41 protein-coding genes and 1 pseudogene (1 of these 42 running past the window's edge) are annotated in these 50,787 nt (G+C 39.6%); 26 read left to right on the plus strand and 16 right to left on the minus strand.

Going from position 1 to position 50,787, the window contains the following annotated elements:
- Together gloB and mltD are read left to right on the plus strand one after the other, a co-directional pair.
- A protein-coding gene (gene gloB / locus GWI58_RS15140; RefSeq protein ID WP_060555270.1) for a hydroxyacylglutathione hydrolase crosses the window boundary here: on the plus strand, positions 1–402 show its 3' portion. It extends 354 nt beyond the left edge of the window; the window shows 402 of its 756 coding nt (coding positions 355–756); its start codon lies beyond the left edge, outside the window; it ends in the stop codon at positions 400–402.
- Positions 403–475: 73 nt separating this feature from the next.
- Positions 476–1,810, plus strand: a complete 1,335-nt coding sequence (mltD, locus tag GWI58_RS15145) for a murein transglycosylase D (RefSeq protein WP_004244978.1) — start codon at positions 476–478, stop codon at positions 1,808–1,810.
- A gap of 88 nt (positions 1,811–1,898) precedes the next feature.
- Here the strand turns inward: mltD and GWI58_RS15150 are convergent, their stop codons facing one another.
- The 8 genes from GWI58_RS15150 to dgt form a co-directional block, all read right to left on the minus strand.
- Positions 1,899–3,536: an alpha-keto acid decarboxylase family protein gene (locus GWI58_RS15150; protein ID WP_161769316.1), complete on the minus strand. Its 1,638-nt coding sequence runs from the start codon at positions 3,534–3,536 to the stop codon at positions 1,899–1,901.
- Positions 3,537–3,719: 183 nt separating this feature from the next.
- Entirely contained in the window at positions 3,720–5,102 is a 1,383-nt protein-coding gene (locus GWI58_RS15155) for an SLC13 family permease (protein WP_004247295.1), read from the minus strand.
- A 320-nt stretch (positions 5,103–5,422) separates the two neighbouring features.
- On the minus strand, positions 5,423–6,724 hold the full coding sequence (eno, locus tag GWI58_RS15160) for a phosphopyruvate hydratase (RefSeq protein ID WP_004244982.1): 1,302 nt from the start codon (positions 6,722–6,724) through the stop codon (positions 5,423–5,425).
- A gap of 64 nt (positions 6,725–6,788) precedes the next feature.
- Positions 6,789–8,426 carry a glutamine hydrolyzing CTP synthase gene (gene pyrG, locus GWI58_RS15165; RefSeq protein ID WP_004244983.1) on the minus strand — a complete coding sequence of 546 codons (1,638 nt, stop codon included), beginning with the start codon at positions 8,424–8,426 and terminating at the stop codon, positions 6,789–6,791.
- 511 nt (positions 8,427–8,937) lie between these two features.
- Positions 8,938–9,735 carry a nucleoside triphosphate pyrophosphohydrolase gene (gene mazG, locus GWI58_RS15175; protein WP_004247293.1) on the minus strand — a complete coding sequence of 266 codons (798 nt, stop codon included), beginning with the start codon at positions 9,733–9,735 and terminating at the stop codon, positions 8,938–8,940.
- A gap of 110 nt (positions 9,736–9,845) precedes the next feature.
- A complete protein-coding gene (gene relA / locus GWI58_RS15180; protein ID WP_020945250.1) occupies positions 9,846–12,086 on the minus strand; it encodes a GTP diphosphokinase in 2,241 nt (746 codons plus the stop codon).
- 55 nt (positions 12,087–12,141) lie between these two features.
- The gene (rlmD, locus tag GWI58_RS15185) at positions 12,142–13,467 is read right to left on the minus strand and encodes a 23S rRNA (uracil(1939)-C(5))-methyltransferase RlmD (RefSeq protein ID WP_004244987.1); all 1,326 of its coding nucleotides are present in this window, start codon (positions 13,465–13,467) and stop codon (positions 12,142–12,144) included.
- A gap of 387 nt (positions 13,468–13,854) precedes the next feature.
- Positions 13,855–15,363 (minus strand): dGTPase, encoded by a 1,509-nt coding sequence (gene dgt / locus GWI58_RS15190; RefSeq protein ID WP_020945249.1) that lies wholly within the window; start codon positions 15,361–15,363, stop codon positions 13,855–13,857.
- Between the two features lie 119 nt (positions 15,364–15,482).
- On the opposite strand from dgt, the gene mtnN reads away from it, so the two are divergent.
- Together mtnN and btuF are read left to right on the plus strand one after the other, a co-directional pair.
- On the plus strand, positions 15,483–16,190 hold the full coding sequence (gene mtnN, locus GWI58_RS15195) for a 5'-methylthioadenosine/S-adenosylhomocysteine nucleosidase (RefSeq protein WP_004244989.1): 708 nt from the start codon (positions 15,483–15,485) through the stop codon (positions 16,188–16,190).
- A 100-nt stretch (positions 16,191–16,290) separates the two neighbouring features.
- Positions 16,291–17,121 carry a vitamin B12 ABC transporter substrate-binding protein BtuF gene (gene btuF, locus GWI58_RS15200; protein ID WP_161769317.1) on the plus strand — a complete coding sequence of 277 codons (831 nt, stop codon included), beginning with the start codon at positions 16,291–16,293 and terminating at the stop codon, positions 17,119–17,121.
- Between the two features lie 165 nt (positions 17,122–17,286).
- Here the strand turns inward: btuF and erpA are convergent, their stop codons facing one another.
- A complete protein-coding gene (erpA, locus tag GWI58_RS15205; RefSeq protein WP_004244992.1) occupies positions 17,287–17,631 on the minus strand; it encodes an iron-sulfur cluster insertion protein ErpA in 345 nt (114 codons plus the stop codon).
- Positions 17,632–17,908: 277 nt separating this feature from the next.
- On the opposite strand from erpA, the gene hemL reads away from it, so the two are divergent.
- Positions 17,909–19,195, plus strand: a complete 1,287-nt coding sequence (hemL, locus tag GWI58_RS15210; RefSeq protein ID WP_012367503.1) for a glutamate-1-semialdehyde 2,1-aminomutase — start codon at positions 17,909–17,911, stop codon at positions 19,193–19,195.
- 102 nt (positions 19,196–19,297) lie between these two features.
- On the opposite strand, the pseudogene mrcB reads toward hemL, so the two are convergent.
- Together mrcB and hrpB are read right to left on the minus strand one after the other, a co-directional pair.
- Positions 19,298–21,607: pseudogene (gene mrcB / locus GWI58_RS15215) on the minus strand (bifunctional glycosyl transferase/transpeptidase); the annotation flags it as partial.
- 131 nt (positions 21,608–21,738) lie between these two features.
- Positions 21,739–24,168, minus strand: coding sequence for an ATP-dependent helicase HrpB (gene hrpB, locus GWI58_RS15220; RefSeq protein WP_110229793.1), 2,430 nt, complete (start codon positions 24,166–24,168; stop codon positions 21,739–21,741).
- Positions 24,169–24,253: 85 nt separating this feature from the next.
- On the opposite strand from hrpB, the gene sfsA reads away from it, so the two are divergent.
- From sfsA to fbpC, 14 genes are all read left to right on the plus strand, one after another.
- Entirely contained in the window at positions 24,254–24,964 is a 711-nt protein-coding gene (sfsA, locus tag GWI58_RS15225) for a DNA/RNA nuclease SfsA (RefSeq protein ID WP_004244997.1), read from the plus strand.
- A gap of 196 nt (positions 24,965–25,160) precedes the next feature.
- The gene (gene dksA / locus GWI58_RS15230) at positions 25,161–25,616 is read left to right on the plus strand and encodes an RNA polymerase-binding protein DksA (protein ID WP_004244998.1); all 456 of its coding nucleotides are present in this window, start codon (positions 25,161–25,163) and stop codon (positions 25,614–25,616) included.
- 85 nt (positions 25,617–25,701) lie between these two features.
- Positions 25,702–26,007, plus strand: a complete 306-nt coding sequence (locus tag GWI58_RS15235; protein ID WP_004252502.1) for a hypothetical protein — start codon at positions 25,702–25,704, stop codon at positions 26,005–26,007.
- Between the two features lie 114 nt (positions 26,008–26,121).
- Positions 26,122–27,678, plus strand: a complete 1,557-nt coding sequence (pcnB, locus tag GWI58_RS15240; protein WP_369946343.1) for a polynucleotide adenylyltransferase PcnB — start codon at positions 26,122–26,124, stop codon at positions 27,676–27,678.
- Positions 27,671–28,168, plus strand: coding sequence for a 2-amino-4-hydroxy-6-hydroxymethyldihydropteridine diphosphokinase (folK, locus tag GWI58_RS15245; RefSeq protein ID WP_004245001.1), 498 nt, complete (start codon positions 27,671–27,673; stop codon positions 28,166–28,168). The genes pcnB and folK overlap by 8 nt, the downstream gene beginning before the upstream one ends.
- Positions 28,169–28,525: 357 nt before the next feature.
- Entirely contained in the window at positions 28,526–29,317 is a 792-nt protein-coding gene (gene panB / locus GWI58_RS15250) for a 3-methyl-2-oxobutanoate hydroxymethyltransferase (protein WP_004252505.1), read from the plus strand.
- Positions 29,318–29,360: 43 nt separating this feature from the next.
- Complete coding sequence (panC, locus tag GWI58_RS15255; protein WP_004245004.1) at positions 29,361–30,212, plus strand: pantoate--beta-alanine ligase; 852 nt, start codon at positions 29,361–29,363, stop codon at positions 30,210–30,212.
- A 28-nt stretch (positions 30,213–30,240) separates the two neighbouring features.
- Positions 30,241–30,621 (plus strand): aspartate 1-decarboxylase, encoded by a 381-nt coding sequence (gene panD / locus GWI58_RS15260; protein ID WP_004247282.1) that lies wholly within the window; start codon positions 30,241–30,243, stop codon positions 30,619–30,621.
- 201 nt (positions 30,622–30,822) lie between these two features.
- On the plus strand, positions 30,823–31,455 hold the full coding sequence (locus GWI58_RS15265; RefSeq protein WP_004245006.1) for a response regulator transcription factor: 633 nt from the start codon (positions 30,823–30,825) through the stop codon (positions 31,453–31,455).
- Position 31,456: 1 nt separating this feature from the next.
- Positions 31,457–33,004 (plus strand): MASE1 domain-containing sensor histidine kinase, encoded by a 1,548-nt coding sequence (locus tag GWI58_RS15270; protein WP_161769318.1) that lies wholly within the window; start codon positions 31,457–31,459, stop codon positions 33,002–33,004.
- An 82-nt stretch (positions 33,005–33,086) separates the two neighbouring features.
- Positions 33,087–34,424, plus strand: coding sequence for an MFS transporter family glucose-6-phosphate receptor UhpC (uhpC, locus tag GWI58_RS15275; protein ID WP_020945240.1), 1,338 nt, complete (start codon positions 33,087–33,089; stop codon positions 34,422–34,424).
- A 2-nt stretch (positions 34,425–34,426) separates the two neighbouring features.
- Positions 34,427–35,458, plus strand: coding sequence for an ABC transporter substrate-binding protein (locus tag GWI58_RS15280; protein WP_004247279.1), 1,032 nt, complete (start codon positions 34,427–34,429; stop codon positions 35,456–35,458).
- Positions 35,459–35,533: 75 nt separating this feature from the next.
- Positions 35,534–37,612 carry an ABC transporter permease gene (locus tag GWI58_RS15285; RefSeq protein WP_110229789.1) on the plus strand — a complete coding sequence of 693 codons (2,079 nt, stop codon included), beginning with the start codon at positions 35,534–35,536 and terminating at the stop codon, positions 37,610–37,612.
- 15 nt (positions 37,613–37,627) lie between these two features.
- Positions 37,628–38,668: a ferric ABC transporter ATP-binding protein gene (gene fbpC, locus GWI58_RS15290; protein WP_004245012.1), complete on the plus strand. Its 1,041-nt coding sequence runs from the start codon at positions 37,628–37,630 to the stop codon at positions 38,666–38,668.
- A gap of 179 nt (positions 38,669–38,847) precedes the next feature.
- Here the strand turns inward: fbpC and GWI58_RS15295 are convergent, their stop codons facing one another.
- Both GWI58_RS15295 and dsdX read right to left on the minus strand, forming a co-directional pair.
- Positions 38,848–40,176: a D-serine ammonia-lyase gene (locus tag GWI58_RS15295; RefSeq protein WP_004252512.1), complete on the minus strand. Its 1,329-nt coding sequence runs from the start codon at positions 40,174–40,176 to the stop codon at positions 38,848–38,850.
- Between the two features lie 12 nt (positions 40,177–40,188).
- The gene (gene dsdX, locus GWI58_RS15300) at positions 40,189–41,526 is read right to left on the minus strand and encodes a D-serine transporter DsdX (protein WP_161769319.1); all 1,338 of its coding nucleotides are present in this window, start codon (positions 41,524–41,526) and stop codon (positions 40,189–40,191) included.
- Positions 41,527–41,747: 221 nt separating this feature from the next.
- Here dsdX and dsdC point away from each other — a divergent pair, with 221 nt between their 5' ends.
- Positions 41,748–42,692 carry a DNA-binding transcriptional regulator DsdC gene (dsdC, locus tag GWI58_RS15305; protein WP_004245015.1) on the plus strand — a complete coding sequence of 315 codons (945 nt, stop codon included), beginning with the start codon at positions 41,748–41,750 and terminating at the stop codon, positions 42,690–42,692.
- A 71-nt stretch (positions 42,693–42,763) separates the two neighbouring features.
- Here dsdC and gss read toward each other — a convergent pair whose 3' ends face one another.
- Positions 42,764–44,641, minus strand: coding sequence for a bifunctional glutathionylspermidine amidase/synthase (gss, locus tag GWI58_RS15310; protein WP_012367498.1), 1,878 nt, complete (start codon positions 44,639–44,641; stop codon positions 42,764–42,766).
- 590 nt (positions 44,642–45,231) lie between these two features.
- Between gss and GWI58_RS15315 the strand changes: the two genes are divergently transcribed.
- The 6 genes from GWI58_RS15315 (at position 45,232) to efeB (ending at position 49,811) form a co-directional block, all read left to right on the plus strand.
- Positions 45,232–45,528 (plus strand): helix-turn-helix domain-containing protein, encoded by a 297-nt coding sequence (locus tag GWI58_RS15315; RefSeq protein ID WP_004245017.1) that lies wholly within the window; start codon positions 45,232–45,234, stop codon positions 45,526–45,528.
- Positions 45,529–45,833: 305 nt separating this feature from the next.
- Complete coding sequence (locus tag GWI58_RS15320) at positions 45,834–46,391, plus strand: iron transporter (protein ID WP_104459475.1); 558 nt, start codon at positions 45,834–45,836, stop codon at positions 46,389–46,391.
- 65 nt (positions 46,392–46,456) lie between these two features.
- Positions 46,457–46,804, plus strand: coding sequence for a cupredoxin domain-containing protein (locus tag GWI58_RS15325; RefSeq protein ID WP_004245024.1), 348 nt, complete (start codon positions 46,457–46,459; stop codon positions 46,802–46,804).
- A 2-nt stretch (positions 46,805–46,806) separates the two neighbouring features.
- A complete protein-coding gene (locus GWI58_RS15330; RefSeq protein WP_036908341.1) occupies positions 46,807–47,643 on the plus strand; it encodes an FTR1 family iron permease in 837 nt (278 codons plus the stop codon).
- Positions 47,633–48,556, plus strand: coding sequence for an EfeM/EfeO family lipoprotein (locus GWI58_RS15335; RefSeq protein WP_004245026.1), 924 nt, complete (start codon positions 47,633–47,635; stop codon positions 48,554–48,556). Before GWI58_RS15330 ends, GWI58_RS15335 begins: the two co-directional genes overlap by 11 nt.
- Positions 48,543–49,811 (plus strand): iron uptake transporter deferrochelatase/peroxidase subunit, encoded by a 1,269-nt coding sequence (gene efeB / locus GWI58_RS15340; protein ID WP_036932362.1) that lies wholly within the window; start codon positions 48,543–48,545, stop codon positions 49,809–49,811. The genes GWI58_RS15335 and efeB overlap by 14 nt, the downstream gene beginning before the upstream one ends.
- Positions 49,812–49,875: 64 nt before the next feature.
- Here efeB and GWI58_RS15345 read toward each other — a convergent pair whose 3' ends face one another.
- Together GWI58_RS15345 and GWI58_RS15350 are read right to left on the minus strand one after the other, a co-directional pair.
- Entirely contained in the window at positions 49,876–50,349 is a 474-nt protein-coding gene (locus GWI58_RS15345; RefSeq protein ID WP_017628287.1) for an IclR family transcriptional regulator, read from the minus strand.
- Positions 50,350–50,393: 44 nt separating this feature from the next.
- Positions 50,394–50,787 (minus strand): RNA-guided endonuclease InsQ/TnpB family protein (locus GWI58_RS15350; protein WP_161769320.1); only part of this gene is annotated, 394 nt, incomplete at its 5' end.

Raw genomic sequence — 50,787 nt, forward strand, 5'->3', positions numbered from 1 at the left:
AGCGAACCTTATTTATTTTGCGGTGACACGCTATTTTCCGGCGGTTGCGGACGTTTATTTGAAGGTAGTGCACAACAAATGTTTAGCTCATTACAAAAGTTAATGGCATTACCTGATAACACCTTAATTTGTTGTGCCCATGAGTATACATTAGCTAATTTGACCTTTGCGCACCATATTATGCCAAAAAATCCTGATATTACCGATTATTTAAACCAAGTTACTGAAATGCGCCATCATTTGCAACCAACAGTGCCAATAACACTGAAAAATGAAAAGAATATTAATCTTTTTCTAAAATCTGACGATATTGATTTACAAAGAATTTTAGGTATAACTTCTAATACTTATGCTCCAATAAAGACATTTACAAAATTAAGAGAATTAAAAGACAACTTTTAGTTCCTATCGGTTGTTTTATTTGGGAACACTAGTATTATTTAGGGCAAAAAACACACAGGACTAATTTTCGAACATGAAGACAAAAGTGATTTTGTTCTCTATATTGCTATTGGCGGGTTGCCAGCAATCTAAGAGCATAAAACCCGATTTGTCTGCGATAACACCCACATCTTTAGGGACTTCAACTTCTTACCAACCACAATATGATATAAAAACCAATTTGTGGGGTTATGTAGTAAGTGAATTAAAAATGGATATCCCTGACAATGAAAGGATTTCGCAGCAAGAAACTTATTTTTTAAATAATCCAAAACATATACAAACCGTTGCATTACGTGCAGAGCCTTATATGTATTGGATTATTGAGGAAATAGAAAAACGTAATCTACCGATGGAGCTTGCACTGGTTCCGGTGGTGGAAAGCGCGTTTAATCCTCATGTCACCTCTTCAGCTAAAGCGGCGGGCTTATGGCAATTTGTCCCTGTCACAGCTAATTATTATGGTCTAGCACAAAATCAATGGTATGACGGTCGCCGTGATGTTGTCGCTTCTACTAATGCAGCCTTAGATTTGCTTGAGCGCCTTTACATTATGTTTGATAGTGACTGGCCTTTAGCATTAGCCGCTTACAATGCGGGCGAAGGTCGTGTTATGCAAGCGATAAAAGCTAATGAGAGCAAAAACCTACCTACCGATTACTGGTCACTTTCATTACCCAAAGAGACCATGAATTATGTGCCTAAAATTCTCGCCTTAAGTAAAGTTATCCGTGACAATGAAGCCGATATCACTTTCCCGAAAAGTAACTATCGCGATAAATCATTAGCCGCAATTGATATTGGCGAACAGATAACATTAAGCAAAGTCGCTGAACTTAGCCAATTACCTATTACAACCGTAAAAGACTATAACCCTGGCTATAAGCGCGGGATCACCGCACCAAATGGCCCTCATGTTATTTTACTTCCTCGTAATAAACTTGCGCAGTTCCAAAATGCGTTTGCTGACGAAGCGATTTTAAAGACCATCCGTTTAGCAGTAGCTAAAGCCAATCAGTCGATTAAGCAAGAAGGCATTTATAAAGTCCGCTCCGGTGATTCATTTTATGCCATTGCTCGACGTTATAATATGAGCGTAAAAGAGCTACAACGACTCAATGGATTAAGTGCAAAGAGTACCTTATTAGTTGGGCAAACATTAAAAATTCATAATGCAGGTAGTGTGAACAATCGTCCAACAAGCAAACCAACCGGCGCTTCACCAAGTTACTATAAAGTTCGTCAAGGTGACTCTTATTACAGTATTGCTCGTCGTCACAATATTAATCTTAAGCAATTAATGAGCTGGAATGCTGATATCAAGATGTTAAAACCGGGAACGCAATTAACGCTTTACTTAAAAAAATAGTTTTTAGCGCCTTGATAAACAGTTAACGCCATCTAACTATCGAGCGGATAGTTAGATGGCTGTTTACTTTATAACATTTTAATACCCATCATTTATACTGATTAAGCAACGCAATAAATTCACTGATTGGCTCCGAATAGTCATGTTTATCCATATCAAGTTCAACAAGGCACAGTTTATCTTGATGCACCTTTAATAAAGGTAATACGGTTTCTAACGCTTCTAGACTATCCACTTTCACACTATAAGCATCACAATTAAATAGCTCAGGTAACTGTGAGTAATTCCAGTTTTGGATATCATTAAAGGTATCTTTAGGCCCGTAAAAGATCTTTTCAAATGCGTAACCTTGATTATTAACAATAAAAATAACGGGATTGAGTTTTAAGCGTAATAAAGTAGAAAGCTCTTGTGCAGTCATCTGAAATGCACCATCACCAATAACAACAAAGGCACGTCCTTGGTTTTCTAATGCAAGAGTAACACCTAATGCGGCGGGTAAAGTATAACCAATGGATGCCCAAATATTACTGACCACTAATTGACTGTTACCAGAAAATATATGATTAACAGCACATAAAAAAGCATTGCCTGCTTCAGCAAGAATAACCGAATTATCATCAAGGACTTTATCTAACAGAAGAGGAATAGAATCTATTTTTATCAGTCCTTGCCAATCAGGCGGTACTATTTTTTGCGGTAGTAACGCTATGTTGTGGGGATAAATATAGTCAAGGGCTAATAAGGCATTAGGCATATCGAGTAAAGAAATGCCATAAATCTTCTCTTCCTCAATTAAGCTATAAGTATCATAAAATTGATAGCAATTTTGTGTGGGAACCTCGAAGGTAAATCCCGCTGTATTAACTTCATCCCAACTCACCCCAAGACTAATAATTAAATCAGAATTTATAATATAATCTAAACCTTGTGGATTAGATAATTCACCAAATAATATTCCACCATACTGTTGACACCCTTCATCAACAACCCCTTTACTTCCCCATACAGTAAAAAACGGCAGATTAGTTTTTTCTAATAAATTCTCAACTTGTTTTCTTAATTGGTAACGTGATACTTGTTCGCCAATAATAATACATGGTGATTTTGATTGCTTAATTTTATTTTCAAGAAGAGTAATAACTTTATTTAAATCGTCGGGATTACTTTGAGGTAATGTTAATTGTAATGGTAACTTTGGTTTATTAACTTTCATCACACCGACATCCTCTGGTATTAATAAATAAACCGGATATCGATAACGCCACAATGTTTCTAATACTCTATCAATTTCTTCCGTCGCATTGTGATATGTTAATACAGCCGTTGTTTTTGAAATATGACGATACATTTTTTCAAAGGCATCAAACCTACCCGTCGCTAAACAATGATGTAATGTTTTTCCTTTCTCTTGCTTTGACTGAGAAGGCGCGCCAACAATATGAATAATGGGAACCTGCTCTGCAAATGCGCCAGCAACACCATTTATCGCACTTAACTCCCCCACTCCATAGGTTGTACACAGAGCAGAAAAACCTTTGATCCGTGCATATCCTTCACAAGCATATGATGCATTTAATTCATTACATGCGCCTACCCATTGAATATCTTTATCATTATCAACAACACCAATAAAAGGTAAATTATAATCGCCGGGAACACCAAAAATAGTTTTAATTTCTAACTCTTTTAATCTTACTAATAAATAATCTAAAACTGTAATCATAACCTGTACCTACTATTTTTATTAGAATAAAGAATGAAATTAAAGTATAGGTACAATTTGTTTTTTTTCTAATTTAATAAAATTAAAAAAATTAGAACAATTAAAATAAAAAACTAATTTAATTAAAATAAAAAAGGTACCTATTTTTATAGATACCTTTTATTTATTAATTAGTAATTGTAATTATAACCAGAAGAACCACGCAAAGAGAGAGATAACTAAAATACACACAAGGTTAAGTACTCCACCTACACGTACCATCTCTGTCTGTTTAATATATCCGGAGCCAAATACAATAGCATTGGGTGGCGTTGCCACTGGTAACATAAAGGCACATGATGCACCGATACCAATAATCATCGTTAACGCCATAACAGGCATACCTAAAGCTTGTGCCACCGTTGCAAAGATAGGAACAAGTAACGCAGCGCTGGCGGTATTACTGGTGAATTCAGTTAAAACAATAATAAAGGTTGTTACAGCAAGAATAATGACAAACCAATGGCTGTTACCAAAAGTATCTTTCATAAAATCAGCCATAACCAAACTTGCACCAGAAGATTGTAAAATTGCGCTCAGTGTTAAACCGCCACCAAACAGCATTAATACGCCCCACTCTGTATTTTCCTGAATTTGGCTCCAACTTGCTACACCCGTCACCCCGATGACAATAGCGGCACTGACTGCAATGACGGTATCTAAATCTTTCACACCACCGAAAGCACTACTGATAAAGGAGCTAAAGATCCAGCAAAATACCGTTACTAAGAAGATAATCATGGTAATAACACGTTTGTTATTCCACTCTAACACTTCTAATTTCAGATCAAACTTATGTTTTAGGTTAGGACGTAGCATCAGATACATCACAATAAACATGATAGGCAATAGCACTAACATGATTGGAACACCGTACTTCATCCAAGTAATAAAATCTAAATTTAGTTGCGCAGCAGCAATTGCATTTGGCGGGCTACCCACCAACGTACCTAAACCACCGATACTGGCACTATAAGCAACACCTAATAGTACGAAGACGAAAGTATTACGTTCTGAACGAATATCTAAGTTAGATAAAATCCCTAACACTAACGGTAACATCATTGCCGCAGTTGCCGTGTTACTGATCCACATTGAGAGTAATGCCGTTACCCCAAAAAGTAACAAGACAGCAATGGAGAGCTTACCTTTAGCAATCATCAATAAGCGGTTAGCGATTAAGCGATCTAATCCTTGAATATGAAGCGCTGTTGCTAATGCAAATCCTCCGAAGAATAAGAAAATAATCGGATTAGCAAAAGATTTTAGCGATTCATTGGTGTTCATTAACCCGAGCACTACCGCAAGGATTGGAATAAACAACGCTGTAATAGTTACGTGAATAGCTTCTGTCAGCCATAACACACCCACAAACACCATTAACGCTAAACCTGCATTAGCTTTTGGATCGTAGGGTAAAAATTCTAGCAATAACAGCAGTAGTACAACGTCGATTGCTAAAATAATTAACCCTCGTTTGTTTATCGGGCTTGATTTCGCCGATGGGGCTAAATTGGACGCATCCATGATAATACTCCACATTAGCTGACGTGAACATTAAGTTCACTAAGCCATAATTGTTAACGAAATAGGTTATATGTGAAATATAAAAACATTTCACTCCATTGAAAATGTGCAAAAGTTATAATTGGGATCTGATCCACGAGAATTAACCGATTTATTAATAAAAGAGTAAAAATTGAACACTATTTTCTCTTACGCATCACACTTTTTATTCCATTGTTCTAGTGTAAATATCCTACTTTCCCTATTTAGCGCCAAAAAAAATGGGTGAACAATACATTCACCCATTTAAAATTAATAAATCTTTCTAATCGAAATTACGATTATGCTTGGCCTTTAACTTCTTTCAGACCATTGAAAGGTGCTTTGCTACCTAATGCTTCTTCGATACGGATCAGCTGGTTATATTTAGCAACACGGTCAGAACGGCTCATAGAACCTGTTTTGATTTGACCTGCTGCTGTACCTACTGCTAAATCAGCGATAGTTGCATCTTCTGTTTCACCAGAGCGGTGAGAGATGATAGCAGTATAACCTGCGTCTTTCGCCATTTTGATAGCAGCTAACGTTTCTGTCAGTGAACCGATTTGGTTAAATTTGATCAGGATAGAGTTAGCAATACCTTTATCGATACCTTCTTTTAGGATCTTAGTATTAGTTACAAACAGGTCGTCACCAACCAGTTGGATTTTGTCACCAAGTACTTTAGTTTGGTATGCGAAACCATCCCAGTCAGATTCGTTTAAGCCATCTTCGATAGAAACGATTGGATACTGTTTAGTCAGCTCTTCTAAGTAATGAGTGAATTCTTGTGAAGTGAAAGTTTTACCTTCGCCTTTCAGTTCGTAGTTACCAGTCTCATTGTTATAGAATTCAGATGCAGCACAGTCCATAGCCAGAGTTACATCTTTACCTAAAACATAACCCGCAGCTTCTACTGCTTCTTTGATAGCCGCTAATGCAGCCGCATTAGATTCTAAGTTTGGCGCATAACCACCTTCATCACCTACCGCGGTGTTCATGCCTTTTGCTTTCAGCACTTTTGCTAAGTGATGGAAGATTTCAGAACCCATACGAACCGCTTCTTTCAGAGTAGGCGCGCCAACAGGTTGGATCATAAACTCTTGGATATCAACGTTGTTATCAGCATGCTCACCACCATTGATGATATTCATCATTGGTAAAGGCATTGAGTATTGACCGTGAGTACCGTTCAGATCAGAAATATGCTCATACAAAGGCATACCTTTCGCTGCAGCAGCTGCTTTTGCGTTTGCTAAAGAAACAGCTAGGATTGCGTTTGCACCAAAGTTTGATTTGTTTTCAGTACCATCTAAATCGATCATGATTTTATCGATATTAGCTTGGTCTTTAGCATCTTGACCCAAAAGAGCTTTAGCGATTGGTCCATTAACAGCTTCAACCGCTTTCAGAACACCTTTACCTAAGAAACGTGACTTATCGCCATCACGTAATTCTAAAGCTTCACGAGAACCTGTTGATGCGCCTGATGGAGCCGCCGCCATACCAACAAAACCACCTTCTAAGTGAACTTCAGCTTCAACTGTTGGGTTGCCACGAGAATCGATAATTTCACGACCAAGTACTTTAACGATTTTGGACATACGGTTTTCCTCTGTACAAGTTAAATTTCCGAGAAGAGAGATACGCGCTCTCTTCTCACATATCCTATTTTAGCAAGCCTTTTTGGTAGTCAAAGGCTGCTTTCACAAAGCCAGCAAATAACGGATGGCCGTCACGTGGCGTTGAGGTAAACTCAGGGTGGAATTGACAAGCAACAAACCAAGGATGATTTGGATTTTCAATAATTTCCACCAGCTTGTTATCAACTGAACGACCTGCAATACGTAAACCCGCATCTTCGATACGTTTTAACAATAGATTATTCACTTCATAACGATGACGATGACGCTCTGTAATCGTATTTTTACCATACAGAGTACGCACTAAACTATCGCCACTTAAATGACAAGGTTGTGCACCAAGGCGCATTGTTCCACCTAAGTCACTATTTTCTGTACGCACTTCAAGATTGCCATTCTCATCACGCCATTCAGTAATAAGCGCAATAACTGGGTATTTACAATCAGGTGCAAACTCTGTGGAGTTAGCATCTTCCATATTGGCAACATTACGTGCAAATTCAATCATAGCCACCTGCATACCTAAACAGATGCCTAAATAAGGGATTTTATTTTCACGTGCATATCGAGCAGCCATAATTTTGCCCTCAACACCACGTTCACCAAAACCACCTGGAACTAAGATTGCGTCTAACCCTTTTAGGATTTCTACACCACGAGTTTCCACATCTTGAGAATCAATTAATTTGATATTTACCGCAACACGGCTTTTGAAACCACCATGTTTTAATGCTTCAATCACTGATTTATAGGCATCTGGTAATTCAACATATTTACCAACCATACCAATGGTAACTTCGCCTTCAGGATTGGCTTCTTCGTAGATAACCTGTTCCCACTCAGACAGATTTGCCACTGGGCAATCCAAGCTGAATCGTTTACAGATATAATCATCTAATCCTTGCGATTTCAAGAGTGCAGGGATTTTATAAATGGAATCGACATCTTTTAATGAGATAACCGCTTTCTCGGGAACATTACAAAACAGTGCAATTTTGGCGCGTTCATTAGCTGGAATAACGCGATCTGAGCGACAAATTAATGCATCTGGTTGAATACCAATCGAGAGTAACTCTTTTACAGAGTGTTGCGTTGGTTTGGTTTTTACTTCACCCGAAGCCGCTAAATAAGGCACTAATGTTAAGTGCAGATAGAAAGTATGCTCACGCCCTACTTCTGCCGCCATTTGACGGATAGCTTCTAAGAAAGGAAGTGATTCGATATCACCGACAGTACCACCAACTTCAACTAACACGACATCATGACCTTCACCGCCACGGATGATGCGTTCTTTGATTTCATTAGTGATATGAGGAATAACTTGGATAGTAGCACCAAGATAGTCACCACGACGCTCTTTGCGTAGCACTTCTGAGTATACACGGCCGGTCGTAAAGTTATTACGACGCGTCATTTTCGTGCGAATAAAGCGCTCGTAATGGCCTAAGTCAAGATCAGTTTCAGCTCCATCGTCAGTGACGAAGACTTCTCCGTGTTGAATTGGGCTCATTGTACCTGGATCGACGTTAATATACGGATCTAACTTCATCATGGTGACATTGAGTCCACGGGCTTCTAGTATAGCCGCTAAAGAGGCTGCGGCAATGCCTTTACCCAGAGAGGATACGACCCCGCCGGTCACAAAAATATAATTCGTTTTCATGCTGAACCTGAAAGTTTAGGTGTATTTGGATGATGGATATAACTGGACGGGAACACAGTATACCCGAACCTTATTTTCGCTACAAACATTCTTAGTTGTATAAAGTTCTTTTTCATCACATTACTTATCCGTTTAAACACGAAAAAACAGTAAAAATTCAATCAACTAAACCCGTGAAAATATTTCTCAAGCATTTTAGCTTAATCCTTTCAGCTAAGATATCACTTTTAGAGAATAGATGCTTTATTTTTTTCACGATATAAAGTGTAGCAGGTTTCGTGACATATCTTTTGCTTATGATCATGCTTTTAATTTTTTTGAGGTTAATCACACTTTTTAGCAAATCAAATGCAACAACGATATTTAAAGCCACCTAAAATAAAAAAAGCGAAATTACCTTTTATAATTTCGCCTTTTATAATTTTTTATAAAAAGTGAGCAAAAACAATGAGATTCTATCTATTGTTTTTCGCACTTAATGTCACAAAAACAAATAATGATGAGTCATTCTTCACTCAATTTCTTTTTCCTTCGCTTTTTGCCAACTGATCTCCATCTCTTCTAATGAAGCATTTTCTATGTTTATACCCTGCTCTGTGAGCATTTTTTCAACAAACCTAAACCGTTGCTCAAATTTACGACAAGCTCGATTAAGTGCCTGCTCTGGCTTCTGTTTTAAATGGCGCGATAAATTAACCACAGAAAAAAGCAAATCCCCCAATTCATCCTCAATACGTTGATCATCTCTAGGGGCTTTTTTCACCTCTGCCATCACTTCATCTATTTCTTCATACACTTTATCTAATACAGGGGAAAGCTCGTGCCAATCAAAGCCAACGGAGGCACAGCGCTTTTGCATTTTCTCTGCTTTCATCAGTGCCGGTAAAGTAGCAGGAATATCATCAAGTAATGAATATTGTGCTTTCGCTTCACGCTCTTGAGCCTTGATTTTTTCCCAACGATGCTTTTCAGTCGCTAAATTATTTTCATTTTCTGTAGCAAAAATATGTGGATGACGACGTTCTAATTTATTGCTGATGGCTTCGCAGACATCATTAAAATCAAATAATTGCTGTTCTTGCGCCATTCTGGCATAAAAAACGACCTGATAGAGTAAGTCCCCTAACTCCTCTTTAAGTGCGGTAAAATCTTTGCGAGCAATGGCATCCAGTACTTCATAGGTTTCTTCTAATGTATAGGGGGCTATGGTGTCAAAGGTTTGTACCCTATCCCACTCACAGCCTGTTTGAGGATCACGTAATTGCGCCATAATGGCTAATAAACGTAAAATTTCACGGTTTTCTGACATTATCTGGCCTTGTATATAAAAGTGATCGTTATGTCGAGTTAACAAAATTTCGTAAAAAAATGCCAAGACACATTGTGCTTGGCATTTTATCCGTTAAGGTGACCAATGTCTTAATGAGAAAAGCGTTTGGCTTCTATGACATCAGGTAATTGATTGAGTTTCGCTAAAATACGCCCTAATACTTGGAGATTATAAATCTCAATATTCATATCAATAGTCGCTATTTGTTGCTTCACATCACTGCGGCTACTAACTCCCAGCACATTCACTTTTTCATTAGCTAAAATAGTGGTGATATCGCGTAATAAACCACTGCGATCATTAGCCACAACCCGCACCACTAATGAATAACCACTTGAGTAATTCTCACCCCACACCGCATCGACAATACGCTCTGGTGCGTGAGAAAGTAACTCAGCTAATTGATCACAATCTGCACGGTGAATTGAAATACCACGCCCTTTGGTAATAAATCCAACGATATTATCGCCTGGAATAGGTTGGCAACAACGTGCGATATGATGCATTAAGTTCCCGACACCCTCGACCACAATACTGCCACCACCTGACGTGGTTGTTTTTGGTGTAGCCGTTTTATTTTCTAATGAGCGTAACGCCTCTTTGTCTTCATCTTCCGCTGTGGCTTTATTCAGCTTACTTTGTAAGAAATTGACTAATTGATTGATACGGATATCACCAACGCCTATGCCTGCCAGCACTTCATCAAGACTATGGACGTTATAACGAGCAATCAGCAGTTTTTCTGCTTCTTTCATATTGATATCAAGCGGCGCTAATTCATTATCTAAGATTTGGCGGCCTGCAATAATATTTTTATCGCGATCTTGTTTACGGAACCAATTGTGGATTTTTGCTCTACCACGACTGGTTGTCACATAACCAAGGTTAGGGTTTAGCCAGTCTCGGCTTGGATTAGGGTGTTTTTGAGTAATAATTTCAATTTGATCGCCCATTTGTAGCTGATAGCTAAATGGAACGATGCGCCCGCCGATTTTAGCACCAATACAGCGATGACCAACATCACTATGAATATGATAAGCAAAATCTAATGGTGTCGAGCCTGCGGGTAAATCAATCACATCCCCTTTTGGCGTAAAGACATAGACGCGATCATCAAATACTTGACTACGTACTTCATCTAGCATTTCACCAGAATCAGCCATCTCTTCTTGCCATGCAATTAATTTACGTAACCACGCAATACGATTTTCATAACTTCCCGTCCCGCCTTTGGTTGTTGCACCAGTAGCACCTTCTTTATATTTCCAATGCGCTGCAACACCTAATTCAGCATCTTCATGCATCTGACGAGTACGTATTTGGATCTCAACGGTTTTACCTTCAGGGCCAAGTACTACCGTATGAATAGATTGGTAACCATTTGGTTTTGGATTGGCAACATAATCATCAAATTCATCGGGTAAATGACGAAAATGAGTATGTACAATACCTAAAGCGGCATAACAATCTTGTAGGCGTTCGACAACAATACGTACCGCACGAACATCAAATAGCTCATCAAAGGCGAGATTTTTTTTCTTCATTTTTCGCCAAATACTATAGATGTGCTTGGGACGTCCGTAGATATCGACTTCAATATTCTCTTGCTGCATATAACCACGCACCGTACTGACGAAATTATCAATATACTGTTCGCGATCAATACGGCGTTCATGCAGTAAATTTGCAATTTGCTTATATTCATCAGGATGAAGATAACGGAAACAGAAATCTTCAAGCTCCCATTTTAATTGTCCAATCCCCAATCGATTGGCTAATGGTGCATAGATATTAAAACACTCTTTTGCCGCTAAGACCCGTTCATCCTCAGTGGCGTCTTTCACTTCACGTAAATGGGCAATTCGCTCTGCGAGTTTGATAACTACACAACGAAAATCTTCCACCATAGACAATAACATACGGCGTACATTATCGACTTGTACTGAGCTAGTTTCGTTGGTATGTGTCGCTTTAAGCTGGCGAATAGCATCCATCTCCATTACGCCACGCACTAAATTCCATATCGCCTCACCAAAATGTTCAGTGATAACTTCCTGGTTAATAAGATCTTCTTCAGCAAGTGGGAAGAGAAGTGCTGCCCTCATGCTATCTTTATCCATACTGAGTGTCGAAAGAAGTTCAACCATCTCAACACCGCGCCATAGCAACAGTTGCGCATCTTCACGGCCCTGAACAGTACGATGACAGTATTCCCAGGTTTGCATGATTTCACTCCCCGCATTCGCATGAGTTAAATTCAAGCTATTAACCCATTTATCAACGGCAAACTCCCCTGCAGGTGTTAAGTGAGCACTTCTAACTGCAACCATATTCTCTCCCTACTCGATATAAATCTTATCTGCGACTTATTGAGTGGCTATCTGTTTATTTGCGAATAAACAATGCCATTGATTCCAGATGCCCTGTTTGTGGAAACATATCCAACATTCTTAACTGGGTTAGCTGATATCCGGAATCTAATAATATCTTACTATCTCTGGCTAACGTGGTCGGATTACAGGAAACATACACAATTTTTTCTGCGGATAACGTCACAATATGTGACATCACTTGTGCAGCTCCCGCTCTTGCGGGATCTAGCAGAACTTTATTAAATCCTTCCTGTGCCCAAGGCATAGCAGAAAAATCGGCGGATAAATCAGCATGCCAAAACTGAACATTATCTAATTGATTAAGTTCAGCATTTTTTTTCGCCATTGCCACCAGTGCAGGAACACCTTCGACACCAACGACTTTATCAACACGCTTTGCCATAGGTAATGTGAAGTTACCCATGCCACAAAACAAGTCTAGTACGCGATCGTTTGGCGATAAATCGAGCCATGCTATCGCTTGAGCAACCATCTTATGATTTATTTCATCATTAACTTGAATAAAATCCGTTGGTGCAAAGTGTAATTTTAGACCCTCTATCTGATAGAAGGGTTCCTTCTCAATCGTTGTTAATTGTGCGATCTCACCATTATCACCCGCCAGATATATCATCACTTGAGCGTGATGAGAAAAATCATCTAACAATTGCTTATCACCCTCAGATAGCGGTGATAAATGACGCAAAATCACTAATGGCCCATTATCTGCTAACACTAATTCCACATGACCTAAATCACGCACGACAGAGAGTTGCTTTAAACACTGCCACAGTGGCAATAACAGTACATTAAGTTGTGGTTTTAATACTGGGCATTGGGTGACCATCACTAAGTCATTAGAAAGTGCTTGGCGAAATCCCATTACCAAACCCTTTTTAGGGTGATAACGTAACCCTAATCTTGCTCGGCGCCGATAGCCATACTCCGCACCGGCAATAACAGGCTGTGCTGAAATGACCACATTAGTTTCACGTTTAATAAGATGTGATAAAACCTCAGCTTTAGTGGTGCGTTGCCAATCAATAGGCACATGTTGTTGCTGGCACCCACCACAATGTTGATAGTACTGACAGGGTGGTGTCACTCTTTCTGGGTTTGTGGTTAACCGTGTGATCACTTCTCCCTTGGCAAACTGGCGTTTTTCTTCGGTCAAACGAATGCGTGCAGTTTCTTGTGGAAGTAATCCTTTAACAAAAATGGTTTTGCCCTCAGCATGAGCAATACCTTGACCGTTAGCATCCAATGCATTAGCGGTTACCGCCAAGTTTTTTACCTGTTTTTTAGCAGGACGTTTTTTAGGGGAATAAAACTGCACCATAGTATTAAATTTTATGAATCTATTGCGGATTAACTCTAAAACAGCCTAGTTTGACATTTTCACTCCGCAAACAGAATTAAGTGTTTACTAGACCATTTAGAATAAGATATGAGGAGAGTATACCATCGAACAAGTTATTTACTTAACTGATATAAGCAATATTTTTATGAAATCGAAAAATATTTTTATGCTAACAAGTAGAAGTACTCTTTTATATAGATTTAATATTATTCTATAACTAAAAACTATTATATATAACGTTTACATTGAATATATTTACAATTAATAACAAATATTTTCTGTTATTTTAATAACGCGTAACTATCTCTAAGAAAAATCTAAAAATTATCATTAATCAATATGATAGATATTTCAATCGATTACACATTAATCACATACCATTAATTTTCTATATTCTTCATATGCATAATGGTCGGTCATACCACTGATATAATCTTGTATCAATCTTGTACGATAATAAAACTCTAAGGTTTTTCCCTCTTCACTATTAATATCGTAAATTTTTTCTAATGCTTCATTATAAGCAAGCTTATGTTTAATCGAAAGCTTATGATATAAACGCGTCTCAATAACATAATCAGGATGTTCATTATATTTATGTAGTCTTAGAAAATCATCGGTCGATAATAAAAGCAATGGCTTATAAATATCCAATAACCCACTGATCACTCGATAGCCCTTCATTTCAAGCTCTTCAACTTCGGGATGACTAAATACCCACTTTTGCGCCACTCGTTTTAACGTTGCCAATAAACGATGTTCAGCACTCTTTCCTTCAAGTAAAGCGTGGTTAAAGCTGCCTTCATAAACTTGAGGTAAGTTCTTGATAAAGCGATAGGCGGTGTAAGGTACTAGTTTTCCGGTAATATAGACGCGCAAATACATAAAAAATTGATCTTGCATGCTACGCTTAGCTTCATTTTGATCAACTTTCTTAAAAGCTCGATTAACAGTGATATCAAACAGATCACCTTCTGTTACCGCACCACTTTCACTCCATGCATTTTTTAATAACTGCACTAAACGATTGATATCAAAAATGCCTTTTTCTACCGCATCATCTAAATCAGCAATACAATAAGAAATATCATCTGCCGCTTCCATAATATAAGTCAGAGGGAAACGACAAAAATCTTTCATTGCAAGTTTCTCTTGTACTTCCTTAACAAATTCAGCTTCAGACCAGTAATAACCTGGTTTTTTCATTAAATAGCTAAATTCTTTCGGCGTAGCACCTTGCCAATAAGCTGGACGTGTATATTTTAAAACACAGCCAATTTGCGCATAGGTTAAATTGAGTTTTAACAAGTGATGCGCCATGCGAATTGCCTGAGCATTGCCTTCGAAATGGCATAAGTCTTGACGTAAAGTCTGTTTTAATTCATTTAAATGTCGATCTGCTGAATAGCGAATAGGTAAAAAAGGACAATTATCAAATTCTATGGAAGCATCAGGTGCTAACACCTTACGAAACCAATGTTTAATTGCAGCTTCACCAAAATGACCAAAAGGCGGATTGCCAATATCGTGCATTAAACACGCCATTTCAATTAAACTTTCAACGCTATCAATTCGCTCATTTAAGCCATATTCTTCTAATTTATTATGCTTTTTTAGTTCGCCGATTATTTGCTTAGCGATATAACGGCCTATTTGTTGTACTTCCAGCGAATGGGTTAATCGACTTCGTACCGCCGAATTTTGCTCTAATGGAAATACCTGTGTTTTTTGTTGTAACCGACGGATCGCCGCTGAATTAATAATACGCCCGCGATCGCTTTCAAATTGGCGCGAGATCTGCATTTCATCATCAATATCGATATCACTGCTGTTATATTTGCGTTGATAATTTAACTTCAGTTTAAAATCGATCATTTCTATCCTCTTTCTGGTATCGATGAAACGAATTCGCTGCGTTATATCGTGTTTTTGCGATAAATGATAAACTCTTGGTTAACGCTATATATTATTAACCTACAAGGGAGTATGACACAATGAGAGTTGGCGTAATAGGTGCAATGGAACAAGAAGTCAAACTTCTGCGTGAACAAATTGAAAACTGCGAAATAGTCTCTCGTGGTGGTTGTGAAATTTATACTGGCAAAATCAATGGTGTAGATGTTGCATTACTAAAATCAGGTATTGGTAAAGTGGCTGCCGCCATCGGTACCACACTATTACTTGAACATTTTCGCCCTGATGTTGTGATCAACACCGGCTCTGCAGGTGGGTTAGATGCAAAATTAAATGTTGGCGATATTGTCGTATCAACAGAAGTACGTTATCACGATGCCGACGTTACTGCTTTCGGTTATGAACCGGGTCAAATGGCACAATGCCCGCCGGCATTTATTGCCGATCCCAAACTGGTCAATATTGCTCAAGAGTGTATTGGATCACTAAAATTAAATGCCGTGCGTGGATTAATCTGTAGTGGCGATGCTTTTATTAATGGTGCCGAGCCATTAGCGCGTATTCGTCGTACTTTTCCAGAAGTCGTCGCTGTTGAGATGGAATCAACCGCTATTGGACATGTTTGCCATCAATTTGATACACCTTTTGTTGTTGTTCGCGCCATTTCAGATGTGGCAGATAAAGAATCGCATTTAAGTTTTGATGAGTTTTTATCTGTTGCCGCACAACAATCAAGCTTAATGGTCACCACTATGCTTGATAAATTAAAAACAGAGACTCAGTTTTAATTTATTTAATCGATAAGCCACTTAACAAACCCGTCTCTCTTTTAGCTCAGCAGGTAAGATAAAAATAGACGGGTATATTTGACTATAAAGACGAGAAAAAATGCGTTTCTTAAACACTTTTGCACTGCTGCTAAGCCTGATATTGACACCTTATTATGTTATCGCAGCCACTCCCGCACAACGTGTTATTACTTTATCCCCATCTGCCACGGAAATGGCTTATGCCGCAGGTATGGGAGAGAATATGGTTGCGGCGAGCGCTTATTCTGATTATCCACAAGCAGCAAAAGCTCTCGTACAAGTTGCCGACTGGCAAGGCATTAATGTAGAACGCATTTTGCTATTAAAACCTGATTTAATTATTGCATGGCCAAGCGGTAATCCTCAACGACCGCTCGATCAGTTAAAATCATTGGGTATCCCTATTATTTACTCCGATCCACACAGTATCGAAGAAATCATTGACGATCTTACCCGACTTTCTTCTTATAGCACTCATCCTGAAGTCGCTTTAGCAAGTGCACAAAAATTACGTCAGCAATATCAAGAATTACAGCAAAAGTACGCCTCAACGACGCCTCATCAAGCGAAGAAAAAAGTCTTTATTCAGTTTGGTATGCACCCCCTATTTACGACATCAAAACATTCATTACAAAATGAGATTACCGAACTTTGTGGCGGCGAAAATATTTTTGCGAATAGTGCAGTTCCTTGGCCACAAGTCAGCCGCGAGCAAGTGATCAGTAAAAAACCTGATTTGATTTTATTTAGTGGTAAACCAAACCAAATTGCCGCAATACAACAATTTTGGCAACCTCAACTAGATATTCCTATTATCGCTATTGATGAAGATAGTTTTAGCAGACCAGCACCACGTATTATTTATGCGGCTCAACAGATTTGTGAGGCTATCGCAATCCACTCATTTTAAAGTCAATTAACTATTTAAATGAAGATTGAAGAGGTTAACAGACAATAGTCGTAGGCAAGCTGCAACACAACCAATAACGTGCAGTGAGCGGAGCATATATAAAGATGTGGGGATTGCTAACGCCGTGGCACGGCAGTGTAGCCACGACGTCAAATAATATAAAAATCAGATACTAAACGATGAACCACAACCACAAGTGCTTTTCGCATTAGGATTGGTGACGATAAAACGTGAGCCCTCAAGGCCTTCAGTATAATCAACACAACCACCCACTAAATACTGCAAGCTCATTGGATCAATAACTAAGGCAACGCCTTGTTTTTCTATGGTCATATCACCTTCATTCATAGCATCATCAAAGGTAAAACCATACTGGAATCCGCTACAGCCACCACCGGTGATATAAACACGTAGACGCAGATTTGGGTTTTCTTCATCCGCAATTAGATCTTTTACTTTATTTGCAGCCGCATCTGTAAATTGTAACGGCAGAGCCATATCATCACTCATTGTTCACTCCAGACTGGATAATCCAGTAAAAAACAGCCAGCAAAAATTGATGCTTCTTGCTGATATAATGTGATGATTATCTAATACCTGCTCTTAACCTTCAAGTTTGTTGTGGACAAAATGCACTTTTTGATACACAACTTTTCTTTATTAATGAGTACCAACTCGAACAATAACAATGATAAATCAAAATGTTGTTGTCGTGTATTTGGCTTCATCTGCACTGTGCTTTAGAATAGGCGTTAATCTTACGCTCACCCATCATTAGGAGTCTGACATGAGCAAGTCTGAAACGCTTTATAATCTCGCACAACAAGTGATACCTGGTGGCGTCAATTCACCGGTTAGAGCATTTAACGGTGTTGGTGGCACACCGCTTTTTATTGAACGTGCTAATGGTGCGTATATTTATGATGCCGATGGACGTGCTTATCTTGACTATGTCGGTTCATGGGGACCGATGGTATTAGGCCACAATCACCCCGCTATTCGCCACGCTGTAACTGATGCGGTGCAAAAAGGCCTAAGCTTTGGTGCTCCTACGGCTGCTGAAGTGGAAATGGCGAATTTAGTCACTGAGTTAGTGCCTTCGATGGATATGGTTCGTATGGTGAACTCAGGTACAGAAGCCACCATGAGTGCCATTCGCCTTGCTCGTGGCTACACGGGTCGTGACAAAATCATTAAATTTGAAGGCTGTTACCATGGACATGCAGACTGCTTATTAGTCAAAGCAGGATCTGGTGCATTGACGATGGGACAACCAAACTCTCCAGGTGTTCCTGCTGATTTTGTTAAACACACTTTAACTTGTACTTACAACGATTTAAATTCAGTACGTCAAGCATTTGAAAATTATCCGGAAGAAATCGCCTGTATTATTGTTGAACCCGTTGCCGGTAATATGAACTGTGTTCCACCTAAAGCCGATTTTCTACCGGGATTACGTGCATTATGTGATGAATTTGGTGCATTACTGATTATTGATGAAGTAATGACAGGTTTTCGTGTCGCATTAGGCGGCGCACAAGCTTATTACGATGTTGATCCTGACTTGACCTGTTTAGGTAAAATTATAGGTGGTGGCATGCCTGTAGGTGCCTTCGGCGGACATAAAGAAGTGATGTCTCAATTAGCCCCTATCGGTCCTGTCTACCAAGCGGGAACATTATCGGGTAACCCCATTGCGATGGCAGCGGGTCTAGCTTGTTTGCAAGAAGTTTCACAACCGGGAGTTCACCAAACACTGGATGAACTTACCACTATGTTAGCGGATGGATTACTTGAAAAAGCACAACAAGCAGGTATCCCTATGGTAGTGAACCATGTAGGCGGTATGTTTGGTTTATTCTTTACCGATGCCAAAGAAGTGACTTGCTATCAAGACGTAATGAACTGCGATGTCGAACGCTTTAAACAGTTCTTCCACTTAATGTTAGAAAAACGTATTTACCTCGCTCCGTCGGCTTTTGAAGCAGGCTTTATGTCTATCGCTCATAGCAAAGAAGATATTCAACGTACTATCGATGCGGCTGAATATGCCTTTAGCAAAATGAAAGCGTAATCTTTCATTACTTAAATAGCATTTATTGCTGGTATTGCTGGCAAAAAAATATCCTCCGCGATTGCAGGAGGATATTTTTTATCTCAATAGTATTACGAATAATTACTCAGAAAACAGATCGCGTAACCATTTAGGCGCCGCACTATCGTCGCCGTCGCTCTCTTGTGGTAACGGTGTACAGAGGCTATCAGGATCTGCTGTCCACACAGGTAATGTACGCACGCCGCCACCATAACAAACAAAGTTACCTTCAGCATTAATCGACATCTGTGCTATATCTTCTGGTACAGGTGGATTTAATGTTAATGGTGTTTGATTTTCTAAATAATGACGATAAAGGATCAATGCCCCTGTCGATCCTGTTAAGTTAGTTGGGCCATTATTATCACGTCCCATCCATGCAATAGTGACTTCTTTACCATCAATACCCGCAAACCAGCTATCACGTAAGTCGTTGGTGGTTCCGGTTTTACCTGCAAGGTTATATTGACCAAACTTAGGTTTTAATGCTCGTGCTGCTGTACCTGAATTAACCACCTGTTGCATACCAAACAGTGTCATATATGCTGCTTGTGGAGAAACCGTTGTTTCTGCTTGCGGGTAGCTTTGATAAAGCACCGTACCATCTTGGTTGATAACGGAGCGCAATGCCGATAATTTAGCGCGATTACCTAAACTTCCGATTGTTTGGAAAGTTTGCGCCACTTCCATTGGGGTTAAGTTTAGTGCGCCAAGTAACATCGCTGGTACTTTTTCTAAATTTTCTGCTGGGGCACCTAGTTTGATCCACGTTTTGATCACTTGGTCTAACCCAACTTCTAAACCAAGATTAACCGTTGGTACATTACGTGATGTAGCAAGAGCATCCACCAACATCAATCGCCCTTTATAACCACGATCGTAGTTACGTGGTTGCCATGGTTTTCCTCCCGGAATAGGCACTGAAATAGGTTCATCCGCCAACCAGGTATTTAAACGAAAACGCTCAGGCTCACTTAATGCGGCTAAATAAGTTGCTGGTTTTGCTAATGAGCCAATTGAACGGCGTGCGGACATGGCACGATTAAAACCGGCATATTGTGGTTGTGAACCGCCCACTAACGCCCTAACCTCACCACTGAGGCGATCTACAACAACCATTGCGCCTTCGAGATCGTTGATTTTGCGTGTTTTACGTAAATCAGCAACTCCCGTTTCTACCGCTTTTTCCGCTGCATCTTGTGAAACAGGATCAAGCGTTGTAAAAATTTTAGTCCCCGATAAATCTTTAACCTGATCACCTAATTTAGTTTGTAGCTCTTGACGAACTAACTGCATAAATGCCGGTTGTGGCGTTAGCGCTTCGCTACGAGGTTTTACTCCTAAAGGACGCGCGCTTAATACATCATAAAGCTCTTGATCGATAATTTGTTGGGTCTGTAATAATTTTAGTACCACATTACGGCGCTCTAATGCAGCCTTAGGATTACGCCATGGATTGTATGCAGAAGCCCCTTTCACCATTCCAACCAATAATGCTTGTTGATCAAGACTTAGTTCATCAACAGGTCGACCAAAATAGTAAAGGCTAGCCAGTGGAAAACCACGAATTTGCTCATCACCACTTTGCCCTAAGAACACCTCATTAAGATACAGCTCTAAAATACGATCTTTGCTATAGCTCGCATCCATAATAATCGCCATATAGGCTTCATTAAGCTTTCTTTTTAGCGTTCTTTCATTGGTTAGGAATAAGTTCTTTACTAATTGCTGCGTTAAAGTACTTCCCCCTTGTACCGCTCTACCTGCGGTAAAGTTCGCTAACACCGCGCGACCAATAGAATAAATACTGATGCCATCATGCTCATAAAAACGGCGATCTTCCGTAGCAATTAATGTATCGACTAATAGTTGAGGAAATTTATCTCTTGCTAAGAATAGACGCTGTTCACCATTAGCCGATTGCATCATAGTGATAAGCTTAGGATCGAGGCGAAAGAAACCAAATTGACGCTGATTATTCATATTGGTGATACTCACCAATGAGTTTTGTTCAAAGGTTAATTTCGCTAAAATTTGCTCTTCGCGACCATCTGGAAAATCAAACGGTCGACGTAACATCTCTATAGTGCCATTTTTAACAACAAATTCCCCAGGACGGGTGATTTTATTGACATGGCGATACTGCATACCTTCCAGTAAGCTTACCATCTCTTTTTGGCTATAGTTCATGCCAGGTTCTAAATTGACAGTACGTCCATAAACGGCAGCAGGCAATTCCCATACATTACCGTCAAGGCGCTCTTTAATTTGGGAATATAAATAAACACCATAGATGCCGACTAAAACCGCAACCACAATGGCGATTTTAACAAATAACCAAAACCAAGAACGCCTTCTATTGGTTTTCTTTACTGGTTTTTTCTTTCTACTCATGAACAGTTTCTCTCATTAAAACCTCTTCACCACACCCTTAGGGTAAAGAAGCCTAACATTGTCGCTATTTTTCCAAGCTATCCCACAGGAAAGCTCTCAAATTGTTATTCAGCACGTATATATACGCGCTAACTCCATTTTTTTACACGTCGAGTGGGGGCCGTTGTTGCGGGTGAATCTGGCCACAAATGTTTGGGATATCGCCCCTTCATCTCTTTTTGTACTTGTGTATAGCTTCCGGCCCAAAAAGTAGCGAGATCTTGTGTTTTTTGGATAGGTCGCATAGCTGGAGAAAGTAACTCCATCACTACAGGTAATTGCCCTTTTGCCACAATAGGACTTTGTTTTTCACCATAAACCTCTTGGATCCTGATAGCAATAATCGGCGGATTATCTAAATCATACCTAATCATCACTTTAGTGCCCGTTGGAGCAATATAGTGTGTTGGGAACAGCTCTTGCAATAATTGTTGCTCATGCCAAGTTAACTGATTTTTAATTATCCCATTAATATCCATTTGTAGCAGTGCCTTAAGTGATTGGGTATCGCCTAATTCAGGTTGTAACCACAATTCTAATGAGTCTAATAAAACGGCTTCATTCAATACAGGTAAATTGGCCTCAGGGCACCACTTTTGCGCTAAAGCAAGGCGAATAAACAGTTGCTTGCTCTCTTCACTTAAGGGTAGAGCACTTAATCCTTGTTTACGTAACCAATTTAATAATGCCGTTTGCATTTGCGCTTTATTAGGTTTATCTAATGGCATTTGACTAACGGTTAACTGACCTAATTGGCGCTGTTGCCACGCAAGAAGTGTACCGCGCTTTTCATCCCATTCAACGGTGGTATTATCTTGTATCAATTCCGGAAAGATAGAGGATACTTCATTAATATCAATAGGTAAGGCTAATAAAATTCGCACATCCGCATAATGTGCATTTTGCAACAACAATGGTGCTAAAATCCACGGCGATTGGCTCATAGGTTGAGTATTATCCATCATTGCGCCTTGTCCATTAGCGAGGCGAAATCGACCTTGATTATCACGGTTTTTGGCTATTCTATCTGCAAATCCGACACTCAATAGTGATGCTAATAATTCTGGGCGACATTGCCCTTTGCATTGCTGTAATAGCTGTTTTTCACGCTGTGACCATTGATGATTTTTCTGTTGGATCAGCCATTCAAGACTAATCTCTCTATCTCTTGGTGGCTGTTCTAAAATGGCACACAGCCTTGCTGCGGTAGCAAGATGATGCTCACTTTTTTCACTAGCATAATCTAATATTGCCGCCAATCGGGGATCGATGCCCCACTGTGCCATACGTACTCCCCGCGCGGTTAATCCCCCTTGATTATCAATGGCACCTAATCGTTGCAATAATGTTTTAGCTGCGTTTATTGCTGCTGGTGTAGGCGTATCTAACCAAGAGAGTTGGTTTATATCACGACATCCCCATTGCAATATTGAAAGCCATAACGAAGAGAGATCACTAGATAAAATTTCAGGTACTTGGTGAGTTGCCCCGCGCTCAGCTTGTTCCTGACTGATTAAGTGCCAACAAATTCCGGCTTCAAGACGTCCTGCCCGCCCCGCTCTTTGCGTTTGTGAAGCTTGACTTATTCGTTGGCGCAATAAGCTTGTTACACCACTTTTTAAATCAAACTGGGCACGTTTTTCAATGGTACTGTCGAGCACCAAGCGAATACCTTCGATTGTTAAACTGGTTTCTGCAATATTTGTTGCTAATACAACTTTGCGATATCCCTTTTCTACAGGCTCTATGGCCTGTTGCTGTTGTGCTAATGAAAGAGCCCCATAAAGTGGAAAAATTAAGGTGTATTTATCCACTTTGTCAGCTAATAATTGCGCGACTCTAATAATTTCTGCACTACCGGGCAAAAAAACAAGTAAAGAGCCCGTCTCTTGTGTAAGCAAACGTCGCGCCATCGTGGCAACTTCTTGTTCAAAAGGCAGGTGTGATTGAATAGGATAATAATGCCGTGAAACAGGATAACTGCGCCCTTCAGAACTAATCATTGGCGCATCCGGCAATAGTGAAGTTAATTTTTGATTATCTAATGTTGCAGACATCACTAAAAGGCGTAAATCATCACGTAATCCTGATTGCACATCTAATAGCAGTGCTAACGCTAAATCTGCTTGCAAACTCCGCTCATGAAATTCATCAAGTATCACTAAACTTACACCTGTCAGTTCAGGATCTTGCTGTAACATACGTGTCAACACCCCTTCGGTGATCACTTCTAGGCGCGTCTGCTGGCTCACTTTACTTTCAGCACGCATGCGATACCCCACCGTTTTACCCACCTCTTCATTGAGTTGACTTGCTAAACGATAAGCGATGCTTTTTGCCGCAATACGCCTTGGCTCTAATAAAATAATTTTGCCATCAAATATATTTTGTTGAAGCAAATACAGTGGCAGTGCGGTTGATTTTCCCGCTCCTGTGGGGGCGTGAAGTAAGACTTGGGGACATTGTTTTAATGCAGTAACAACAGATCCTGCTACCTCAAAAATTGGCAATAGATGCACACAAGCTCCATAACTGATTAACTTTCTCTGTGGCTCATTGTAGCATTAGCCCTTTATTAAAGGACGTATTTTCACCGGGGTGATTATGAAATTTGAACAACCACTACAATCTGCCACTTTATTAAAACGATACAAACGTTTTTTAGCAGACGTAGTGACGGCAAATGGTGAAGAATTCACGCTCCATTGTGCTAATACGGGTGCGATGACGGGATGCGCAACTCCAGGTGATACGGTTTGGTATTCCACGTCATCGAATGTCAAAAGAAAATATCCTCATAGTTGGGAATTAACACAAACTCAATCAGGTGATTGGATCTGTATTAATACCTTAAGAGCTAATACGATCATTGCCGATGCGATAGAAGCTGGTGATATTCCAGAATTATCTGACTATGATGAAATAAGACGCGAAGTGAAGTATGGCAGTGAGAATAGCCGTATTGATATTTTACTTAAGTCAAATCATAAAGTTGACTGCTATATTGAAGTGAAATCGGTCACTTTATTAGATGCTGGAATGGGCTATTTTCCTGACGCTAAAACAGAGCGAGGTCAAAAGCACCTTCGAGAGTTGACCGCTATCGCAAAATCGGGCTTAAGGGCTATCTTATTTTACGCTGTCCCCCATACTGGCATTACACAAGTGTCTGTTGCTAAAGAGATTGACCCTAAGTATGACTTATTGCTAAAACAAGCATGTGATGCTGGGGTTGAAATTTTATGTTATCGCATCAATATTAGTGAGTACGATTTAACAATTGGAAAGCAATTACCTTTTATTTCAAAAGGTTAATACATTTTCATGGTGTTGGTTAAGTATTTTTTAACTAAAATGGCCTTTTTACTTGCGTGCCTTCACATCATGAGAAAACTTATTAAAGGAATAATTGCTATCCGCGCGGGCATCTGCTATTTATAGCGCCCTATTTTTTTCCCTTCCTATTTAAGGTGGGGGATTATTCAGAAAATGCGTATGTAGGAGAAGCATTATGCAAGAAGGGCAAAAGCGTAAAACATCGTCCATGAGCATTCTCGCTATTGCTGGCGTTGAGCCATATCAGGAAAAACCGGGCGAAGAGTACATGAACGAAGCCCAATTAGCGCATTTTAAGCTAATACTTGAATCTTGGCGCAATCAGCTCAGGGATGAAGTCAACCGTACCGTCACTCATATGCAAGATGAGGCGGCCAACTTCCCCGATCCTGTTGACCGTGCTGCACAAGAAGAAGAATTCAGTCTTGAGCTGCGTAACCGTGATCGTGAACGTAAACTCATTAAGAAAATTGAGAAAACACTGAAGAAAGTTGAAGATGATGACTTCGGCTTTTGTGAGTCTTGCGGTGTTGAAATCGGCATCCGCCGTTTAGAAGCTCGTCCAACAGCCGATCTCTGTATCGACTGTAAAACATTAGCTGAAATCCGTGAAAAACAGATGGCTGGCTAATTAATGAGTATAGCCTCAGTACTTAGGTACTGGGGCTTTAATCTAAACGTTAATACCCAAGATGACAGTGTGTATTAGGCATTTAGTGCCATTATTAATAAACCAACTTTGTTTTGGTGGTTTGGTTACAGCATTGGCTCGTTATCTTCAAGCTGACACAAATTATGAGCGTTGGCGCTTTCACATCAATAATATCATCCTCCAATTAATACTTCTTGATACAATAACTCAGACTATTCGCACTGTGATGACGATGTTTATTCACATAAAAGAGAAGTTATTTGCGTATAATTCTATCACTATAGCTGATGGCCATAAGCAAGGAACAATATTGATGGAGCACATTTTCTTACCTCGTCAACCGTTGCTGTCAGGCAAGATTATTCGTTAACATTATGATGAAGATGCACAATAACCCACACAAAGCATTCTCAAAAAATGTTCAGTAGGCTATGATTAGCCGCTTAATTTTTTAATTATTAGATTTAATTATTCGAGGTGTCATATTTTTAACCGAGTAGCGCATTTCTGCCGTAATTTGCTAGGACGACAAACAACATCGTCAGATACAGAATCGGTAGCGAGTGAAAGGCCTGTCACTGCATCTGACCGACCTAAAAAAGAAACACAAACGACTGTGCGTCGGCGTCCTGCCCTATCCGCAGACCGTCCCCGTAAGAACAAAAGTAATAACGAAAAGGCGAACGGGAGTGATTTGCCAATGACTGTGATCCCAAGAGATCAACACCCGATTTCGCGTAAAGACATCAGTGATAACGCACTAAAAGTTCTTTATCGTCTGAATAATTCAGGCTTTCAGGCTTATTTAGTGGGTGGTGGTGTACGCGATCTATTATTAGGGAAAAAACCAAAAGACTTTGATATTGCTACCAATGCAACGCCAGAAGAAGTCCGTCGATTATTTCGTAATAGTCGCTTAGTAGGTCGACGCTTTCGTCTAGCGCATATTATGTTTGGCCCCGAAGTGATTGAAGTCGCTACTTTCCGTGGCTCTCATGAAGATCATGAAACATCCGATCGCAATCAGTCACAACAAGCACAAAGCGGTATGTTGCTACGCGACAATATCTTCGGATCGATTGAAGAAGATGCCATTCGTCGTGATTTTACCTTAAATAGTCTCTATTACGGCGTCGATGATTTTGCTGTACGTGATTATGTGGGGGGCTTGGCTGATCTTAAATCAGGTACTATTCGTTTAATTGGCTCTCCTGAAACTCGCTATCGTGAAGATCCGGTTCGGATGCTAAGAGCTATCCGCTTTGCCAGTAAACTGGATATGCGTATCGCACCGGAAACTGCAGAGCCAATTAGCCAATTAGCACCACTATTACGTAATATTCCTTCAGCACGCCTATTTGAAGAATCGCTGAAATTATTACAAACAGGACATGGTTATAAAACCTATCGGTTAATGCGCCATTTCCAACTCTTAGAGCCTCTTTTTCCATTAGTTGCCTCAAGGATCACTGAGCAACAAGATACCCCAATGGAAAGAATGATCGAACAGGTGCTAAAGAATACCGATTATCGTATTAGCAAAGAAATGCGCGTAAATCCGGCATTCTTATTTGCAGCAATGCTATGGTATCCCTTAGTGGAGCATGCCGAAAAACTGGCTCAAGAAAGTGGACTGTCTTATTACGATGCTTTCTCAATGGCGATGAATGATATTTTAGATGAGCAATGCCGTACTATTGCGATCCCTAAACGTATCACCACCACAATGCGTGATATTTGGCAATTACAGCAGCGTTTACCTAAGCGTCAAGGGCGCCGAGCCAATAAACTGCTTGAGCATCCTAAGTTCCGTGCAGCATTTGATCTACTGGAATTACGCGCTAATGTACAAAGAAATCCTGATCTGGAAGCATTAGCCGCTTGGTGGGCTGATTTTCAGGTTTCAAACAATACACAACAACGCTCTATGGTCTCTGAATTAGGTCCAGGCCCGGTACGCAAAAGAACACGTCCTCGTAAACGTCCTCGTCACCCTAATGCAAAAAATAATGCACCAAGACAAGAGAACAAACATGAGTAAGCAACAACAGCGTGTGTATATTATTCTGGGCAGTAATTTAAACTCACCAGAACAGCAAGTAAAATCGGCGATAAAAGCGATTAGTGAAATCCCTAATACTACACTGATTGCCCAATCACCTTGGTATCGCACACGCCCTATGGGACCTCAAGATCAACCCGATTATCTCAATATGGCTGTCGCCGTTGATACTACTTTAGCCCCAGAAGAGTTGCTCGACCATACACAAGCAATTGAACTTGCCCATGGTCGTGAAAGAAAAGCAGGTAATCGTTGGGGACCTCGTACCCTTGATTTAGATATCATGTTATTTGGTGATCAAGTTATACAGACCGAACGTTTAACTGTGCCTCATTATGGACTTAAGGTGCGTGAATTTATGCTTTATCCATTGGCGGATTTAGCACCTGAGCTTTGCTTCCCTGATGACGGAGAACGATTAGCAGACAGATTAGCGCTCGTACCTAAAAATGGTATGGAAAAGTGGTGATACCACATAATAAGCGTGTTTGATGTTAATGGTTGATGCTGTTGACTGACAGTATCAACCCCGTTCACAACTCTCTTGTACTGTTCCTTTATCGCGTTATCCCTCCCCATAAGTGATAAAATACGCCCTTCCCTCCCGCCTGTTATATCACCATTTCTAATTCTTGGATAAATATCAAAATATTTTTTATTTCTATTTTTTATTATTCAATTCACGACTTTTTCTTCGTTTTTAGTACGTAGATGCTACAATCAGCAGTTAATGTTTTTTATTTATGTCATATTCTCTTTAATAAACAAATAATTAACTGACATAAATAACTCAATTTACACGCAACACACCATGGAGTTTATTATCATGAAGCCGGTTACGCTATCTACGCTCAATCGCTATAAACAAGAAAAGAAAAAGTTTGCCACTATCACGGCTTATGATGCTAGCTTTGCTCGTCTATTTGCCAATGAAGGTATTCCTGCCATGTTAATTGGTGATTCACTCGGTATGACACTACAAGGTCATGACAGCACATTACCTGTCACCGTTGAGCAAATTGCCTATCATACCCGTTGTGTAAGAGCAGGCGCCCCTAACGCGTTCTTAATTGCTGATATGCCTTTTATGTCTTATTCCACTCCAGAGCAAGCCTGTCTTAACGCAGCTATTCTAATGCAAGCGGGAGCGAATATGGTCAAAATTGAAGGAGGAAGCTGGCTTATTCCTACAGTCAAAATGCTCACTGAACGCGCAGTGCCTGTTTGTATTCACCTAGGCTTAACCCCTCAATCTGTTAATGTGTTTGGTGGCTATAAAGTACAAGGTCGAGAAGAAGCTGCTGCTGAGCAACTTAAGCAAGATGCTATGGCGCTTGAAACCGCAGGAGCACAACTGGCTGTATTAGAATGCGTCCCCGTTTCCGTGGCAAAAACTATTACCGGATCACTCAATATTCCTGTTATCGGCATTGGTGCCGGTAATGTCACTGATGGACAAATTCTTGTGATGCATGATTTATTAGGTCTAACACCTAATGCCCCTAAATTTTCTAAAAATTTCTTACAAGAAGCTGGCTCCTTACCCGAGGCTGTCAGACTGTATGTTCAACAAGTTGAACAAAAACTGTTCCCTCAAGAACAACACTCATTTAACTGATTTATCATTTAAATTCATTAAAATAGTTTAAAGGAGTCACGCTATGCTAATTATTGAAACAACGCTTATCTTACGCCGCGAAATTAAGCGACTAAAACAAGAAGGTAAACGCATTGCATTGGTTCCAACCATGGGCAACCTGCATCAAGGTCACCTAAAACTGATAGAAGAAGCGCGTATTCATGCTGATGTGGTTATCGCCTCTATTTTTGTTAACCCAATGCAATTCGACAGAGAAGCCGATTTAGCAAACTATCCACGAACCCTACAAGAAGATTGCGAGTTACTGCGCGATAAACATGTTGATATTGTCTTTGCCCCATCAGCGAAAGAGATGTACCCAAATGGGATGGAAAACCAAACAATTGTTGAGGTTCCAGTACTTTCTTCTGTGTTAGAAGGCGCTAGTCGCCCAGGACATTTCCGCGGTGTAACAACCGTTGTGAGTAAACTATTCAACCTTGTACAGCCTGATGTCGCGCTATTTGGTGAAAAAGATTATCAACAACTGCAGATCATAAAAAAAATGGTCAGTGATTTATGTTTTGATATCAGTATTATTCCAGTCCCTATTGTGCGTGATAAAACAGGATTGGCATTTAGCTCTCGAAATCGTTTGTTATCAGATAATGAAAAACAACAAGCCCCTGTGCTTTATCAAGCTATGCAACAGATAGCCGAGCAATTAAAATCGGGAAACCTTGATGTTAACCAACTGTTACAAACTGCCAAAGCAACCCTTGAACAGCAAGGCTTTCGTGCTGATGAATGTTTTATTTGTGATGCACAAACACTAGCACCACTTAGCGAAGAGAGCCGATGTGCCGTTATTTTAATGGCAGCTTGGTTGGGTAACACTCGTTTAATCGATAGCCAACAAGTTAGCTTAGTCTAATGAATAATTAAAAATAGGAAACACAACAATGCTACGCACCATGTTACAAGGCAAACTTCATCGCGTAAAAGTCACCCAAGCAGATCTTCACTATGAAGGCTCTTGCGCGATTGATCAGGATTTTATGGATGCCGCTGGTATTCTTGAAAATGAAGCCATTGATATTTATAACGTTGATAATGGTGAACGTTTCTCTACTTATGCCATTTGCGCAGAAAGAGGGTCTGGTATTATTTCTGTCAATGGCGCAGCCGCTCGCCGTGCTGCTGTAGGTGATCGCTTAATTATTTGCTCTTATGTTCAAATTCCAGATAGCGATGCGCGTAGCCATAAGCCCAACATTGCCTATTTTGAAGGTGACAATGAAATGAAACGCATTGCTAAAGCCGTTCCCGTTCAAGTCGCTTAATCTGCCAATTCCCCTTACAAATGGAGGTTCCCTGTTTGTGAGGGGATAATTCTGCCCTGCTAATTGTCTCGATTCAATACGCTAAAAGCGAGAGACAAAGCGCAAAAGCGTGTTTTTGCTCCCTTTTTTCTCGCATAACTTCCTGTAGCTTGTTATAAAACAGATAAATATTACCCTAACAATGCTTAGCCTAATAAAAATATGATAAACGTTGCTCTCATCGATGATCACATTGTTGTGCGTTCAGGGTTTGCACAACTGCTAATGCTAGAGCCGGATATTAATATTGTCGGTGAATACGCAAATGGCCAAGAAGCTTGGCCCTATTTATTAAATGATAATATTGATGTGGCGGTGATGGATCTCTCTATGCCTGGAGAGAGTGGCCTACAATTACAAAGTCGATTAAAACAAAAACGCCCTGATTTTCGGACAATTATTTTAAGTATTTATGATACCCCCGCATTTGTACAAAGCGCTTTAGATTCCGGTGCCCATGGCTATTTAACTAAGCGCTGTGGTCCACAAGAGCTCGTTCAAGCAGTACGTGCTGTGTATCAAGGGGGCTGTTATCTCTGTGCTGATGCCATGAAAGCACTTCGACAGACACCAGAAAAAGAAGATGCTTTACATAGTTTAACCCCTCGCGAAAGAGAGATTTTTAATCTGCTAGTACAAGGTATTAATGTTAAAGCTATCGCCGTACAACTGAATCTCAGTCATAAAACGGTGCATGTTCATCGAGCCAATATACTGGGTAAATTGAACTGTGAAACAACCATTGATTTAGTCCATTTTGCATTAAACAACCAGTTAATCACCGGAACACTCTAACATGCAAAGAGGCGCACGTTTTTTTCTTCAATCTCTCTTTTTATTGTTGACCTACTCTTTACTCTGGTTGTCACTTTGGGTGATCAGTTTTTATCTTAGTCATAATGGTCAACAAGCCGCACTTTTTTTACCTCAAGGCTTACGGCTAGCATTATTTATTTTACTTTGGCGACGTTTTTGGTTGCCGATGTTATTGGCCGAATGGGGGCTTTATTACTGGCTAACTCAACAGCAATTAATTACCCATGTAACTCTTTATCTCTCACCTTTAATCAGCTTATTAGTCGCACTAGAGGTACAACGGATCTGGTGGCGTTACCCACTTTATTGGCAACGGTTAACCTTACTTATCGCAGCGGTCGGATTTAATAGCCTATTACAAGCCTTCCTACTCAGTTTTTTTCTCACGACGTCCACCAGCGCAATATTTTTGACCTCAATAACAGGTGGTATTTTATTGGCTCCCTTTGTTTTTCTACTTTATGAATATTTACGCGAATTACAAAGTCGAGCATTAATCGCCGAAATCACCCCTGAGCCACCATTGCGTACCTCCTTATTAATGTGGGTATTTCTCTTTTGTCTTATTGGATTAAGTGCACAATTCTTTCTTACCCCAGAAATTGAACGCTTATTAGTTATTCTGGTTTTTATTCCTAATGTTTTTATGGCTTATCGTTATGGTTGGCAAGGGGGGGTATTATCCGCGTTGTTAGGTAGTTTAATGATTACCTTTGCTAGACAAGTAAATGGTGCTTTTGCCGATTTGCATGAATTAGAGATGTTTTTAACAACCCAAGCCTTAATTGGTATTTGTTTAGGTATTGCTATTAGTCGCCAGCAACAACTTGCCAATAATTTACGTCATTATCAGCTACGTTTAGAGCAAGAGTTACAAGCACGCCGAGCGTTGATGGAACAACTAGTACATACCGAAGAAGATGTTAAAAAAGCCATTGCTCGTGAATTACATGATGAAATTGGACAAAATATTACAGCTATTCAAATTCAATCAATGTTAGTAAAAAGAGGTGCAGATAACGATAAAACACGCCAGTCAGGCGAGCAAATTGAGCGATTAGCCCAACAAATACATCAATCTACCCGACAACTGCTACGCCAACTAAGGCCACCTATTTTAGAAGAGATGTCATTAGAGAAGGCACTACACCATTTAATTGATGAGTTCTCATTTCATGAAAATGGTATTCACTGTCATTTTCATTATGCTCTTGAAACAGAGCCTGAAAGCGACACCATTATTTTTACACTCTACCGACTAGTGCAAGAACTACTCAATAATATCAGCAAACACGCTAATGCCAGTGAGATCCACATTTCACTTACTCAACATCAAACACAATTACGGCTGGTTGTTCATGATAATGGTATTGGCATTTTGCCTACACAACCTAATAACGGTTTTGGGCTACGAGGTATTGAAGAGCGGATCTGCGCATTGGGGGGAGAATGGGAAGTAATTAGTCAGCTTGGTACTAAAATAATTGTTAACTTACCCACAAATTCAATAGAAAAGCGTGAAAACTAGGAATTAGTCTTAGTCATCTACAACCTTCTCTCATTCTTTTTAACTGCATTTTTCTTACATTGGCAATATCAGAGAGGATGTTATGTTAGGTAAAAATTCGGCATCAATAAATAAGACCTATGATTTTTGGCGTAAAAATTTAATGTTGTCGATGATCATTGGCTATGCCACGTTTTACCTGACTCGTAAAAGCGTCAATTTTGTGATGCCCGTTATGCAAACGGAACTGCATCTAGATAAAGGTGATATTGGCTGGATAGCCAGCCTGTTTTATCTCACTTATGGTCTATCAAAATTTCTCTCTGGTATTTTCCATGACCAATACGGCTACCGTTGGTTTATGGGCGCAGGTCTGGTAATGACAGGGGTGATGAATATTATTTTTGCCTACTGTTTATCCTTTCCTGCCTTGCTTTTAGTCTGGGCACTTAATGGTTTCTTTCAAGGATGGGGTTGGCCCCCTTGTGCAAGGTTACTCACCCATTGGTATTCACGTAATGAACGCGGTTTCTGGTGGGGATTATGGAATATCTCCATCAATCTTGGCGGGATGAGTATTCCCCTTTTAACCGCTTGGTTGGCAACCCATTTTAGTTGGCAAATAGCCTTAGTTATTCCCGGCCTAATAGGCATTGTTATGGGATTATGGCTTTGTATGCAACTAAAAGGAACACCAGCAGAAGAAGGGTTACCCACAGTAGGTGTATGGCGGCGCGACATTTTTGAATTACGTCAAGAGCAAGTATCGCCTCCGACCCCTATGTTAACCATTTTGAAAGAAAGCATCTTATTTAACCGAATGATCTGGTTACTAGGTTTTTCTTATATTTTAATTTATCTCATCCGTATGGCGATAAATGATTGGGGAAATATTTGGTTATCAGAAACCCATGGCGCTAACTTGTTAAGTGCTAATGCCATTCTTTCTCTTTTTGAGATGGGTGGATTGTTAGGCGCGTTATGTTCAGGCTGGGGCTCGGATTTATTATTCCGTGGCCAACGAGCACCAATGATATTGCTGTTTTCACTCGGGCTTTTTATCGCAGTAACAGCACTTTGGCTAATGCCAATTCATCATTATGCATTGCTTGCAGCCTGTTTTTTCAGTATCGGTTTTTTTGTGTTTGGACCACAGATGTTAATCGGACTTGCTGCCACAGAATATTGTCATAAAAACGCAGCAGGTACGGTAACAGGCTACTTGGGATTGTATGCCTATTTAGGGGCTGCAATAGCAGGTTGGCCATTAAGTCAGGTCATGGCGCATTATGGTTGGACTGGGATGTTTGTATTATTAACCAGTGCTGCGGCCTTAATGGGACTACTACTAATGCCATTACTGATCGCTGATGTCAGTAAACGTGAGCATTTAGTTGGCCCACTTTCATTTTCCGATGACGACACATTTAAAAGGTTCTGAACATGAAACTGAAAACTCTCTCTACACTTGTTGCCGCCGGCTTAGCTCTTTCTACGGTAAGTTTATCCACCAGTGCCGCGGGTCGCTTAGTGGTTTATTGCAGTGCTACAAATGCGATGTGTGAAGCTGAAACTAAAGCTTTTGCTGAAAAGTATGATGTTAAAACCACTTTTGTTCGTAATGGCTCCGGCAGTACATTAGCGAAAATAGAAGCAGAAAAACGCAATCCACAAGCTGATGTTTGGTATGGCGGAACAATGGATCCTCACTCACAAGCGGGTGAAATGGATCTGCTAGAGCCTTATGTATCCCCCAATCTTGATCAGATCATGCCACAATTTCGTGATCCGGCTAAACGCAAAGGAAACTACTCTTCTGCGGTTTATGTCGGTATTCTAGGTTTTGGTGTCAATAAAGATCGTTTAAAAGAGAAAGGTCTACCTATTCCGACCTGTTGGAAAGATTTAGTCAAACCTGAATACAAAGGTGAAATTCAAATCGCTGATCCACAAAGTTCGGGCACTGCATACACTGCATTAGCAACTTTCGATCAATTGTGGGGAACAGAGCAAGCCTTTGATTATCTGAAAAAACTAAATACCAATATCTCTCAATATACTAAATCAGGTATTGCACCAGCGCGTAACGCCGCCCGTGGTGAGGCCGCGATTGGTATCGGCTTCTTACACGACTATTCACTCGAAGTTGAAAACGGAGCACCACTAGAGCTTATCTCACCTTGTGAGGGCACAGGTTACGAAATTGGCGGTGTCAGTATCATCAAAAATGCCCGTAATATGGATAACGCTAAGTTATTTGTAGACTGGACACTCTCTAAAGAAGCACAAGAAATTAGTTGGAAAGAGGGTAAATCTTACCAAATTCTCACCAATACCACGGCTGAGTCTTCCCCGATGGCTTTGAAATTATCAGACTTAAAACTGATTAACTACGACATGGATAAATATGGCGATAGTGATGTTCGTAAAGAGCTGATAAATAAATGGGTTACCGAAGTAAAAATGGGTAAATAGCCTATCAATAGGGCGAGAGATGCTCTCGCTCTTTTTTTTTACATAATAATAATGAGCTTTACTGTCGGGGGATTTATGTCTCACACACTCACTTTGTCTGAAAAAAAGAGGTGGGATCCCATATTTTTATGGATCCTGATTGCATGGATGGCATTTATATTAATGCCTTCATGGAGCCTTGATTATGGTCTATTTGATTCTACCGCAGATGAATTACTTACCTCTTATGGCTGGAGTAACTTAAATATCAGTCTGCTCTGGTTTTTACTTCCCAGCATACTATTAATTCGTCCTTTACATCCTGTAGGGCGAGAAAATCGTATTCGCCACTATTTTGATGCAAGTTTTGCCTTTTTCTGCGCCTTTATCACTATTGTTACCGCAACGATGGAAGGTCGTGGTCTGGGTTATTCGGTTATCGTGCTATTTATTTCATTAGGAATGATAGCCAAGCATGCTTTAACACGCTTAGAGTGGTTAGGGGGTGATAGCTTTGTGATTGGCTCATTAATCACAGTTGTCGCCTTAATCGGTGTTTTTATTATCTTTCCAAGTGTCGCTATCTTTATTCCGATGTTTCAAGATAGTGCTGGCAATTTTGCCCCCTTTGAATTTATTGCCATTCTCAGCCAAGCCCATATTGTTCAGGTGATGATCAATTCAATCTTACTGTCTATCGCAGTTGGTATTGGCTGTACTTTTTTTGGTTTGATCCTCGCCATTTATACATCACGTATTGCAGTAAGATCAGCGATTATTGGTCGAGTATTTTCTATTTTACCTATTGTCACACCCCCTTTTGTTGTGGGTTTAGGTGTGACCTTGATGATGGGACGTTCAGGTTATATCACTGAATTTTTGGCAACTTATGCAGGTTTAGAAAATACCAACTGGTTATATGGCTTTACGGGAATTTGGCTTGCACAAGTACTTGCCTTTACCCCTATGTCTTTTATGATCTTAGATGGTGCAATTAAAACAATCCATCCGTCATTAGAAGAGGCTTCTTATACCCTTAGAGCTAATCGCTACCAAACATTCTTTCATGTTTTTATGCCATTACTAAAACCAGCATTAGCCAATGCCTTTTTGATCGTTATAGTGCAATCACTGGCTGATTTTAGTAACCCATTGGTGCTAGGTGGTAACTTTGACGTAATTGCCACTCAAATTTATTTCTATATCACCGGCTCTCAACTTGATTACCAAGCAGCAAGTACGTTAGGTGCTTCACTGTTGGTATTCTCATTATTAGTGTTCTGCATTCAATATATGTGGATTGGCAAACGCTCATATGTCACGGTGTCAGGTAAATCCTATCGTGGTGATGTTCAACCATTACCCACCTCCTTAGTAACCTTTGTCACTAGTGTGCTGGGTATTTGGGTTATCTTTAATATCTTACTCTATGGCAGTATTTTCTACGGTAGCTTTACGGTTAACTGGGGAGTGGATTACACCTTAACCTTTGATAACTTTATTAAATTATTTGGTCAAGGGATGAGCGACGGCGCATGGCCATCATTACTTGATACCTTACTTTATGCAGGTATCGCAGCACCTATTACCGCTATTTTAGGGCTTTTGATCGCCTATATTGTCGTGCGCCAAGATTTTAAAGGTAAAAAGAGTATCGAATTTACGACCATGCTCTGTTTTGCCGTTCCCGGTACTGTTGCGGGTGTCTCTTATATCTTGGCATTTAATGATTCGCCGTTTTACTTAACAGGAACGGCAGCCATTGTGATTATCTCAATGACCATGCGTAACGTACCGGTGGGAATACGAGCGGGTATTGCAGGATTGGGGCAAATCGATAAATCGTTGGATGAGGCGTCATTAAGTTTAAGAGCAAATTCAATGCGAACTATTTTGTATGTGCTATTGCCTTTATTACGCCCTGCGATTTTATCCGCTTTAATTTATAGTTTTGTCCGCGCGATAACCACCGTCAGTGCGATTGTATTCTTAGTCACCCCTGAAACTCGCGTTGCTACCGCTTATATTTTAAATCGTGTTGAAGATGGTGAATACGGCGTCGCAATTGCCTATGGCTCGATTTTAATCATCGTGATGTTGGCTATTATTTTCTTATTTGACTATTTGATTGGCGAAGCCCGTGTTTCACGCTCTAAAGCCAAAAATGCACAGTAATACGGAGTATAAATCATGACACAATCACATTTCGTTGAACTGAAAAATATTGTTAAGCGTTTTGGTACAAACACGGTAATTGACACGCTCAGTTTATCTATTCCTCAAGGAAAAATGGTTTCGTTATTGGGGCCATCAGGTTGCGGTAAAACGACAGTACTACGCTTAGTGGCTGGATTAGAAAAACCAACAGAAGGTAAAATTTTTATTGATGGTGAAGATGTTACTGATCGCTCAATCCAACAACGTGATATTTGTATGGTGTTTCAGTCTTACGCCCTGTTCCCTCATATGTCTTTAGGTGACAACATTGGTTATGGCTTAAAAATGTTAGGTCGCCCAAAGGCAGAGATCAAACAGCGAGTTGCAGAAGCTCTAGCGTTGGTAGATTTAGCAGGATTTGAAGATCGTTTTGTCGATCAGATTTCAGGCGGTCAGCAACAACGAGTGGCATTAGCTCGTGCTTTGATCTTAAAACCCAAAGTGCTGTTATTTGATGAGCCATTAAGTAATCTGGATGCTAACTTGCGCCGTAGCATGAGGGAGAAAATTCGTGAATTACAACAACAGTTTAATATCACCTCCCTGTATGTTACCCATGACCAAAGTGAAGCTTTTGCCGTTTCCGATATGGTGTTAGTGATGAATAAAGGCAAAATAATGCAATTAGGTTCACCACAAACTTTATATCGCCAACCGGCCTCTGAGTTTATGGCAAGTTTTATGGGAGATGCCAATCTCTTCCCTGCTACTTTAGGGGCTGATTATGTTGATATTTTTAATTATCGCTTACCTCGCCCCGAGAATTTTAACAGCAACAAAACCGAAATTAGAGTGGGTGTCAGACCTGAAGCTATTACCTTATCTCAACAAGGTGAAGCTTGTCAGCAATGTACAATAATCCATGTCGCCTATATGGGACCACAATATGAGGTGACTGTTGCATGGCAAAATCAAACATTGTTATTACAAGTGAATGCAACCCAACTTCAACCTAATGAAGGTGATAGCTATTATCTACAAATCCATCCTTATGGGATGTTTATCTTGGAATAATGGCTTTTATTTTAGTGAGTGAGGCACCCAATGGGTGCCTCTTTTTTTATCGTTATAAACTACAGCATCTTCCCCTGATGTGACATCCTGGTGTAAATACAGAAGTGATATTACAGATAAGCTTATAATCTTATCCTTTGTTTTATAAGGTTATTATTTGTTTTATTGTTATATGGTTGCTATTCCCCTTGCGCAAGATATTTTTGCATTTCATCAGTTGGCACCATACCGCCCCCCGTCGCCCATACTAAATGCGTCGCATTGTGCATTTTTTGACTATCAAGTGATAAACCTTGTAGATAGTCTTTAGCTTGAGAAACATGAATAGCCCCTGTCATTCCTGCTAAAGCGGAAGGCTCTAACTGGATCCCTTCTTCTTTGTTTAACAAGCTCAATAAGTTATATAACTCTTGATCATCAATGGTGTAATAACCATCAATCAAACGCTCCATTGCCCGTCCAACAAAGCCAGAGGCTCTACCTACCGCCAAACCATCAGCAGCAGTAATATTGTCGATACCCACTTCTTGAACAGAAATACCATCATGTAACTGGGTATAGACCCCAAGTAACATACAAGGAGAATGGGTTGGCTCAGCAAATAGACAATGTACTGCATCACCAAATGCTAGTTTTAACCCAAAAGCGACACCACCAGGCCCTCCACCTACACCACATGGCAGATAGACAAACAGAGGATGTTCACTATCGACCGGAATATTAAGCGTTTCAAATTGATGTTTTAAACGTAATCCAGCGACGGCATAACCCAAGAATAATGTTTTTGAATTTTCATCATCAATAAAGAAACAACGAGGATTTTTTTCTGCCTCTTTACGTCCTTGTTCAACCGCAATACTGTAATCTTGCTCATATTCCACAACATTAACACCATGAGCGCGTAGCTTGTCTTTTTTCCATTGACGAGCATCCGCAGACATATGAACACTAACGCTAAAGCCCAGTTTTGCACTCATAATGCCAATCGACATTCCTAAGTTACCCGTGGAGCCGACGGCAATACTGTATTGGCTAAAAAATTTGCGGAATTCATCAGAAAATAATTTTTCATAATTATCCTCTGTGGTCAGAAGCCCTGCCTCTATGGCTAATTTTTCAGCGTGAGTGAGTACTTCATAAATCCCCCCGCGCGCTTTAATTGAACCAGAAATAGGTAAGTGGCTATCCTTTTTCAAACGCAATTGTCCCTCAATAAGGGTGTTATAGCGCTTTTCTAGTGCCTCTTTCATTTGAGGGATATCCACAACGGCTGATTCGATGATCCCCTCAGTTGATGCGGTTTCTGGAAAGGCTTTCATTAAATAAGGTGCAAAACGTTGTAATCTTGCCTGTGCATCCATCACATCATTTTGCGTTAAACCTACATAAGGAAGTCCCTGGTCAGTTGAGGTAACATTGGGGTTAAACCAAACCACCTCTTTTAAATCCACTAAATCACGTACTAGTGGATAATCATTTTTTAATTTATTTATATCTATCGTGGTCATCGTCATTCTCTTTTATATGACAAAAGAAAGCATAAAAGTGCCCCCTAATGCCACAAATGAAGCAATAAAGGTCGCGATACTATAAAAACGGAAAGTTTCGCTTAATGTGGCATTACAATACTGTTTTACTAACCAAAATAGGGAGTCTGTGACAATCGTACAGCCAATAGCCCCAGAGCCAATTGCCAATGTAATAATTTCAGGGCTAATATCTGGATACATTGGCATTAATGGTGCAACGATAGCGGTCGCCCCCATCATAGCAACCGTTGCTGATCCTACTGCTGCATGCAGAATAATCGCTACTAGCCAAGCTAATAAAATAGGATGCATATCCAAATTAGAGAGGATCACCGCCAATGAATCGCTTAAACCACTCCCTTTTAAAATGCCGTTAAATGCGCCCCCTGCACCAATAATTAACAAAATATTGGCAATAGAGCTAAAACTATCTTTTGTTTTTTTCAATAGGGTACTCATGCCCATATTACGGCGAATACCTAAAATATAGTAAGCAACAAAAGCAGCAATAAACATTGCCGTAATCGGGTTACCAATAAATTGTAATGCAATATAAACCGAAGTGCCTTTTTCCATATTAAGCTCTGCGGCGGTCTTAATCAGCATCAGAACAATAGGTAATAAAACCGTAAATAATGTCGCCCCAAGTGAAGGTAAATCTTTTTCTTGACGAATTTCCATATCAGAAAATGCTTCTGGTACGGTTTTAAAAGGTAAGCGCTCACCCAATACTTTTAAGAAAAGAGGCCCGCCCACTAATGAGGCTAATAATCCAACAGCAAGACCGGCAACGATCACCGTTCCCATATCGGCCCCTAACTCATTAGTGACAAAAAGCGCTGCAGGGTGTGGAGGAACAATACAATGCACGGCCATTAATGCAGTACATAAAGGGATGGCGAGTTTTAATAATGAGGTGTTTGTTTTTTTAGCAATAGAGAATGCTAATGGAATAAGTAGCACTACCCCTACTTCAACAAACAGGGTAATACCACAAATCAGTCCCACCAATACCATAATAACATCCGGTGATAACCAACGGCATTTTTGTAAGGTGATACCGATGCGCTCCGCCGCCCCCGATATTTCCATCATTTTACCGAGAATAGTACCCAAACCAATAATGGCAGCTAAAAATCCCAGCGTTCCCCCAATCCCATTTTCAATTGCACTGACCATTTCTAATGGGTTCATTTTCATTGCCATACCGACAAAAAAACTGGCAAGTAGTAGTGCTAAAAATGGATGAAACTTAAGTTTTATTATAGTAAAAACAATGAGCAAGATACTTATAATCAGAGTACCTAGTACCCATAGTGTCGGTTCCATAGATCAATCCCTAATTTTTATTTATTGTTAAACATATTGAATATTAATCATTCGACACTTACAAATGATGAAAATAGATACTAAGATGAATTCAATTAAGCCAAATAGGTGATCAGATGCACAAATATTTATCATTTAGATTTCATCTTGGCTATCTTTCACCTTAACATTAACTTGATTATTACCTTACGTTACTAATAATAATTAAATGAGAATAAAAAATGTTTGGATCTTCTAACGTGATCTTGAGAAATAAGCGCTTATCCAGTTATCAATTAGCACGACTTCACACTTTTGAAGCAACGGGACGGCATTTATCATTCGCTTTAGCCGCAGAGGAATTGTCCTTGACGCCTAGCGCGATCAGCCATCGTATTAATACACTAGAAAAAGAGTTAGGGATAAAGCTATTTAATCGCTTTCATCGGCGTATTGAATTAACCGAAGAAGGTGAACGTATTTATTGGGCATTGAAAAAAACACTTGAAGATATTAATCAAGAAATTTTAGATATCTATAATCAAGAAATATCTGGCGTATTAACGGTGTATTCTCGCCCTTCTATTGCGCAATGTTGGCTTGTACCTCGTATTTCTGATTTTACTCAACGCTATCCTTCTATTGAATTAAACTTACTTACTGGTAATGACGATATTAATTTTCGTGGTTATGGTATCGATCTCGCTATCTATTTCGATGATAAACACCTGAAAAATCTCTATTGTGAAGATTTAATCTCAGAATCAATTATTCCTGTTTGTAGCCCTGAATATGCTGCTCGCCATGAATTAGTAGGTAATATCCATCACCTTGCTAATTGTACTTTGTTACATGATAGACAAGCTTGGAGTAATAACTCCGATTTTGATGAATGGCGCGCTTGGAGTGAATATATGGGATTAGGATTATTTCCAAATAAAAGTAATATTTGTTTTGATCGCTCTGATTTAGCTGTTATTGCTGCCGTTAATCATTCCGGTGTCGCAATGGGGCGTAAACGCTTAATTCAAAAACAACTCGCAAATAATGAATTAATAGTCCCTTTTGATAATTGTGAGTTTTTTTGTGCACAACGCTATTATCTGGTTACCCGCGATGAAAAGAGTAACGCTAAAGTACAGCTTTTTATTCAATGGCTGAAAAAACAGATCTTACAAGGGATGTGATCTGATAAAATAACAAAGAGATCGATTTAATCTAAACCGATCTCTTACTCATTAAAATGATGGTGATGAAATTAATCCGCTAAAAAGTGTTTATCTTCAAGGACAATTAATGGCTCAATATCACTGTCTTTTTTTATCACTAATGTCGGATCAGAGCGTAAGCAACAACCACCATAATGTCCATCTACCGTAAAGGTACAAACCTGAATATATCGGTTAGACACTTTTGGTAAACACCATAATTCTTGATAAATATTTTCTTGATGTTCAAATTGACCACTGGTTTCACCTAATACATTTTCTTGGTGATCAACTAAACCAATATTACTACCACAGCGCCCAGCAATAGGTTTAACCGCATAACCACTCTGCGACAAACGTGGGGTTAAAGTGAACTCAGTATCAAGTAGATAAGGATTATCTGGGAAAAGTTGCCACAAAATAGGTAATATCGCTTTATTACTTGGAATAAGTGTCCAAAGAGGTTCAAAAACCGTGATTTCAGGGCGTAAAAGAACATCAACTAAACGAACTTCTCCCGCCGGATCACCAATACGAATAGGAATAAGTGACTGTTGTTCACTCTCTTCTCTTAATTGATCTAACGCGGTTTCCCAAGCCCATGTTTTCCACACACATTCAACAATACGTTTATCACCATCAATTAACTGACCACGACTATTCCAATGCAGCTCTTTTAATCCACGCAGAATTTTGCTGCTATAACCGGCTTTAGTCAGTGCTTGTTGCATAAATCGAGCATGATAATCTTCTTCATTATCATCATCTTGAAGAATATGTACAAATGGCTTCGCATCACTGTGTTTCCATGCATCAGATAACGCATCTAATAGACGTTCACCCGGGTTATAACCTGCTTTAATGCCGCCCTGTTTGGCCCATTTTTCAATAATTAATCCGGCTTCAGTATGGCAAGATGCAGAATCAGCGTTATATTCATACACCTTGATACCGCGCTCATCCATACAAAAATCTAACCGTCCAGTGATCATTTGATGACGTCTATTTTGCCATGATAGGCGGATACGGGGCCATAACACTTCAGGGATAGCAAATAAACGCAGTAAATTATCGTCTTTCAGCACTTTTTCCGTTGCATGCAAATACATCAAATGCATTTCATTACTAGCACGTATAAGTTCATGCTCAGCACTTTCTGAAATAGTGAAATATTCATAGCTGTCTTGATTAATCGTATGACCGTGCTGTGCTAGCACATAGGCTTTTTCTAACGGATCGCTTTCATCTAGCCATTTTCCAGCAAATTGCCCCTTGTTGGCTAATTTAGCCTCATGAATAGCTAACAATTCAGGGGCAACTTTAGGTTGAGGTAAACTGTAGGCATTAGGTTCTGTTTGGATCATCCAACCTAGCAAGGTAGTATTATCAAAGGTATCTTCGATAAAATAGCCATTATCACTCACTTTAAGTGGTAACTCTCGTGTCCATTGTTGACCTCGCGGTAACCTAGTGTGGATCACATTTTGTTCTGCAATACGGATTTTATCTTCTAATACTTCGGTAATAACCGCCACATGACCGGTGACTTTAAACTCTCCCCCTTCTTGCCAAATAAGCAACGCTCCTACCGTCGGTGGCTGTTTGCTGCCATTTGCAAAAGCTTGCAAGGGTAAAATATCGTCATCAATCGTTCTCCGTAAGAAACGTAATGAGAAGATCTCATAGGCCATACCCACATCAGTAAAAACAACCCCGTAATGTAAATAGAGAAAACGGCGTGCAAATTCAACACATTGCCACTTATGCCCCATATACTCATTACCAATATAACTACGGAATGAATCATTGGCGGCATAATCTTCTTTATCTATACTGCTGTAATCTGAAGAGTAAATCGCAACACCACCTGGTGCATAACCGAGTAATGTTCCAAATGGTTCATGACGAATGATCTCTTTTACATTCATAATCTCGACCTTGACGATAATTAGGTAATGACTCTGTAATACTTATAATCACCATGTATTATAAGTAACCATCTTAACGCTATCGTCTATCTGATGTGAATGTAAATTTATCAATTTAGATAAAGTAAAAATAATCGGGTTGATTCGATGACATAAAGCTGATTGCGGATTTGACCTGACAAAAAAACTCAAAAATAGTCTGTTATAAATAATATATAACGCCTATTTTTGAGTGTAATCAGTCAAAGAGGTGTTTATCATTTGTTATTCTCCTTTCTTATTTACTCCTTCTTAATCATAAATGCGAGTCTATATAAGTAGAAAAATTGTGTTTATACAATATATAGCACTCTCTATCAAAAAAATGCCGTTTTTCATTCTGCCAAAGTAATTTTTTTTAACATAGGATAAAAAATTAATTATCAATAATAATTTTGTGACTATAAATAATTTACTCAACTAACCGATAACAAAAAGTATGAATTTGACTCATTCAAGTAGGAGAGCTTGAGCTCGTTAAAATTCAGCTTAAAAAACATTGATATTTAATGAAATATTATCAGTAGTTGATAGGAGGAAAGAGGTCACCAATGTCAAAAGTTTATCCTATTTCTCAAATTATTGGACATAAAATTCGCCAACAGCGCCAACACTTGCGCTTATCCGCTAAAGCAGTGGCTGAAAGAGTCGGCGTTAGCCAACAGCAATTTTCACGCTATGAGAATGGGCTATGTAAAATTGATGTTGATATGCTCTTCCTTATTGCTAAAGAATTAAATGTTACACCAACCGCTTTTCTTCCTTCACCGTTAAATGAAGATCCTATCGCTTCTTCCAGCGCTGTCACCCAATCTAAGCTATTTTGGAGCGCACAGAGTCAAATTTAATGATCTAATATGGAAATCAGTGATTGCTTATCTTTGTCAGATAGTTAATAAGATTTCCATCTATTCTCTTTAACACTATGATTTTACTTAGTATTAAAAAGCAAACCTATTGAGTATATTTATCTATCATTTCTTAATAACAAAATTTTTTCTTTTAAAAAAGAGTTAGTTAATCTTATTTTTATCCTTTCCCTCTTCAAATTAAACGATATTTTTCTTACATAAGTTTCTTCTATTTTTGCTATAAATCATGTTAATCTTAATAAGAATAATAACAATTATCATTCAATATATAAGGATTAAACATGAACTCTCGTTATGTGCGTGCTCTCACGTTGTTATCATTAATTCCCACTTCTGTCTTCGCTCTTGAGTATCCCGTAGGTCAACCAATCATTAAAAATGGCATGGAAATTCAAGGTGTCTATCTACAACCTATCACGATGGACACAGAGGAAGGCCATCATGCAATGAAGCACCTACCTGCTGATAAAGCTGATATCCATTTAGAAGCAGATATTCATGCTGTTGAAGATAATCCGAATGGTTTTGCTGAAGGTGATTGGATCCCTTATCTCACTGTTGAATATACCGTGACTAAATTAGATGCACCGGAGAAAAAACAGCAGGGAACTTTTATGGCCATGGTCGCCAGTGATGGTCCTCATTATGGTGAAAACCTAAAATTAGATGGCAACGGCCAATATAACGTTACCTATAAAATTTACCCGCCTTCTTACAATAAAGATGTCGTTTTTGGTCGTCATATCGACAAAGAGACGGGGGTAGCCCCTTGGTTCGAGCCTTTTGAAGTGTCATGGGATTTTAACTATAGCGGTACTGGTCGTAAAGGCAGTTACTAATTAGCTTAATTATTGATAGCCCTATGTATAGGGCTATCTCCTCTGTTTTGTTAAGTGAAATTTCAATGATTAAACATCTCTATCAATACACGCTATTACTGCTATTAATGATAGCAAGCTCTACTTTAGCCGCAGAAAAATACACCGTTGAATTAGAAATGAAAGAGGGGGAACTGATCCCTCGAGTTTTAAATGTTCCTGCTAAAACTCCTATACGGATCAAAATTCGCAATACCGGTAGTAGCCCCGTTGAATTTGAAAGCACTCAATTACGTAAAGAAAAAGTATTAGCGCCTGGGGCAAGTTCTGTCGTTGTGATTGCGCCTCTAAAACCTGGACGTTACACCTTCTTTGATGATTTTCATCTGTCTCACCCTCAAGGTGAAATCGTTGCGACTGAAAAGGCTGAATAAATATGGGACAAGTTCTATTTGTTGTTTGGCGAGAAAGTTTTGAAGCTCTGCTGGTGGTAGGGATCATTTATGCATGGATAAAACGCTCTCCTACCCCTAAACAAGGTATGAAATATCTCTGGGGGGGAGTAATAGTAGGAATACTACTCTCTATTCTTTTAGCTCTTAGCATTTATGGGGTATTTAGCTCCTTAGAAGATATCTGGCAATCTCTGTTTATGGTTATGATGGAAATCATTGCCTGCCTATTAATTGTTCAGATGGTCTATTGGATGAACAAACAAGGTAAATCACTAAAAGCCAATATCGAAAACGAATTGACACAAAAAACGCAACAACAAAGTGTCTGGGGGATTTTACTGATCATCGCCATTGCCATTGCGAGAGAAGGCAGCGAAGTGGTTGTTTTCCTATCAAGCCATATTATGGCTCTCACAGCACAAACCGCGTTGCCTTTCTTGATTGAAGTATTCATTGGCCTATTGATAGCGGGACTAACTCTATGGTTATTTTTGCTAACATCAAAAATGATTTCTTGGCGTAAATTCTTTGTTATTACCGGATTTTTACTGCTTTTCCTCGCCGTTTCCTTGCTATTAAAAGCAGTAGAAGAGATAGCTAATCTACTTATTGAAATGGATATTGAATTACCTGACTTTTTGATTTATCCACTATGGGATCTTAGCCATATTCTGGATGATTCAAGCATTTTTGGTAATTTCTTAGTTTCATTCTTTGCTTATCGCTCGCAACCCATTGGTTTAAGTGTTGTTACTTTTATTGTGTTTTGGTTGGTGGTCGCACTGTTATTTAAACAAGGGGATCGTCATGCCAAATAGTGCCCTATTGAAAGGTGACCATATTGTCATCTTGCTGTTGATATCGCTATGCTCTTTTTCTGTTTCTGCAAAAAAAATCATTCAAGGCATTACTCAAGATAGTGAAAATATTGTTGTTGCTAAAGGGGATATTCCCACTCCTGAAAAATTTACAACCAATATTCTTAACTACCGGCAGAAAGCTGTTGATCAGTTAACCTTCGTTGAAACTGCATTAAAAAATGTCATTGTTAACAGTGAAAAAAATCAACTGACTGATGCCCAACTCGCCTATCAACAAGCGCATTATCACTATGAGGTGATCCGACCGATTATTGCATTGTTTGGCGCTACTGAACGCCTATTAAATAATCGGGCTGATTTCTTTCTTGAAAGAGAAAACTCGCCCCGTTTTAGTGGATTTCATTTGGTTGAATATCAACTATTTAAATTAGAGGATATGCAATCGTCAGCCGAGTCAGCCAAGGCACTGTTAAGAGGCATTAGTGATCTAAAAAAACGCTTAGCGATTGAAGATATTCCCATTGCTAAATTAGTGCAATCTGCAGGTGATAGTTTAGAGCTGATTTTAACCGACAAATTAGCCGGCATTGAAAATCAATATGCAAAAAGTGATCTGGGTGATGGGTATGCCAATTTATACGGATCACGCTTAATTATTGAGTCGCTATCTAACCATATTCCACTTCAGGAATATCAATCACTACGCAAACAGTATGACACTATTAGCAAACTATTTTTAAAATATCAGCGAGATGAAGAACTATTTCAGCCTTTAGATACGCTTTCTGATAGTGAGAAAGCAGTGCTCTTTGCACAAATAACACAATTAGCGGAGCAAGTTGCACAATTACGTAACGTGCTCAATATTGATGTCTATTATTACTATAAAGAAGCATATGGTGAAAAATAAAACTCTATTTAAATCACTCCTCACAATCCCCGTTAACCACCATAAACGTACAACGTTAAAATGGTTAGGCGGTAGTTTACTGCTTGCCAGTATGGGCGCAAATGCCATCGAAAAAAACAAGTGTTCACCAACACTTCGTTATCAACGTGCTATTAATTACTTAGGAAAACATCAAGCTGGGGTTATCACGCCAGAACAAAAGCATGCTTCATTTATTGCACTTGATTTAACAGTAACAACCCCTGAAGAAGTAGAAAAAATTTTCCGAACCTTAACACAGCGGATTGCTTTTTTAACACAATCTCGTGAACTTAAAGAAAGTCATAATCCTCACCTTCCCCCCGCAGGATCCGGTATTTTAGGTAGCCAATTATATCCTGATGAATTAACCATCACAGTGGCGTTAGGGGATAGTTTTTTTGATAATCGGTTTGGTTTTCAAGCTCATAAACCCAAACGCCTTGAAGCAATGAAACCCTTTCCCAACGATCGCTTAGATCCTAAATGGTGTGGCGGTGATCTGTTACTTCAGCTTTGTGCCAATAGTCAAGAAAGTATCATTTATGCATTAAGAGATATTTTAAAATATCTTTCTGGACAAGTGCATGCACGATGGAAAATAGATGGTTTTCTACCTGCTCGTGATATTGATAATCAACAAACGCCAATTAATTTATTTGGTTTTAAAGATGGCACAGGTAATGCCCCTGCCACTGACACTCATTTAATGGATGATTTAGTGTGGATCACCGATAAACAAAATGAACCGCAATGGTGTTTAGGTGGTAGCTATCAAGCGGTGAGACTTATTCGTTTTGCCTTGGAATTTTGGGATAGAACACCTCTTGAAGATCAGGAGAATAACTTTGGTCGTCATCGTGCAACAGGCGCGCCGATAGGAATGAAGCAAGAAATGGACTCACCTGAATTTGCACAAGATCCTCATGGCGACAGGATACTCTTTGATTCCCATATGAGACGAGCTGAGCCCAGAACCCCCGAACGTTATAGTGCTAAACTGCGTCGCCGCAGTTATAGCTACTCATTAGGGCTAACGCCATCAGGGCAATTAGATATGGGGCTTGTCTTTGTCTCATTTCAGAATAACCTTAAAAAAGGCTTTATTGATACGCAAAAGCGTTTAAATGGCGAACCGTTAGAGCGCTATATAAAACCTTTTGGTGGGGGTTATTACTTCGTATTACCCGGTGTCACACAAGCAAGCGATATATTAGCTAAAGGACTATTTACTTAATTTTTGCTATTTTCAAATACGTTTACTTTTCCAGTAAACGTATTTGATAAAAATATTCGCAATATTAAGATAATACATGGCGAATTTTTGCTTTTAATGCATTACCTAATTCTATTTGGTTTTCAGGTTTAATAAATCCCATGGTCAATGCGGCTGCGACCATTTCACCTTTCCTATTAAATACAGGACATGCAATAGATTGAGCCCCAGGAATACCTTCAGCGGGTTGTTGGCGAATAGCAAAACCTTGTTGATGTATACTGTTTTTTTGCTGTATTGATAAATCAGCATCAATTTCTAAATGACTAAAGACTGCATAAGTCGCGCCTGCCGCACTCAATTTATGTGGAACGGGTGTATTTGGCAGAAAATCAATATCGACATGTTTAAAACTACGATTATATCTCACTAAATAGAGCTTCTTACCTTGAGCAATAACAAGTCCTGTTGACATATTATGCTCATCTCTAAATTCACAAAGTCTTTGATTAATTTCATCAACTAAAGAGAGGTTTGTGTGTGTTGCCTCAGCTAGCATTTTGACATCCTCCACGCCCTACAGGACGTGGATCCCTACTGCGTTCAGACTGATGTCTGAATCACCTCGGCGGGTTCCTGCTTCGACGGGCGGTCTGACTGCACCCTCCCTCCACAGGCAAGCACGGCATGTCCTGCCGCTAAAATGTTACGTGCCCCGTTGATATCAGCATTCGCTGTATATCCACATTCAAGGCACTCGAATTGACTTTGTGACTGGCGGTTTTCCTTTGCTGTATGACCACAGCAAGCGCACTTCTGACTGGTGTAGGCGGGTGGTATTGCCAGTACCTGACCACCTCGCCAGAGCTGCTTGTACTCAAGCTGACGGCGCATTTCATACCAGCCCTGCTCCAGTATTGCGCGGTTTAAACCCGATTTAGCTTTTACGTTCCGTCCAGGCCGTTCTGTCGTACCTTTTGCCGATTTAGACATGTTA

Origin of the sequence: Proteus sp. G2674 (genome assembly GCF_009915195.1) — a bacterium.
Lineage (GTDB): Bacteria > Pseudomonadota > Gammaproteobacteria > Enterobacterales > Enterobacteriaceae > Proteus > Proteus mirabilis.

Coding starts and splice junctions, on each gene's coding strand:
- mltD (WP_004244978.1), top strand. CDS start 476: ATGAAGACAAAAGTGATTTTGTTCTCTATATTGCTATTGGCGGGTTGC.
- GWI58_RS15150 (WP_161769316.1), bottom strand. CDS start 3,536: ATGATTACAGTTTTAGATTATTTATTAGTAAGATTAAAAGAGTTAGAA.
- GWI58_RS15155 (WP_004247295.1), bottom strand. CDS start 5,102: ATGGATGCGTCCAATTTAGCCCCATCGGCGAAATCAAGCCCGATAAAC.
- eno (WP_004244982.1), bottom strand. CDS start 6,724: ATGTCCAAAATCGTTAAAGTACTTGGTCGTGAAATTATCGATTCTCGT.
- pyrG (WP_004244983.1), bottom strand. CDS start 8,426: ATGAAAACGAATTATATTTTTGTGACCGGCGGGGTCGTATCCTCTCTG.
- mazG (WP_004247293.1), bottom strand. CDS start 9,735: ATGTCAGAAAACCGTGAAATTTTACGTTTATTAGCCATTATGGCGCAA.
- relA (WP_020945250.1), bottom strand. CDS start 12,086: ATGGTTGCAGTTAGAAGTGCTCACTTAACACCTGCAGGGGAGTTTGCC.
- rlmD (WP_004244987.1), bottom strand. CDS start 13,467: ATGGTGCAGTTTTATTCCCCTAAAAAACGTCCTGCTAAAAAACAGGTA.
- dgt (WP_020945249.1), bottom strand. CDS start 15,363: ATGATCGATTTTAAACTGAAGTTAAATTATCAACGCAAATATAACAGC.
- mtnN (WP_004244989.1), top strand. CDS start 15,483: ATGAGAGTTGGCGTAATAGGTGCAATGGAACAAGAAGTCAAACTTCTG.
- btuF (WP_161769317.1), top strand. CDS start 16,291: ATGCGTTTCTTAAACACTTTTGCACTGCTGCTAAGCCTGATATTGACA.
- erpA (WP_004244992.1), bottom strand. CDS start 17,631: ATGAGTGATGATATGGCTCTGCCGTTACAATTTACAGATGCGGCTGCA.
- hemL (WP_012367503.1), top strand. CDS start 17,909: ATGAGCAAGTCTGAAACGCTTTATAATCTCGCACAACAAGTGATACCT.
- sfsA (WP_004244997.1), top strand. CDS start 24,254: ATGAAATTTGAACAACCACTACAATCTGCCACTTTATTAAAACGATAC.
- dksA (WP_004244998.1), top strand. CDS start 25,161: ATGCAAGAAGGGCAAAAGCGTAAAACATCGTCCATGAGCATTCTCGCT.
- folK (WP_004245001.1), top strand. CDS start 27,671: ATGAGTAAGCAACAACAGCGTGTGTATATTATTCTGGGCAGTAATTTA.
- panB (WP_004252505.1), top strand. CDS start 28,526: ATGAAGCCGGTTACGCTATCTACGCTCAATCGCTATAAACAAGAAAAG.
- panC (WP_004245004.1), top strand. CDS start 29,361: ATGCTAATTATTGAAACAACGCTTATCTTACGCCGCGAAATTAAGCGA.
- panD (WP_004247282.1), top strand. CDS start 30,241: ATGCTACGCACCATGTTACAAGGCAAACTTCATCGCGTAAAAGTCACC.
- GWI58_RS15265 (WP_004245006.1), top strand. CDS start 30,823: ATGATAAACGTTGCTCTCATCGATGATCACATTGTTGTGCGTTCAGGG.
- GWI58_RS15270 (WP_161769318.1), top strand. CDS start 31,457: ATGCAAAGAGGCGCACGTTTTTTTCTTCAATCTCTCTTTTTATTGTTG.
- uhpC (WP_020945240.1), top strand. CDS start 33,087: ATGTTAGGTAAAAATTCGGCATCAATAAATAAGACCTATGATTTTTGG.
- GWI58_RS15280 (WP_004247279.1), top strand. CDS start 34,427: ATGAAACTGAAAACTCTCTCTACACTTGTTGCCGCCGGCTTAGCTCTT.
- GWI58_RS15285 (WP_110229789.1), top strand. CDS start 35,534: ATGTCTCACACACTCACTTTGTCTGAAAAAAAGAGGTGGGATCCCATA.
- fbpC (WP_004245012.1), top strand. CDS start 37,628: ATGACACAATCACATTTCGTTGAACTGAAAAATATTGTTAAGCGTTTT.
- GWI58_RS15295 (WP_004252512.1), bottom strand. CDS start 40,176: ATGACCACGATAGATATAAATAAATTAAAAAATGATTATCCACTAGTA.
- dsdX (WP_161769319.1), bottom strand. CDS start 41,526: ATGGAACCGACACTATGGGTACTAGGTACTCTGATTATAAGTATCTTG.
- dsdC (WP_004245015.1), top strand. CDS start 41,748: ATGTTTGGATCTTCTAACGTGATCTTGAGAAATAAGCGCTTATCCAGT.
- gss (WP_012367498.1), bottom strand. CDS start 44,641: ATGAATGTAAAAGAGATCATTCGTCATGAACCATTTGGAACATTACTC.
- GWI58_RS15315 (WP_004245017.1), top strand. CDS start 45,232: ATGTCAAAAGTTTATCCTATTTCTCAAATTATTGGACATAAAATTCGC.
- GWI58_RS15320 (WP_104459475.1), top strand. CDS start 45,834: ATGAACTCTCGTTATGTGCGTGCTCTCACGTTGTTATCATTAATTCCC.
- GWI58_RS15325 (WP_004245024.1), top strand. CDS start 46,457: ATGATTAAACATCTCTATCAATACACGCTATTACTGCTATTAATGATA.
- GWI58_RS15330 (WP_036908341.1), top strand. CDS start 46,807: ATGGGACAAGTTCTATTTGTTGTTTGGCGAGAAAGTTTTGAAGCTCTG.
- GWI58_RS15335 (WP_004245026.1), top strand. CDS start 47,633: ATGCCAAATAGTGCCCTATTGAAAGGTGACCATATTGTCATCTTGCTG.
- efeB (WP_036932362.1), top strand. CDS start 48,543: ATGGTGAAAAATAAAACTCTATTTAAATCACTCCTCACAATCCCCGTT.
- GWI58_RS15345 (WP_017628287.1), bottom strand. CDS start 50,349: ATGCTAGCTGAGGCAACACACACAAACCTCTCTTTAGTTGATGAAATT.